Source organism: Aeromonas sp. 9A, assembly GCF_963900955.1.
In the GTDB taxonomy this organism is placed as follows: Bacteria; Pseudomonadota; Gammaproteobacteria; order Enterobacterales; family Aeromonadaceae; genus Aeromonas; species Aeromonas salmonicida.
Genome location: NZ_CAWRFG010000001.1, coordinates 1,821,433 through 1,871,032, shown reverse-complemented (window position 1 = coordinate 1,871,032; position 49,600 = coordinate 1,821,433). Strand labels below are relative to the sequence as shown.

Below are 49,600 nucleotides of genomic sequence, written 5' to 3'. Positions count from 1 at the left end.
GGACTGGGTGCTCTGGAGCCAGCTGCTGTTTGTCTTCCCCTATGTCTATCTCTGCCTGCAGGGGCCTTATCGCCAGTTCGACCCGCGCATCACTCAGGCCGCGCTCACCCTGGGGGCCCGCCCCTGGCACGTCTGGTGGCGGGTGAAAGGGCCATTGCTGGCACGTCCGCTGCTCTTTGCCTTTGCGGTGGGGGCAGCGGTGAGTCTGGCCCAATACCTGCCGACCCTGCTGTTTGGCGCAGGCAGAGTAGTCACCATCACTACCGAGGCGGTGGCCATTGGCAGCGGCCTCAACCGGCGGCTGGCTGGCCTCTATGGCCTGCTGCAACTGCTGCTGCCCCTTGTCATCTATCTGCTGGCACTCTGGCTGCCAGCCCGGCTCAACCCTGCGCTCAAGGACGCCCGATGAACACGAGAAGCTGCCGATGCTAAGCACAACCCCACTTCATCTCTACCTCGATGAGAACCTGCTGCTGTCGCTGCCTGCGCTACAGGTTGCCCCCGGTGAAGTGCTGACCCTGATGGGCCCCAGTGGTTGTGGCAAGAGCTCGTTGCTGGGGGCGCTGGCGGGTGTCTTGCCGCCCAGGGGGCCGATCCGGCTGGAAGGGGATATACGGCTGGGTGAACGGCTGCTCACCTCACTGCCTTCCCAGACCCGGCGTATCGGCATGCTGTTTCAGGATGACCTGCTGTTTGCCCATCTGACGGTGGCTGAAAACCTGATGTTCGGCATGCCTGCCCCCCTCAAGGGCGCGGCGGCCAGACGGGCAAGGGCGCTGGACACGCTGGCAGAAGTAGCGCTGGTCGATCAGGCCGACAAGCTGCCGGGAGCACTCTCCGGCGGCCAGAGGGCGCGGATCAGTCTGCTGCGGGCTTTGCTGGCAGAGCCCAGGGCCCTGTTGCTGGACGAGCCCTTCTCCCGCCTCGACAAGCCGCTGCGCGCCGCCTTCAGAACCCTGGTGTTCGAGCGACTCAAGGCGCTGGGGATACCCGCCCTGCTGGTCACCCACGACGAGGAGGATGCGCCGGGGGCTATCCTGACGCTCACCACTCCCTGTTTTACCAAAGAGGACACCGACCTTGTTTGACCGCCATCTGATCCCCCTTATTCGCAGTCCCCTCACCCGGCTGGCCAAACCCCTCTGCCGAGCCGGGATCAGCGCCAACCAGATAAGCCTGACCGGCTTTGCCATCGGCATGCTGGCACTGCCACTGCTGGCCCTGGAGCTCTATTCCTGGGCGCTGCTCGTCATCTTGTTCAACCGGCTGCTGGACGGGCTCGATGGCGCTGTGGCGCGAGAGACGAAGATCACGGATTGCGGCGGCTTTCTGGACATCACCCTCGATTTCATCTTCTACGCCGCCGTAGTGCTGGGGTTTGCCCTGAGCGCCCCCGCCAACGCCCTGCCCGCCGCCACCCTGCTGTTCGCTTTCATGGGCACGGGGTCGAGCTTTCTGGCCTTTGCCATCATGGCGGGCAAGCGGGGTATTGAAAATCCCGTCTATCACCACAAGTCCCTCTATTATCTCGGGGGCCTGACGGAGGGGAGCGAGACCATAGCCCTGTTCGTGCTGATGTGCCTCTGGCCCGCCGGGTTTGCAACCCTGGCCTACGGCTTTGCCCTGCTCTGTCTTGTCACCACCCTGACGCGGCTCTGGAGCGGTTACCATACCCTTGGCGAGTAACGTTATTCGGGCTTAGGGCATAGGGGCGCGGAGCGCACCAGCCCATCGGCAGGCCACGAGTTTGAGCCGTCATCCATGCACTGAGTACTTGCGCATGGATGACAATGTTTTACCATGTCGACACTCTTTTTCAGGCTCATGAGAACCTTATGCGTCGCCTTGTCTCCGTGCTCACTCTTTCCCTGTTTCCCCTGCTCTACGGTTGCAGCAGCACGCCTGCTCCCAAACCCGTGGCCAAGCCGTTCAAAAGTGCCTTCATCAATCAGACGCCACAAATAAAACCTGCTTACAGCCAAGGGGTTAGCAAGGGAGACTTCGCCAATCGCAACAACGTGGACAGCTTCGTCCAACGCATGGTCGAGAAGCACGGTTTTGACAGCATCGAGCTGCATCGACTGCTGGCACAGGCGGATCGCTATGACTGGATAATACGGCTGATGGATGCCCAGGCCCCCACCACCGCCAAGCCAATCGGACCGACCGGCGCCTGGAATCGCTACCGCGCCAAGTTCATCACGCCGGACAACGTGCAAAACGGCGTCAACTTCTGGCGTGAGTACGAGAGCGAGCTCAACCGTGCCGAGCAGGAGTATGGAGTGCCGCCCGAAATCATCGTCGGTATCATAGGCGTGGAGACCCGCTGGGGTCGGGTAATGGGCAAGACCCGCATTCTGGATGCGCTGGCGACTCTGGCCTTCGACTATCCGCGCCGCGCCGAATTCTTTACCGGCGAACTGGAGGCCTTCCTGGTGATGACCCGGGATGAGGGGATGGACCCCACTGAACCCAAGGGCTCCTACGCCGGCGCCATGGGGTATGGGCAGTTCATGCCATCGAGCTTCCAGCGCTACGCAGTGGACTTTGACGGCAATGGCCACACCAACTTGTGGGATCCTGTGGATGCCATCGGCAGCGTGGCCAACTACTTCAAGGCGCATGGCTGGGAGCAGGGTCAACCGGTAGCGGTGCGTGGTCAGGGCCAGCTACCCGGCTATGAGCATGGCTTTCAGACCCGTTACCCGATCACCACCTTGCACCGCGCCGGTCTGAATCCCATCAGCAACCTTGGCAACCACAGCGAAGCAAGCCTGCTGCGCCTGGATGTCGGCACCGGCTATCAATACTGGTACGGCCTGCCCAACTTCTACACCATCACCCGCTACAACCACAGCACCCACTATGCCATGGCGGTGTGGCAGCTGGGGCTGGCGGTCAAGGCTGCCAGAGGCGGTTACTGAGTCAGGCAACTTGCCAATAAAAACGGGCCCAGCTGGCCCGTTTTTATTACTCGTTTTCCAGCAACCAGCGTTTGAGCAGGGCAGCCAACTGAGCCTGTTCAGCCTCGGTCAGTGGCGCCAGCAAACGCCGCTCGTTCGCCACATGCCGCTCGACGGCCCGATCGACCAGTTCGCGCCCAGACGCCGTCAGGCAGACCAGCAGGCTGCGCCTGTCGCTCGGCGCCGCCTGTCGCTCGATCAGGCCACGCGCTGCCAGCTTGTCGAGCCGTGCCGTCATGGCCCCGGAGCTCAACATGGCAGCTTGATAGAGCGCGGTCGGCGTCAGCGGCTCACCGGCCCGGCGCAAGGTCGCCAGTATGTCGAAGTCTGAGCCCAGAAGGCCGCACGCCTTGAGCTCTTCACTCACCTCACGGCCGGCGATGGCCGCCATGCGCGCCACCCGCCCCAACACCCCCATGGGAGAGCAGTCGAGATCCGGTCTCTGCCGCGCCCACTGGGCCAGCAACAGGTCTACATGATCACTATCCATCTTGGTCACTTATCTTTTTATCGAGATACTTGATAGTAAACCAATTTGAGACTAAGTTATCTTCACAAAAAGATACTTCATAAAGAGATAAGCCATGCCACTGCTGATTGCCTTGCTGGCCCCCCTGCTATGGGGCAGTACCTATGCCGTCGTCAGCCTCTACCTGACTGACTACTCCCCTTACTGGGTGGCCGTGTGGCGGGCGCTGCCGGCTGGGCTGCTCCTGTTGTTGCTGCATCCGCGTCTACCGCCCCTGCCCTGGGGCAAGCAGTTCCTGCTGGCGTTTTGCAACATAGCCGCCTTCTTTGCCCTGCTGTTTGTGGCTGCCTTCCGGCTACCGGGGGCAGTGGCAGGCACGCTCGGGGCCACACTGCCGCTGGTTCTCATGCTGCTGGCCTGGTTGCAGGATGGCACGCGGCCAACCCTGAAGTGGTTGCTGCTGGGGCTGATGGGGCTCGCCGGTGTCTTGTTGCTGCTCAATCCCTCCGCCAATCTGGATCCCATAGGCGTGACATGCGCCCTGCTGGCAACCCTGCTGATCGGCCAATCCAGCCGCTGGATGCAGCGCTGGCCGGTGAGCGATCTGCTGGCCCTCACCGCCTGGCAACTGCTGCTCGGCGGCCTGATACTGATCCCGCTCGCCTGGTGGCTGGCCGGCCCCATGCCACTGCCCCAACCAGCTGCAGCACCCGGGCTTGTCTGGCTCATTTTGCTCAACACGGCGCTGGCCTACTGGGCCTGGCTGTGGGGGCTCAAGCGTCATGGCCCCGAGGTAATGGGCATGCTGGCTCTCACCAACCCCATGGTGGCGGTCTCCCTGGGTGTGCTGATGGTCGGTGAAACCCTGGATGGCCGGCAGTGGCTCGGCATAGGGGTGATCCTGCTCTCACTGTTTCTGATGAAGCTGCCGGCGCGCTCCTTCTTCAAACGCTGGCAAGCCGCAGGGCGAATATCGCCGGGGCGGCGATCACCGATGACAAGGCATGAGTCCGAGCAGGGAAAACCCTGAACCGAGAAAAAGAACCATAAAAAAAGAGGAGCCGCTGTGGCTCCTCTTGCTATCTATCCGATGTTCAATTCAGCCCGCCAACGGTATGGGTCAGACGCCCGCCTTAGCCAGCGCAGCAGAGACAATCTGTTGGGCTTCTTGCTGGATCAGATCCAGGTGTGCTTCGCCCTTGAAGCTCTCCATGTAGATCTTGTAGATGGACTCGGTACCGGAGGGACGCGCCGCGAACCAGCCGTTCTCAGTCACCACCTTGAGGCCACCGATGGCGGCATCGTTGCCCGGCGCGCGGGTCAGCTTGGCAATGATGGGCTCACCGGCCAGGGTTGATGCTTCGACCAGTGCCGGATCCAGCTTGGAGAGCACGGCTTTTTGCGCGCTGTTGGCAGGGGCATCGATACGGCGGTAGCTGGAGCGGCCGAATTTGGCTTCCAGTGCATCGTAATGCACCTGGGGATCCTTGCCGGTGACCGCCAGAATTTCGGCCGCCAGCAGCGCCAGAATGAAGCCATCCTTGTCGGTGGTCCAGACGGTGCCGTCTTTACGCAGGAAGGAGGCGCCTGCGCTCTCCTCACCACCAAAACCAAACTCGCCGCTGTAGAGGCCATCCACGAACCACTTGAAGCCGACCGGCACCTCTTTCAGGGTACGGCCAATCTCGCCGGCAACCCGGTCGATCATCGAAGAGGAGACCAGCGTCTTGCCGACGGCAGCCGCTTTGGGCCAGCCGGTGCGATGGGTAAACAGATACTGGATCGCCACCGCCAGATAGTGGTTCGGGTTCATCAGACCCGCCTTGGTGACGATGCCGTGACGGTCGTAGTCAGGGTCGTTGCCAAGGGCGATGTCGAACTTGTCCTTGAGGGCAATCAGGCCCGCCATGGCAAACGGACTGGAGCAATCCATCCGGATCTTGCCGTCTTTATCCAGAGTCATGAAGGAGAAGGTAGGATCGACACGATAGTTGACCACCTCGATGTTCAGGCCATAAGTCTTGGCGATGACGTCCCAGTAGGCGACGCCGGAGCCACCCAGCGGGTCGACACCAATCTTGATACCGGCCTCTCTGATGGCATCCAGGTCCAGCACGTTTTTCAGGTCGTCCACATAGGGGGTGACATAGTCGTGCTCAACCACGAAGGGGCTCTTGAGGGCATCGGCGAATGGCATGCGTTTCACGCCGGCCAGACCGGCTTCCAGAATGGCGTTGGCCCTGTCTTCCACCCACTTGGTGATCTCACCTTCGGCGGGGCCACCGTGGGGTGGGTTGTACTTGAAGCCGCCATCTTCCGGCGGATTGTGGGACGGGGTGATCACCACACCGTCAGCGCGCGCAGCGGGTTTACTGGCGTTGTGGCGCAGGATGGCGTGAGAGATCACCGGCGTCGGCGTGAAGCCCATACCAGCCTGAATGCGAGTCTCGACGCCGTTGGCCGCCAGCACTTCGACTGCGCTGGCAAAAGCGGATTCAGACAGGGCGTGAGTATCCATGCCGACAAACAGCGGGCCCGTGATGCCGGCCTGCTGGCGATACTCCACCAGCGCCTGGGTTACCGCCAGGATGTGAGACTCGGTAAAGGCATTGTGCAAGGCACTGCCACGGTGGCCGGAGGTGCCGAAGGCCACCCGCTGCTCGGGGCGGCTCATGTCAGGCTTGTTGAGGTAGTAGGCGCTGACCAGACGGGGAATGTTGGTCAGGTCACTTAAACGAGCCGGCTGACCGGCGTGGGAATGCTGAGCCATGGCGTTATCCTTGCTTGATGGCGGCCTTGCCGGGCAAGGCCTGAACTTGATGAACCGTTAAATCGCGCTGCTTACCTGGGCGATCAGCGCCTCGTCGTAGCCCATGCTGGCCATCATCTGGGCCACCATGTTCTGCTTGCGACTGGTATTGGTATTGCTGATCACCCAGAACGGGGTATCCGGCACAGGCTTGGGCTTGGTGGTGCTGCCGCTGGCACGCAGTGCCTCTGGATCCCGCGAGAAATAGACGCGCTTGCGCCCCTTGATTTCGGTGGCCTGGGTAAACCCGACCGGATTATCCCGATAGAGGGTACTGAGCACCTGCATGAAGCGGTTGATGGACTTCTCTTCTTTTTGCAGCTCGCCAGAGTCGAGCAGGGCCTGCAGCCCCATGGCATCGGTGGCGACGCTCGGCTGGGGGAGGTCCACAGGCTCGGCAACCGGCACTGTTATGTGCGTGGGCTGTTCCAGCAGACGGCGCAGGATATCGGAGGCACTCTCACCAATGTGCCGGGTCTGGCTGGCGATATAGAAGTAGAGATCGTCATCAAGCTCGATGGTTTTCATAGGGATGCGCTGGACTCGTCGAAATTCGGATGCGGCGATTATACATAGGCAAACCCGGCAGCCCAAGCCAAGGGCTGGCAGATGTGCATGAATCTCATCGAGAATACGGCATAATACGGGGCCAAGTGTGTGATCCTCCGCACTGATAGCGCATCCGGCGTCATTTTTTTGAAAAAAAACCACAAAAAAATGACCCTCAAGGAATGAAATCCTTTTCTTTCAGTGTGTTAAAAATCAGGCAAAAAAGCCCACTACCGACAAGGTGTCATTTTGCAACAAAACCCATTATTGAACTTCAAGGAACAGGGCCAGGGCCCGGCAGTTGTGCTGATCCACGGCCTGTTCGGCAGCCTGGACAACCTGGGGCTGCTGGCACGCGCCCTGAGCGAACACTATCGCGTCATCAGCGTGGATCTGCGCAACCACGGCGCCTCTTTTCACAGCGATGAGATGAGCTATCCCCAGCAGGCTGCCGACGTGCTCGCCCTGCTCGATACCCTGGCCCTGGATCAGGTATCCCTGGTCGGTCACTCCATGGGCGGCAAGGTCGCCATGCAACTGGCCAAGCAGGCTCCCGCCAGGATCGCACGGCTGGTGGTGGCCGACATAGCCCCTGTCGCCTATCCCCACTCCCGCCATCAGAATGTGTTCGCCGGTCTCAACGCCACCCTGCGCCAGCCAGTGCAGAGCCGCAGCGAGGCAGAGGCCATTTTGGCCGAGCACATCGAGATCGCCGGCGTACGCCAGTTCCTGCTCAAATCCTTCGCCAAGGGAGAGTCCGGTTGGGGCTGGCGTTTCAACGTAGCAGCCCTTGAGCGCAATTACGCCAACATCATGGGCTGGCCCGACAACCAGCATAGATTCGAAGGGCCGACACTCTTTATCAAGGGCGGCGATTCGGACTATATGCAGCCCCAATATACCGACACTGTGATGGCACAATTCCCGGCGGCAAAGGCGCGCGTCATCGCCGGAACAGGCCACTGGCTGCACGCCGAAAAGCCGGTTTTGTTCAACAAATTGGTTGTGGATTTCCTGTCGACAGGCGGTTAACAGTTTCAAATCCTTTGTGATATAGTGCGCCCGTCATAAGGAGTGTGCGCAATCCATGCTAAGTGAACATATCGATCTGATTGAGAGTCTAGGCCTGAAGTTATTCTTGCTGGCCATTTTCATATTGATTGGCCTGGCCATTCACGACGTACTCAAACGCGGCAACGTGCCCCGTTTTGGTCGAGTCATCGTCTGGTTGGTACTCTGTCTGGGTTGCGCGGGTTTTGTCGCCAAGGGGCTGATCGAATTGGGCTGGGAAGGCTCAGGGGTCGGCTAACTTATTTTCATCTGTGATGTATGGCCAAACAGCAAACTGATCGAACAACACTGGATCTGTTCGCAAATGAGAAGCGCCCCGGCAGGCCAAAGACCAATCCACTCCCCCGTGAGACCCAACTCAAGATCAACAAGCGCAACCAGCTTAAGCGCGATCGCGAGAACGGCCTGAAACGGGTCGAGTTAAAGGTGGAGGCCGAGTTGCTGGAGCGCCTGAACCAACTTGCGTTACAACAGAACGTCAGCCGAGCCGAGCTGATCCAATCTATCCTGAAGCAACAGATTGAGTCTGCTTTCGCAGCAGGCATCGCAATCTGACCGTTAAGCATTAACACCAGATACGGGTAACTAAACACTATGGCTAGTGTAGGTCTGTTTTTCGGCAGCGATACCGGTAATACCGAAGCTGTCGCCAAGATGATCCAGAAAGAACTGGGCAAACAACTGATTGAAGTCCGTGACATTGCCAAGAGCAGCAAGGCCGACATCGACAGCTTCGATCTGCTGATGTTCGGTATCCCGACTTGGTATTACGGCGAAGCCCAAGCCGATTGGGATGACTTCTTCCCCGAGCTGGAAGAGATCGACTTCACCAACAAGCTGGTTGCCATCTTCGGATGCGGCGATCAGGAAGACTATGCCGAGTACTTCCTCGACGCCATGGGCACACTGCGTGACATCGTCGAAGCCAAAGGCGCCATCATCATCGGCAACTGGCCAACCGCCGGTTACGAGTTTGAAGCCTCCAAGGCTGTGGTGGATGACAAGCACTTCGTGGGTCTGGGTATCGACGAAGATCGCCAGCCGGAACTGACCGCCGAGCGCGTCAAGGGCTGGTGCAAGCAGCTGCATGAAGAGATGTGCCTGGCCGAGCTGGAGTGATCCGGCAAGCCAGCTACCTCTGACAACAAGGGCCCCGGTGGGGCCCTTGTTGTTTTTGCGATCCGATCTTTTCAGCCACCTCTGTGCTCGGGTTTGGCACGCACATAGAGGGTGCGTTTGACCTGTGCCACCAGCTCGCCACTCTTGTCCTGCACCGTGACCTCGAACTCGGGGAAGTGCTTGTTGCCCCCCTCGGTCGCCGCCACTATGGACGCCAGCTTGCCGTCGGTCAGGTTGAACTCGGCCACCAGTTTGCCTTTGCCCGGCTTGATGTAGTTGATGCTGCCCGCCTTGTCCCAGACGTAATAGCGGTTCTTGAAGTACCCCATCAGCATCAGCGGATAGATGGGATCCGTCATCGCAAACATGCTGCCGCCAAACTGGGTCCGGTTGGCGTTCTTGTTCCACCAGCGTGACTTCAACGTCACCCGGCAAAAACGGAAGTCATCACTCAGGGTTTCTATCTTGATGCCTGCGCCCCAGAAGGGAGGCCAGGCGTTGAGGGCGCGCCGCACCCAGGCCGCGTTGTCAAAAAGCCAATCCATGGATCTCATCCGACCAGACAATGAAGAAGGTTACATCTTATCAACATTCGTCCGCTGAGCAAGCCGGCGACAGGATTTGATCAATTCTGCCAGATGGCGGACTTTGCGCTAAAGCCCTTGAATTACTGGGTTTATTTTTAGGTTGGCTACGACCTATAATGACAGGCCAAGCGAGTTCGTGGTTGCCATTCCAGCGGCAGTCAATCAGAATAACCACACCTTCGAGAATGCGAATAAGTAGAATATGGCAGACAACAACCAAGCGTTAAAAAAGGCCGGGCTCAAGATCACCTTGCCCCGCGTCAAAATTCTGGAAATCCTGCAACAGCCGGATTGCCAGCACACCAGTGCGGAAGATCTGTACAAACGACTGATCGACCAGGGTGAAGAGATTGGTCTCGCTACCGTATATCGCGTTCTCAACCAGTTTGATGATGCCGGTATTGTTACCCGTCACCACTTCGAAGGTGGCAAGTCGGTATTCGAGCTGGCCACCCAGGAACACCACGACCACCTGGTCTGCCTCGATTGTGGCAAGGTGATCGAGTTTTCCGATGAGGTGATCGAGCAGCGCCAGCGCGATATCGCCAAGCATCACAACATCCGCCTGACCAATCACAGCCTCTATCTGTACGGCCACTGCGCCAATGGCGACTGCAAGCACGAAGATTCATAGACGCTTGCACCGGTCAATAAAAAAGCCAGCATAACGCTGGCTTTTTTGCATTCGCAATCCGGGCAAGAGCGGCAGGGTCTCCCCTGCCCTCTGCTTGTCAGACTTTGGCCATCAGGCCTCGGCCTTGCCCCAGACGTCCCGCAGGGCCACGGTGCGGTTGAACACCAGGTGCTCGGCGCTGGAGAGCTTGTTGTCGGCGCAGAAGTAGCCTTCGCGCTCGAACTGGTAGGCAAACTCCGGCTTGGCGTCCTTGAGGGAAGCCTCGACGCGGGCCCCCTCGATGATCACCAGCGAATCCGGATTGAGTGCCCCTTCGAAGTCATCCTCGGCACCCGGGTTCGGCATCTTGAACAGACGATCGTAGAGACGGATCTCGGCCGGCAGGGAGTGAGTGGCGCTGACCCAGTGGATCACCCCCTTCACCTTGCGACCATCCGCCGGATCCTTGCCCAGGGTCTCGGGATCGTAGGAGCAGTAGATGCAAGTCACCTTGCCATCCACATCCTTCTCGACCCGCTCGGCCTTGATCACATAGGCGTTGCGCAGACGCACTTCCTTGCCCAGCACCAGTCGCTTGAACTGCTTGTTCGCTTCTTCTTTGAAGTCCGCTTCGTCGATGAAGATCTCGCGGGTAAAGTTCAGTTCACGGGTACCCATCTCGGCGTTGTTCGGGTGCGCCGGTGCGGTCAACACCTCGTCGGCCGCCAGGTTCTCGATGACCACCTTCACCGGATGCAGCACGGCCATGGCGCGCGGTGCGTTCTCGTTGAGATCGTCACGGATGCAGGCTTCCAGCATGCTCATCTCGACTATGTTGTCCTGCTTGGTCACGCCAATGCGTTTGCAGAACTCGCGGATGGAGGCAGAGGTGTAGCCACGACGACGCAGACCGGAAACGGTCAGCATGCGCGGATCGTCCCAGCCATCCACGTGCTTCTCGGTCACCAGCAGGTTCAGCTTGCGCTTGGACATGACGGTGTATTCGAGGTTCAGACGAGAAAACTCGTACTGACGCGGGTGGCAGTCGATGGTGATGTTGTCCAGCACCCAGTCATACAGACGACGGTTGTCCTGGAACTCCAGGGTACAGATGGAGTGGGTGATCCCTTCCAGCGCGTCCGAGATGCAGTGGGTGAAGTCGTACATCGGATAGATGCACCACTTGTCACCGGTCTGGTGATGGTGGGCAAACTTGATGCGATAGATAACCGGATCGCGCATCACCATGAAGGGGGACGCCATGTCGATCTTGGCGCGCAGGCAAGCGGTGCCTTCGGCAAACTCGCCGTTTTTCATCTTGGCAAACAGCGCCAGGTTCTCGGCCACTGGACGATCGCGGAACGGGCTGTTCTTGCCGGCCTCGGTCAGGGTGCCACGGTACTCGCGCATCTGCTCCGCAGAGAGCTCGTCCACATAGGCCAGACCCTTTTCGATAAGCTCGATGGCGTAGCCGTGCAGCTTGTCGAAATAGTCGGAGGAGTAGCAGATCTCGCCGCTCCACTGGAAGCCGAGCCACTGCACGTCCTGCTTGATGGACTCCACGTACTCGATGTCTTCTTTCACCGGGTTGGTGTCATCGAAACGCAGGTTGCACTGGCCCTGATAGTCACGGGCGATGCCAAAGTTCAGACAGATTGACTTGGCGTGGCCGATATGGAGATAACCGTTCGGCTCGGGCGGAAAACGGGTATGCACGTGGTTGTGCTTACCGCTGGCCAGATCTTCATCAATGATCTGACGGATAAAGTTAGTTGGGCTGTTCGCCTGACTCATGGCTCACCTCAAAAATGCGTCACTGGCGGAAGTTGTGCCGGCTGGCACCCTCATCCCCCCGCCATCAAGCCGGTTATGATCCCTCATTACGCGCCCTGTCTCAACCTGAATTTACCCAATTCGGGGCGCGGGCAGGCCAAAACGGCACGTGCCCCCCAGCCGAATGCCATGACAGATAAAAAAGACCCCGCACTGGGCGGGGTTCAAGGTGATGAAAAACAAAAACAGACAATACACACACACAACAAAGGCTCACACGCACAGTCAACCTTTCCCAAACCCGATGCAGTGTCGGCCTTGGGAAAGGCGGGTCTTGCGACCCGCCTGGTGTTAGCGGTTGGCTGCTATCAGTTCAGCTCGGTGACGCGACTGGTGCGCTGGCCATCGAAACTGGTGGTACGCAGGTAGACCTTGCCGGTCACGCTCGGCTTGGCCGCGGCGTCGTAGTCAGTCCAGGTGGTGCCGTCCAGGCTGTACTGGATGGGCAAGCCCGGCAGATCCACGTTCGCTTCAAGCTTGCCGTTGATGACCTTGGCGCCCGGTACTGAGAGGCGGTATTCAACACCGGCCTGATCCAGCTTCGGCAGCACGCGCTGACCCAGCAGGTTGGCGAACTGGTTCCACTCTTTGTTGAGGGTGGCCTTGTTGACATGCTTGGTCTCGCCGGAGAACTCGCGGCCCTTCACATAGTTCAGCTCGAAGCCACCTTTGTGCCAGGCACGCTCGGCCACGGAGAAGATACGCGGGTAGACCATGTACTCGTACTGGGCATCGGTCCGCACGGTTTCACTCCACTGCTGACCGGAGATACCGCGGAACTTGACCGGATCCTGGTCACCCTTGGCCACGAAGGCGTTGCCGTCGCGGTCAACCGAGGTCTCGGCGTTCTGCGGCAGGTTTTCCGGGGCAAAGGCAAACACCTTGCGGGTGTCATTGAAACGGGTTGCCCAGTAGTAGCCACGTTCGGCCGGGTGTACCTCGTTCGGGAAGTCGAAGTAGAGGTAATCCGGGTTGGAGAGCACAACGTCATAACCCTTGTGCGCCCACTTCATCGCTTCGTTGAAGCCACCCCAGTAGAGGGTTTCCCAGAAGTTGACCACTGTCTTGTCGGTGGCGAAATCCTTGGCGCTATTGGCGTACTTGAGGCCATCTTCCCATGCCTGCAGGGTGGAGAAGCCACGCTCTTTTGCCAATTCGCTCACTTCCTTGGCGAAGTAAACCGGCAGCTCGGCCACGTCCTTGATCTTGCCATCATCGATCATCTTCTGGCAGACCGGCGACTTGCCGAACGGCTTGTCCTGCTTGCTGGAATCGACGTTGCCCTTCCAGGCGACCAGATCGGCTTTCTGGGTAACGGCCGGATCCTGATAGCCACCGCCCTGCATGATGTTCTTCGCCTCGTCACCACCGTAATGCCAGGCGGTCAACGGCTGACCGGCGGCCTGGTGCATCTGGGCCACTTCATCCATCACCTTGCTCACGAAGGTGGCAGCACCCGGCTGGCAAGGGTTGATGAAGGACATCTTGTCGTAGAACTGGACCGAGGTGACATTGGAAGTATCCGCCGGGTCCGTCAGACGGAACTGGCTGGCTTCGGCCTCTTTGCCCTCGCTCATCAGACGCTGGTAACGCGCTTCCATGGAGACCACGGCAGCACGGGCGTGCGCCGGCATGTTGATCTCGGGGATGACGGTGACACCACGGGCCTTGGCATAACGCACCAAATCGATGTAGTCAGACTTGCTGTAGAAACCGGAACCCTGGTTGTCGCTGGTCGGGCCGGAACCCAGCTGCGGCATCAGGCACTTGGTTTCAGACAGATCGTGGCAACGCTGGCTGCCTACATCCGTCAGCTCCGGCAGACCCGGTATCTCCAGACGCCAGCCTTCATCGTTGGTCAAACCCAGGTGCAACTTGTTGAGCTTCATGGCTGACATCTGGTCAACCAGCTTCTTCATGGTTTCGAGGCTTCTGAAGTGACGGGCCACGTCGGTCTGCATACCGCGGTATTCAAAACGCGGCGCATCCTCGACGCTCATCTGGCTCACCAGCTTGTCGTTCACCCCCAGCAAGGAGAGCAGGGATTGCGCGCCCCAGAAGGCACCCTCGATGTCGTGCCCCTGGATCACAGTGCCCTGCTTGCCTATGGTCATGTCATAACCTTCGGCCTGCTTGAGCTTGCTGCCGAGCTTGACGGTCACTGGATAGCCGGTGTCGGAGAGGGTAACACCCAGCTTGGTCAGTTGAGCCTTCAGGGCTTCGGCGCGATCGCTTGGCAAGTCCAGCGCGTTGAGCTTGATGGTGGAGAAGTCCACTTGCGGACCCGACTTGATCACTTGCTTGAGCGGGGTCGGCAGTATCTGATCATCAATCTTGCTGGCTGGCAGCAGGCTGCTGGTCAGGTTGGCATCGAAACGGGTCTCGCTGTTCATCAGGATGTTGTTGTCATCCTTGGTTCGCTTCCAGCCATCGGCCGGCATCGGCTTCTCGTAGGTGCTGGCGTCGTCGATGTTGCTCATGCTGGCAATCACCTTGGGCTCGGCGCCGTCGGCAGCCACATACCAGCTTGGCATGATGTCAGATTCGAACAATACCCAGTATTCCACCACCAGCGGCACTTCGACCGTGGCATCCTTGGCAAAGCCCTTAAACTGCTCGGTTGGCGTCAAACGATAGAGGTCGCCGGTCAGATGGGTGATGGTGAACTGGTCGTTGTCGACACGCTGGATACGGCGGATGGAGGAGACATAAATACCCCAATCCTTGGAGGTCACGTCAGCACCGGTATTGGTCAGGTGCAGCTTGGCAACGCCACAGCTAGCCCACTCGGAACCCAGCGCCTGGCAATCGAGGCCGGCACCGGCACCGTCGTTGGTGACGACTTCGTACTTGACCACCAGGTTGCTGGCGAGGGAGTCGACCACGGCTTGCTTGGCGGCATCGGCTGCCTGTACCTGGCTGACAAAAATAGTAGACATGGCAATGGCTAACAGAGAATGTTTCAAGTTCATAACTGCTGCTCTCATTTGAAGTAAAGGTTGGATTTTCTTGGCGTTTTTTATATTGGGCCCCGTGGCGGGGCCCTAGTTATGTCAACAATGGACTTAGACTTGAGGCGAGCTTGGCGCCCGATTAACGCAGGGCCTTCATCTCACCGGCAATGATCTCGGCCAAGGGGCCCAGAATCACCTGCAGGTTCTGTTCACCGAGCTTGACCACACCGGCCGCGCCCAGGGCTTTGAGCTTGCGCTCATCCACTATGCTGCGGTCTTTCAGGGTCAGACGCAGACGGGTGATGCAGGCATCGATGGTGACCAGGTTGTCTTGACCACCCAGCACTTCCAGATACTGGCGAGCCAGTTCGGTGCGGTCAGTGGTCTGAGCCTGTGCCGGTACGGCTTCATCATCCTCACGACCCGGAGTTTTCAGGTTGAACTTGACGATGACGGCACGGAAGATGACGTAGTAGAGGCCGAAGAACACCAGACCCTGCACCAGCAACATGTACCACTGAGTCGCCAGCGGGTTGCGTGACTGAATGAACATGTCGACAAAGCCCGCACTGAAACCGAAACCGGAGATCCAGTGCATGCTGGCGGCGATAAACACAGAGACACCGGTCAGCAGGGCGTGGATGACATAGAGTACCGGTGCCACGAACATGAAGGAGAATTCGAGCGGCTCGGTCACACCGGTGAAGAAGGCGGCGAAGGCGGCGGCGATCATGATGGATGCAACCTTGTCCTTGTTCTCTTTCTTGGCAGTGTGATAGATGGCCAGGGCTGCGCCCGGCAGACCGAACATCATGATGGGGAAGAAGCCAGCCTGGTACATACCAGTGACACCCACGACAGCTTTGCCCGCGTCGATGGAAGATTGGCCACCCAGGAAGTTCGGGATGTCGTTGATACCGGCCACGTCAAACCAGAACACTGAGTTCAGGGCGTGGTGCAGACCAACTGGGATCAGCAGACGGTTGAAGAAGGCATAGATACCGGCACCGGTAGAGCCCAGGTTGACGATGGATTCACCAAAGCTCACCAGACCACCGTAAATGACCGGCCAGACGGCCATCAGGATGAAGGAGACGATGATCATCACCACTGAGGTCACGATCGGCACCAGACGACGGCCGGAGAAGAAGGCCAGCGCCTTGTGCAGTTCGACGCTGCTGAAGCGGTTATAGAGCTCGGCGGCGATCACACCGGTCAAGATACCGATAAACTGGTTCTCAATCTTGCCGAACGCGGCAGGCACTTGATCCAGCGGGATCTGCTGGATTTGCGACACGGCACCCGGGCTCAGCAGTGTGGTCACGACCAGGAAACCGACCAGACCGGCCAGTGCGGCAGAGCCGTCTTTGTCCTTGGACATGCCGTAGGCAACACCGACAGCAAACAGGATGGCCATCTTGTCGATGATGGCGGCACCGGCCTTGATCAGGAAGGCAGCCAGCGCGCTGTCACCACCCCAACCGTTAGGGTCAATCCAGTAGCCAACCCCCATCAGGATCGCGGCGGCAGGCAATACCGCTACCGGCACCATCAGGGCACGGCCGATCTTTTGCAAATAACCGAGAATGTTCACGGTTCCTCTCCTTAGTTAATGTTTTTCTAGAAATTAAGTGCTTATCACGTTTGACGCATAAGCCATCAAGGCTTGATTGGCAGTCTAGGGCTTTTATTTCGCTGCGCAAATTAATAAACCTGTAATCGTGATCATTATCACCCAAACGAGATAAAGGTAGCGGATACATGTGGCTTAGTTCGCAATCTTTATTTACGCTATAAAACAACTTGAATCCGTCTTAGCCTATTTGCCGCCGACACCCCGGCAGCAACCCGTACAGAGGTATCTACAATGCGCCTGATCCCGTTGAAATCTGCCAGCCAAGTGGGTCTGTGGTCTGCCCGTTACATCGTTGACCGTATCAATGGGTTCAAACCCACGGCCGATCGCCCCTTCGTACTGGGCCTGCCCACCGGCGGCACCCCGCTCAACACCTACAAGCGCCTGATCGAGCTGCATAAAGCCGGTGAAGTAAGTTTCGAGCACGTGGTCACCTTCAACATGGACGAATATGTCGGCCTGCCGGAAGATCACCCGGAGAGCTACCACAGCTTCATGCACAACAACTTCTTCTGTCACATCGACATCCGCCCGGAAAACATCAACATCCTCAACGGCAACGCCCCGGATCTGGTGGCCGAATGCAAGCGCTATGAGGACAAGATCAAGTCCTATGGCAAGATCAACCTCTTCATGGGTGGCGTCGGCAATGACGGTCACATCGCCTTCAACGAACCGGCCTCCTCCCTCTCCTCTCGCACCCGGGTCAAGACCCTGACCGAGGACACCCGTATCGCCAACTCCCGCTTCTTCGGCGGTGACATGGAGCAGGTGCCCAAGCTGGCGCTGACAGTGGGTGTCGGCACCCTGATGGACGCCGAAGAGATCATGATCCTGGTCACTGGCCACGGCAAGGCCCAGGCCCTGCAAGCAGCAGTGGAAGGCAGCGTCAACCACATGTGGACCATCTCCACCCTGCAACTGCATCCGAAGGGAATGATGGTGTGCGACGAGCCCTCCACCATGGAGCTCAAGGTTAAGACGGTGCGTTACTTCCAGCAGCTCGAAGCCGCCAACATCGGCCGTCTGTAAGGAGCCACCATGTACGCATTGACCAATTGCACCCTCTACACCGGCAGCTGTGTGCTGACCGGTTACGGGGTCGTGATCGAGGGCGACAAGATTGTCGCCATCCAGCATCAGGCCGAACTGCCTGCCGGTATAGAGCGACATGATCTGCATGGCGCCAACCTCTGCGCCGGCTTTATCGACGTGCAGCTCAACGGCTGTGGCGGCGTCATGTTCAACACCGACATCTCCACAGAGACACTGGCGATCATGCAGGCCGCCAACCTCAAATCCGGTACCACCAGCTTCCTGCCGACCCTGATCACCAGCCCGGATGCGGACATGAAGCGGGCCGTCGCCGTGACCCGCGACTACATGGCCGCGCACCCGAATGAAGTGCTGGGCGTGCATCTGGAAGGCCCCTACACCAACCTCAAGCGCAAAGGCATACACCCGGCCGCCCAGATCCGCCAGCCCGCCGACGAGATGATCGACTTCTTCTGCGCCAACAGCGATGCCATCGCCAAGATCACCCTGGCACCGGAGCGCAACAAGCCCGAGCACATCCGTCAGCTGGTAGAGGCAGGCATACTGGTCTCCGCTGGCCATACCGCCGCCAACTACGATCAGGCCATGGCCGGCTTTGATGACGGCATCCGTTTTGCTACCCACCTCTACAACGCCATGACCCCGACCGTGAACGGCCGCGAGCCGGGTGTGGTGGGTGCCATCTATGATCGCAAGGATGTCTATGCCGGCGTCATTGTCGATGGACACCATGTGCACTGGGCCAACGTACGACTGGCCCACAAGATGCTGGGGGAGAGACTGGTGCTGGTGACCGACGCGACCGCCCCCGCCGGTGCACCGGAAGGCTTTGAGAAGTTTGATTTTTGTGGCGCAACCGTCTATTTCCGCGATGGTCAGTGCGTCGACGAGAATGGTACACTCGGCGGCTCTGCCCTCACCATGATTGAGGGGGTGGAGAATCTGGTCAAACAGGTCGGATTACCGCTCGATGAAGCACTGAGAATGGCCACTCTTTATCCCGCTCGCGCCATTGGATGGGACTCACGTCTCGGTAGTATCCAGGTCGGAAAAATAGCCAACCTGACTGTCTTTGATCAGACCTTCACGGTCTGCGGGACCGTGGTTAACGGACACTACACAACACAGTGACACTATGACTGGCGGACAAATAGCAAACGTAGATCTTATCAAGCAGGTCAACAGTGCAGCCGTATATCGGCTCATCGACCTGCAAGGCCCCATCTCGCGGGTCAAAATTGCCGAGTTGAGTCAGCTGGCCCCGGCCAGCGTGACCAAAATAACCCGGCAACTGATCGAGCATGGCCTGATCAAGGAGACCTCACCGCAAGCCTCTACCGGCGGGCGGCGCGCCATCTCCCTGACCACCATCAAGCATCGCTTTCAGTTTGTGTCCGCCAAGCTCGGCCGCGGCTATCTGCAGCTGAGCCTGTACGATCTCGATGGCAAGGAGCTCGATCAACACGTCACCCAGGTGACCGAGATCGATCAACAGCCGGTGGTCGACATGCTGCTGCGGGAAATTGGTGCCTTCATGGACTCCCAGCAGGAGCGCAACCGCAACCTGATCAGCATAGCGCTGACCATGCCGGGTCTGGTCAATCCGGAATCGGGTATGGTCATCTATACCCCCAAATACCAGATCCGCAATCTGGCCCTGGCCAAACTGCTGGAAAACCACTTCAACCTCCCCTGCTACGTGGGCAACGACACCCGCTCGCTGGCACTGGCCGAACACTTCTTCGGTGAGTCCCGCGACTGCATGGACTCCATTCTGGTGAGCGTGCACCAGGGTGCCGGCTCCGGCATCATCACCAAGGGCAAGGTGTTCCTCGGTCAGAACCGCAACGTTGGCGAGATCGGCCACATTCAGGTCGAACCGCTGGGCAAGCGCTGCCACTGCGGCAACTTCGGCTGCCTCGAGACCATCGCCTCCAACGAGGCCATTGTCGACAAGGTAAAAGAGCTGATCAGTCGCGGTCACCTGAGCTCGCTGCAGGAGAAGCACATCACCATACAAGAGGTGTGCAAGGCGGCTATGGCCGGGGATGAGCTGGCACGCAGCGTGATCGAGAACGTGGGTGAGCACCTGGGGCGGGCGGTGGCCATCACGGTCAACCTGTTCAACCCGCAGAAGGTGCTGATCGCAGGCGAAATCACCGCCGCCGAAGAGATCCTCTTCCCAGCCATTCGCCGCTGTGTCGAACACCAGTCACTGCCCAGCTTCCACCGTGGCCTGCCCATCGTGAAGGCCCGCTTCCAGAACCAGCCCACCATAGGCGGCTTCGCCCTGGTGAAACGGGCCCTGCTGGAGGGTGATCTGTTGCAGATCATCATGGAGCAGAAGTAAGGCGCTGGCCTTGCGAGACAAAAAACGGCAGCCATTGGCTGCCGTTTTTTATTGTGCGCTTTTCGCCGGTTTATCCCGCCCGGCAGGGCTTGAACAGATCCAACGCACCGTCATATACCTTGGTCTGCACATCCATGATCCCCAACATAGAGTGGAACAAGTTGTCATGGGAGAAGCGCTTGCTGCTCGCCTCCTGTTGCAGACACCCCATGTTCAGCTGACGATCCGCCTGCAACTGCGGAGAAAACCAGGTCAGCAGCGGCACCCGGGTCTGATCATCCGGCGCAAACTGGTAGGGAGTGTCGTGCAGATAGAGCCCCATGGCACCGAGGGATTCGCCATGGTCGGAGAGATAGACCAACCCCACGTTGTAATCCGTTTGCAGTGACTTGAGCTTCTCTATCAGTTGCGCCACCACCTTGTCGGTATAGCGAATGGTGTTGTCATAGGTATTGACCAGCTCTTCGTTGCTGCAATTCTCGATGTCACTACGCGGGCAGTCCGGCACGAAGAAACGCTCGGACGCAGGATAACGGCGATAGTAGGTCGGACCATGGCTGCCCATCAGATGAAAAGCCACCAGCTTGTTGCCCTGCTTGCCCTTCATGTCGGCAATCTGTCGATCCAGCCCTTCCAGCATCACCTCGTCGTAGCATGAACCCTGCTGGCAATACTGCGGGAAGGCCTTGGCCTCGATATCTATGGTGGGCACATTCTTGCACACCCCCTTACAGCCGCCATCGTTCTCCTTCCAGAGCACAGAGACACCTGCGTGTTGCAGCACATCCAGCATGCCGTCCCGGGACTGGGCCAGGGTGTCGTTATACCCGCGCCGGGTGAGATTGGAGAACATGCAGGGCACGGAGACAGCCGTGGCCGTACCGCAGGAGCGCACATCCTTGAAGGAGATGACTCCCGCTTCCTGCTCGGTGAAACTGTTGGTCTGCTTGCGATAGCCGTTGAGGGAGTAATTCTGGCTACGCGCCGTCTCCCCCACCACCAGGAACATCAGGGTCGGCTTGTTCCCCTGCCCCACCACCCTGGCGTCCGTCCCCAGCGGCTGATAGGGAATGGGGGTGGCAAACAGTATATCTCTGGCATAGCGATAGAAGCCGTGTACATAGTTGGCTGGCACTATCTCCTTGCCAAGAGACTTGTTGTTGCGCCCGACCGAGGCGTAATCCTGATAATAGAGCGCAGCCATACCCACCAGAAACAGCAGTGACAGGGCGATGGAGCCAAATCGCAGGCCAAACCCTCTATACCAGGGGCTGGGATATTCGATCTTCACCCACAACAAGGCCAGCGCCGGCAGCACACCAGTCAGCAGGAACCAGAGCGCGACCCGAGCCATTGAGGTAGGCGCTCACCTCCCCCGTATTGGTCGCAACCATGTTCTGTACCATATCCCTGTCGAAGATGACGCCATATTTGAGCATGGCGTAGCTGACCACAGAACCCAGCAGGATCAGCAGCACGAAGAAGGGCTTGAGCAGATAGCGGAAGGTAAAGGGCAGAAACACCGCATTGAGTGCGGCCAGCAACACCAGGGGGATAGAGAGGACAAAGCCCGCCTTGACGTGGTCCAGCTGAGTGAGAATGGTGTAAAAGTGCAGGAAGATGGGCCAGTTGAACACCAGTGCAAACAGCAGCACCAGCAACAGATTCACCTTCATCACGCCCAGGGTGATGCGCATAACGATACTCCGACAAATCAGGCAGGACTGGGAGCCCGGCATGGGCATTCCCGTTGTTGGCATCTCGCTTACCGCGCGACGCTGTTTGAAGGCGATAGCGATAATGGGCAGGGGCCCGGATACTGCAGCCAGCTTAAAAAGCCAAACTTAAGGGAGAGTTAAGGGGAGCGAGTCCTTTGGCGGGAAGAGAACAAGAGACAAAAACGGCAGCCTGAAGGCTGCCGTTTTTAATATGTGCTCAGCATAGGATCAGAGGGTCGTAGCGACTTCGTCGGAGGAAGATGGCGCCGTTGTGATGCCATCTCCTCACGTGTGCACTCTGGCGATCAGAGGGTCGCGGCGACTTCGTCAGAGATGGAACCGTTGTGGTACACCTCCTGCACGTCGTCCAAATCTTCCAGCATGTCGATGAGGCGCATCAGCTTGGGGGCGGTTTCCGCATCCAGCTCTGCTTCGGTGGAGGGGATCATGGTCACTTCGGCGTTCTGGGCCTTGAAGCCGGCGGCTTCCAGCGCATCCAGCACGGTACCGAAGTCGTTCGGGGTGGTGTACACCTCGATGGAACCATCTTCCTCGGTCACAACGTCATCGGCGCCCGCTTCCAGTGCCGCATCCATCAGGGCATCTTCATCGACACCGACGAAGGTCAGCAGCCCTTTCTTGCTGAACAGGTAGGCAACCGAGCCATCGGTCCCCAGGTTGCCGCCGCTCTTGCTGAAGGCATGACGCACTTCGGCAACGGTACGGTTACGGTTGTCGGTCAGGCACTCCACCATGACGGCAGAACCGGCCGGGCCGTAGCCTTCATACACTATGGTCTCGAGCTGCTCGCCGTCGCCACCACCGGCCCCACGCGCGATGGCGCGGTTGATGGTTTCGCGGGTCATGTTGCTGGTCAGGGCTGCCGTCACAGCCGCACGCAGGCGCGGGTTGTTGGCGGGATCCGGATCACCAATACGGGCCGAGGTGGTGATTTCACGGATCAGCTTGGTGAAGATCTTGCCGCGCTTGGCATCCTGAGCTGCCTTGCGGTGTTTGATGTTGGCCCATTTACTGTGACCTGCCATAGAGACTCTCCGTTATATTTTTTAGATTTCAATAACACAAAGTGACCGGGTAGGCCGCGCTGAGCGCGGCCGGGACTGTGCCGGATGCCGGCTTATTCATCACCCTTGACGGTCGTCGCAATCGCCAGTTCGCTCATCTGCGCCTGGTTGGCAAAGCTGGGGGCGTCTGTCATCAGACAGGCGGCCGCCGTGGTTTTCGGGAAGGCAATCACGTCCCGGATGTTGTCGGTACCGGTCAGCAGCATGCTCAGACGATCCAGACCGAAGGCCAGACCGGCGTGCGGCGGGGTACCGTACTTCAGCGCATCCAGCAGGAAGCCGAACTTCAGACGCTGCTCGGCAGGTGTGATGCCGAGGATGTCGAATACGGTGGCCTGCATCTCGCTGTTGTGGATACGCACAGAACCGCCACCCACTTCGTAGCCGTTGATGACCATGTCGTAGGCGTTGGCATAGGCGCTGAGCGGGTTGGCTTTCAGCTCGCTCGGACCCAGGTTGCTCGGCGCGGTGAAGGGATGGTGCATGGCCGCCAGGCCGCCTTCGCTGTCTTCCTCGAACATGGGGAAGTCGATGACCCACAGCGGCTTCCAGCTGTTTTCCATCAGACCCAGATCGCGGCCCACTTTCAGACGCAGGGCACCGATGGCATCGGCCACCACTTTCTTGCTGTCGGCGCCGAAGAAGATGATGTCGCCGTCGGCTGCGCCGGTACGGGCCAGGATCTCGCGCACTATCTCATCGGAGAGGAACTTGGCAACCGGAGACTGAACCCCTTCGAGGCCGTTGGCGGCTTCGTTGACCTTCATCCAGGCCAGGCCCTTGGCGCCGTAGATGCCGACGAACTTGGTGTACTCGTCGATCTGCTTGCGGGACAGCTCGCTTCCGCCCGGCACTTTCAGGGCTGCCACACGGCCTTTCGGGTCGTTGGCGGGGCCGGCAAACACGGCGAACTCGACGGAGGTCAAGAGGTCTGCCACATCGACCAGCTCCATCGGCAGACGCAGGTCCGGCTTGTCGGAGCCAAAGCGACGCATGGCTTCGTCGAAGGTCATGACAGGGAAGTCGCCCAGATCCACGGCCAGCACGTGTTGCCACAGGTTGCGGATCATCTCTTCCATCAGCTCGCGCACTTGGGGCGCCGTCATGAAGGAGGTCTCCACGTCTATCTGGGTGAATTCTGGCTGGCGGTCGGCACGCAGGTCTTCGTCACGGAAGCACTTGACGATCTGGTAGTAGCGATCGAAGCCGGACATCATCAGCAACTGCTTGAACAGCTGCGGGGACTGCGGCAGGGCGTAGAACTTGCCCTTGTGCACCCGGCTCGGCACCAGATAGTCACGGGCACCTTCCGGGGTGGCCTTGGTCAGCATGGGGGTTTCGATGTCGAGGAAGCCGTGCTCGTCCATGAAGCGACGTACGAAGGCGCTGGCCTTGGCACGGGTCTTCAGGTACTTGGCCATTTCGGGGCGACGCAGATCCAGATAACGGAACTTGAGACGCTGCTCTTCGCTGTTGACCTGGTTGAAGTCCAGCGGCAGCGGCTCGGCGCGGTTGATGATGGTGAGCTCGTGGGCGAACACTTCGATGGCACCTGTGGCCATGTCGCTGTTGCGCTGGGAGTCAGGACGGGTACGTACCACACCTGAAACCTGAATGCAGAACTCGCCGCGCAGTTCGGAGGCCAGGGCGAAGGCGTCCGGCTTGTCCGGATCGAAGAACACCTGCACGATCCCTTCCCGGTCACGCATGTCGATAAAGATCAGACCGCCGAGGTCGCGACGACGATGGACCCAACCGCACAATGTAATGGTCTGCCCGGCATGGGCCTCATTGACCTGTCCGCAATAGATAGAGCGCATGGACTTCTTCCTTCGAAATTGTAGAGAGACGGTTAACCTGAGCCGCCGGGCACGACTGGCAGCACAGTCCGTCTCACAGCTGGCCAGAGTCTTGTTCTTGCCCGGTTTGAAATCTGTCTCGTACCGTCCGACCCCCTGGATCGGACACCTGCCACCGATATCGGCTCGACCAGAGGCGGCTGGCAAGCGGCCGGGCAGTCGGTCAGAGGGCATCGGAAAGCATCGTTGTTTGGCCAATTCATGGCCGCTACCGTCGCCACAATATGCGCACAGCGGGGCGAGTCACAACAAATTGGCAAACAAAAGGGCTGGCATTATAGAGGAAAACCCCCATTTGGGTAAAATGGCCAGCAGCCTCCTTTGCCCTGTTTTTTGCGTCTCAAGGCAAAAAATGGGCATAAACCGAGATAAACCCGCAGACAGGATCCGCCATGAGCCTCTTTTTGGGCCTGCCACAATGGTCGCACCCGGCCTGGCCCGGTCAATTATTGGGTGTGGGCGCCAAACCCGCCGAACATCTCGCTCACTACGCCCGGGTGTTCAACACAGTGGAAGGCAACACCACCTTTTACGCCTCGCCCACCCCTGACACAGTGCAGCGCTGGGCCGATGCGGTGCCTGCCCACTTTCGTTTCAGCTTCAAGTTTCCGAAAGAAATCAGCCACCAGAGCGATCTGGTGAGCGTAGACAAGCAGGTGACCGACTTCATTCGCCTGCTCACTCCACTGCACGACAAGCTGGGACTGCTCAAGCTGCAACTGCCCGCGCGCTTCGGCCCGAGCGGCCTTCCCCGCCTCGCCGAATTCTTCAATCGGCTGCCGGCAGCGTTTCGCTATGCCCTCGAGGTGCGCCACCCCGATTTCTTCGCCAAGGGCGAGGCGGAGCGCAGCCTCAACCGCATGCTGATGGAAAAAGGCATCAACCGCATCATGCTCGACAGCCGGCCACTGTTTTCTGTGCCAGCTACCACGGCGGCCATGATAGATGCCCAGGGCAAGAAGCCCAGACTGCCGGTTCATCTGCTGGCCACCGCCAGCGCCCCCGTGGTGCGACTCATCGGTCTGCCGGAACCTGCGGCCAATCACCCCTTTCTGCCGGGCTGGCTGCCACACTGGCGTCAATGGCTGGCGGATGGAAAGGATCTCTACCTCTTTATACATACCGCCGACAATGCCCAGTCACCCGAACTCGCCCGTCAGATAACACACCTGTTGGGACAGGAGATGGCCCCCTGGCCGGGGGAAAACGATCGCGCGCGCCAGGGCGTGCTGCGCTTTTAGCCAGCCACTGCACCAGCCATTCATCAGGCGCAAAAAAAGCCACTTTTTTGTGGCCGGACAGGGCTCGGCGTCAAGACAAATGCCCATCAATCCTCTACACTAGCGCCCCAAGCAAGGGTCCGGAACATGGCCCATACGAACTGGGACGGCCCGAAGGAACTCAAGGCCAGTCACCCCGTTCGTAAACAGGTGATATATCTACTCTGATGGGTATCACCCAACGACTCAATTGAACAATACAGCCGGATTACACCCCGGCTGTCAGGTTGCGCAAGCATGCATACCAAAGACCAAATTTTTGCTGCCCCTATCGCCCGATTGGGGGACTTTTGCTTTGACGAACAGGTCGTCGACGTCTTCCCCGACATGATCCAGCGCTCGGTGCCGGGCTACAGCAACATCATCTCCGCCATCGGCATGATGGCTGCCCGTTATGCCCAACCACAGAGCCGTCTGTACGATCTTGGCTGCTCCCTCGGCGCCGCCACCCAGGCCATGCGTCGCCACCTGACTCAAGCGGGTTGCCACATCACGGCGGTGGATCTCTCTCACCCCATGATAGAACGCGCCCGTGCCCACCTTTCGGGTTTCAAATCCGAGGTGCCGGTGGAGTTGGTCGAAGCGGACATCTGCGACATAGCGATCGAAAACGCCTCTGTGGTGGTGCTCAACTTCACCCTGCAGTTCGTGGACCCCGAAAAGCGGATGGCCCTTATCCAGCGCATTTTTGATGGTCTGCGTCCGGGCGGCATCCTGATCCTGAGCGAGAAGTTCCGCTTCGAGGATGAACCGGTCAACGATCTGCTCATCGAGCTGCACCTGGACTTCAAACGCGCCAATGGCTACAGCGAGCTGGAGATCAGCCAGAAACGCAACGCCCTCGAGAACGTGATGCGTACCGACAGCCTGGAGACCCACAGATCCCGCCTGCAAAGCGCCGGCTTCGTTCATCAGGATCTCTGGTTCCAGTGCTTCAACTTCGGTTCCATGATTGCCATCAAATCCAGCGACGCCAACTAAGCCATGATCGACTTTGCCAATTTTTATCAACTGATCGCCAAGAACCGGCTGAGCCACTGGTTGCATACCCTGCCCGCTCAGCTGCATGCCTGGCAGCACGACAACCTGCACGGGGACCTGCCGCGCTGGAATCGCGCCCTCAACAAGCTGCCCACCACAGCGCCCGGCCATATCGAGCTGCAACGGGGCGTCGAGATAGGCAATAGTCAGAGCTTGAGTGAAGGGGAGCGCAAAAAGGTCGAGAGTCTGCTGCGCCAATTCATGCCCTGGCGCAAGGGGCCCTTCACGGTCCACGGCATCCACATCGATACCGAGTGGCGCTCCGACTGGAAGTGGGATCGGGTATTGCCCCACATCAGCCCGCTGGCCGGCCGCTATGTGCTGGATGTGGGCTGCGGCAGCGGCTACCACCTCTGGCGCATGGTCGGCGAAGGGGCCAAACTGGCCGTCGGCATAGACCCGAGCCCGCTGTTTTTGTGCCAGTTCGAGGCCATTCGTCACTTCACCGGCGGCGATCAGCGCGCTCACCTGTTGCCGCTGGGCATTCAGGAGCTGCCTGACCTGCGCGCCTTTGACACCGTCTTCTCCATGGGGGTGCTCTATCACCGCAAGTCCCCCATAGAGCACATCGAACAGCTGCGCAACCAGCTCAAAGACGACGGCGAGCTGGTGCTGGAGACGCTAGTGATCGATGGTGGCGTCAATGAGGTGCTGGTGCCCACCGACCGTTACGGCAAGATGCGCAACGTCTGGTTCATCCCCTCAAGCGCGGCGCTCAAACTCTGGGTGGAACGCTGCGGATTTACCGATGTGCGGATCGTAGACGAGAATATGACCAGCACCGACGAACAGCGTCGTACCGACTGGATGATCAATGAATCCCTGAGCGACTATCTGGATCCTGCGGACCCAACGCTCACGGTAGAAGGACACCCGGCGCCGAAACGTGCCGTACTGATTGCCAGAAAGGCCAAAGACTAGCCGATGGCGCCAGCGGAAGTTACACTGACCCAATTCCAGGAAGCACAGTTAAATGAATGACATGAAAAGCAAATTAAAAGGAATGACCCTGCTCTCCCTGCTCAGTCTCGGCGGGTGTGTCAGTGTGGATAAAGCGCCTCCGGTACCAACCTTGACGCTGGCAGAGCTTCGCGGCGAGATAAGCTTGAGCGAGCAACGCCTGCAAACATCCATGGAACAGCAACAGAAGCAGTATGTGCAGCAACAGCACCTGCTGGTTCAGCTCAACACCGATGTCAACAACATGAAAGAGTCCGTGAAAAAAGTCGACAGCAAGCTCGAAAACCTGGCTCCCGAGCCACCCAAACCCATGGCGATCCCGACCGAGAAGTGTCAGGCCCCGAGCCAGGGCCACACAGTCGACGGCAAATTGCTGGTGGGTGAAGCAGAGTGGATCTGGGTTGATGCCGCCAATGACGCCTTCCAGGCGCGGGTCGATACCGGCGCGACCACCTCTTCCATCAGCGCCCAGGACATCACCATCTTCGAGCGTAACGGTAAGAACTGGGTGCGCTTCTTCCTGAGCCACCAGGAGATGGATGACAAGATCCAGATCGAAGCGCCGCTGGTACGCCACGTACGTGTGCGTCAGGCCTCTGCCGACGATCTCGATCGTCGTCCCGTGGTGCGTCTGGCGGTGCGGATCGGTGACATGACCGAAAAGGCTGAATTTACCCTGAAAGATCGCAGTGACATGACCTTCCCCGTGCTGCTGGGTCGTGAATTTTTGAAAGACATCGCTGTGGTTGATGTGGCCCGCGAATATATCCAACCAAAACCCACGCTCAAGGATGTGAAATAATCCATGGTTTCCCGTAAGCCGTTCTATTTGCTGGTCGCCCTGCTGTTCATTGTCGGCCTGGGGATGACGTTTTATCACCACATAGCGTTGGATGTACCGCTGACGCCGGGTGAGAAACGCCAGATCTGGTCCATCGAGGCCAAGCTCGAATTTGAAGCCACCGGTGAGCCGGTGATCGCCTCCCTGGCCATTCCGGGCACCCAGCCCGGTTTCACCCTGATGAACGAGAACGCCGCAAGCCCGGGCTACGGCCTGTCATTTGTCGAGAAGGACGGGGATGCCCGCGCCGAGTGGTCGATCCGTTCCGCCTCAGGCCGCCAGGAGCTCTACTACCGCGTCGACATGATGGCTGACGACCATGCCAAGCCGGCGGCCCTGGCAAAGCCTCCCGTCATCGAGAAGCAGATAGAGAGCGAGCCTTACGCCACTGCCATGAAGCAGATCTCCGAACGGGCCCAGGAACGCTCTGCCGACGGTTACACCCTGACCCGCGAGATCATCAAGGAAATAGAGAAACAGGAGCAGAACGCCGAGCTGCTGAAATCTCACAAGAGCCGGGCCAGCCTGATTGCAGAGCTGCTGAGCAACGCTGACGTCCCGGCGCGGGTGGTCCATGCCCTGAGTCTGGAAGACGGCCGTCGTCGCCAGGAGCTGGTGGATTACCTGCAGGTATTCAACAGCCCGACCGACTACAAGCTGTTCAATCCGCAAACCGGTGAACAGGGTCGCCCTGCCAACCTGCTGCTGTGGGAATACAACTCGGGCGCCCTGCTGGATGTCACCGGCGGCCACAACTCTCGGGTAACCTTCTCGATGATCGAGCAGGAACAACCGGTCAACGTGGCGCTGGCGCAGAAGTTTGAAAAGTCCGAGATGCAGAACTTCTCCATCCACAGTCTGCCGCTGGAAGAGCAGGCGCTGTTCAAAGGCTTGCTGCTGATCCCCATCGGCGTGCTGATGGTGGTGTTCCTGCGGGTTATCGTCGGTATCAAGACCTCGGGCACCTTCATGCCTGTGCTGATCGCGGTCGCCTTCATCCAGACCTCGCTGGTTACCGGCCTGGTCGGCTTCCTGCTGATCGTCGGCACGGGTCTGGTCATCCGCTCCTATCTGTCGCGGCTCAACCTGCTGCTGGTCGCCCGAATATCGGCGATCATCATAATGGTGATCTCGATGATCGGTATCTTCTCCGCCTTCGCTTTCAAGCTGGGGCTGACCGACGGCATGAAGATCACCTTCTTCCCGATGATCATCCTCTCCTGGACCATAGAGCGGATGTCCATTCTGTGGGAAGAAGAGGGTCCGAAAGAGGTGGTGCGTCAGGGCGGTGGTTCCCTGCTGGTGGCGGTCATCGCCTACCTGGCCATGGATAACGAGCTGATCCGCCATCTGACCTTCAACTTCCTCGGCCTGCAGCTGGTGCTGATGGCGACCGTGCTGCTGCTGGGCAACTACACCGGCTACAAGCTGAGCGAGCTCAAGCGCTTCAAGCCGCTGGTGAACGAGATCAAGTCTGGCGCCACCCCGGGTAAGGACAAGTAACAGATGTGGTTCTGGGAAAAATACACCAGCCCGTGGAGCCTGTCTCAGGCAGGCATCCTCGGCATGAACAAGCGCAACCACTCCTATATCAGCCGCTACAACCCGCGTCGACTCTACCCGCTGGTGGATGACAAGCTGCAGACCAAGCGCATAGCGCTGGATGCAGGTGTGACAGTGCCCGAACTCATCGGCACCATCCGCGAGCAGCATGACGTTGGCCGCATTACCGAACTGGTAAAAGATTGGCCGGGCTTTTGTATCAAGCCGGCCCGTGGCTCCGGCGGCAAGGGGATCCTGGTGATCCTCCGTCAGGAAGAGGGTCTCTTCTTCAAACCGAATGGCAGCGCGTCTACCGGTCAGGATCTGGAGCGCCATGTCTCCAACATTCTGGCGGGGCTCTATTCCCTCGGCGGCAAGCCCGACGTGGCACTGGTAGAAGGCCTCATCAACTTTGATGATGTGTTCGACGGTTACTCGTTCGAAGGGGTGCCCGATGCACGGGTGATCATCTTCAAGGGTTTTCCGGTGATGGCCATGATGCGCCTCTCCACCGCCGCCTCCGACGGCAAGGCAAACCTGCACCAGGGCGCCGTGGGTGTGGGCCTGTGCCTGCGCACCGGCCGGGCGCTGCGGGCGGTACAGTTTGGCAATCCGCTGCGTCATCACCCGGATACCGGCCTCGATCTGTACGATCTCAAGGTGCCTCACTGGGATACCTTGCTGACGCTGGCGGCCTCCTGCTACGAGATGTCGGGTCTGGGTTACATAGGCACAGACATGGTGCTGGACAAGTTCCGCGGCCCCATGCTGCTGGAGCTCAACGCCCGTCCCGGCCTTGCCATCCAGATTGCCAACGGTCGCGGCCTGGTGCCCAATCTCAAAACCATCGAGAAGCTGGGTCAGGTCAAGATGAACGTGGAGCAGCGGGTCAGCTTCGCCAAGGATCACTTCGGTATCTTTGACGAGTAGCCCCACCACCCAGATAGCAAAAGCGCGCCTTGAAGCGCGCTTTTTTATGGCTGACATTCGGCCTGTTACATGATTTGGCAGGCGGCAGGCAGAAAAAAACCGATGCCATGGCATCGGTTTTTCGGTATCTGGTACGCAGACCCGATTACAGGGAGGCAGCGTTCTCGGACAGGTACTTGGCAACGCCATCAGCAGACGCGGTCATGCCTTTTTTACCCTTCTCCCACTGGGCAGGGCACACTTCGCCATGCTCTTCGTGGAACTGCAGGGCATCGACCATGCGCAGCATCTCGTCGATGTTGCGGCCAAGGGGCAGATCGTTGACCACCTGATGACGCACCATGCCGTGGCTGTCGATCAGGAAGGAGCCACGGAAGGCCACACCGGCTTCCGGGTGCTCAACGTCATAGGCTTTGCAGATTTCGTGCTTCACGTCGGCGATCAGCGGGTATTTCACCTGACCGATACCGCCATCTTCCACCTTGGTGTTACGCCAGGCGTTGTGGGAAAACTGGGAATCGATGGAAACACCGATCACTTCCACACCGCGCTTCTGGAACTCTTCATAGCGGTGATCGAAGGCAATCAGCTCGGACGGGCAGACGAAGGTGAAATCGAGGGGATAGAAGAACAGGACGGCTGCTTTGCCTTTGATGTGGGATGCCAGGTTGAAGGAGTCAACAATCTGGCCATTGCCCAGAACGGCAGCAGCGGTGAAATCAGGTGCGGGACGGCCTACCAATACCATATTCAATTCCTCATTATGTGAAGTGAACAATCCTGTCAGGATTGGGCTACCTAGAGCCAAGTCCGTCTAATTCAAGCGACAAACCCTATACCCAGTGGTAGATTAGTTAAATCAAATTAAATAGATAGCATTCATCGGGTTTTCCTATGCAACGTTGGCCCAGCCTGAAACAGCTGCAATATCTGGTCGCTCTCGACGAGCACAAGAACTTCAATCGCGCCGCCAAGGCCTGTCATGTCAGCCAGTCCACCCTGAGTACCGGGATCCAGACGCTGGAAGACATGATGAACCTGCAACTGGTGGAGCGGGACCACAAGAGCTTCATTATGACCCCGGTCGGCATGGAAATCGTCGAGCGAGCTCGCAATTTGCTCTCGGACGCGCGAGATCTGATGGAACTGGGGCAACATCAGGGCGGCGTCATGCACGGCACAGTCCGGCTCGGCTGCATCCCCACCATAGCCCCCTTCCTGCTCAGCAAGCTGCTGCAGGAGTGCGGCAAGGCTTATCCTGAACTGGAATTGTTGCTGCGTGAAGACACCACCACCAACCTGCTCAAGCAGCTGGAACAGGGTCAGCTCGACTTGCTGATCCTGGCGTTGCCGGTGGAGATCGGCGGCTTCCACTGCAAGATGGTTGGCCAGGATCCCTTCCACATGGTGATGCCCGCCAGCATGGCGGCCGGTCTGCATAAGCCATTCGACTACAAGGAGCTGCCCAACCAGAGCATCTTCCTGCTGGAACGGGAGCACTGCCTCACCGAACATGCGGTCAGCGCCTGTCGGCTGCGGGATAAGAGCAAGATAAACCCCTTTGCCGCCACCAGCCTGCACACCCTGGTACAGATGGTCGGTGCCGGGCTTGGCACCACCTTCCTGCCCCAGATGGCAATAGATTCCGGCATTCTCGACAACACCGACCTGGTGGCCATTCCCCTGCCGGGTGAAAAGCCGTATCGCGAGATAGGCCTGGTGTGGCGCCCCAGCACCACCCGGGTACAGACCTTCTACAAGCTGGCCGAGCTGCTCACTCCGCTCATCGAGCCCAAGACCTGAGTCACGTTCTGAACCAATGAAAACGCCGGCAGCTTGCCGGCGTTTTCATTGGTTCAGACACATCGGCAGATCAGTTGCCGGCCGGTTGCCCGAAGATGCGGGTATAGGAGGTCAGGGTCCGTACGCTCACATCCGCCGGATTGCCGTTCTCGTCATAGAGCGCCAGCTCACCGGTCTGCTTGTTGTGGCCGAGCAGCTGATGAGCACTCAGGTTGCTCAGCGCATCGCTGTCCGCCTTCCACTCCCAGCGCTGGCCCAGACTCAGACTGCAGCTCTGCAACTGGCCGAGGTTGTTGCCATCCAGGCAGCGACGGGTATCCAGCGCACTGACATAACGGCCGTACTGGTCATAGATAAAGGACTGGGCAGCCGAAGTCTCGTCACAGGTCACGGCGCTCAGGCCATGCTCGGCGCCGGCGCTCAGGCAGCGGTTGTCAAAGCCTCCCAGCTGCAGGTTGACCGGGCGTCCGCCGGTGAATACCGGATGGTTCCAATCCACCTTGAAGCTAGTTGGGGCGGTCACCCGTCTGCGCTTGTCGACATCCTCGAACCCCTGGAAGGAGACATGCCCTCCCACCACGTAGTAGTGCTTGTAGATACCGGTGTAGATGGGGCGGATGTTGACCGAAGAGTCGATCTTGAACTCGGTACTGCCCGTCTCGTCGGGCGCCGCCTTGTAGATGACATCCAGATTCGGCACGAAGCCCTTGTAACTCAGCGGCTGGATGCGGTTGTGATCCACATCGTACCCCATGCCCCAGACGGTGGCGGTCTTGGAGGAGAGCAGTGACTCCGCCGTCGCGTATTGATCCCGCACCCAGCTGAAACTCACCTTCTGGGCACTCGGCGCCGAGCGTTCGACCCGATAATCCTGAGTGTTGTAGGCTAGCTGACGCTGCTGGCTGAACTTGGCTGACGCCTCCAGCTTGGCCTTGGGCCCATCCTTGTTCACTTCAACCCCGCCGGTCACCCCCACCTCGAAACCCGAGATCTCGCGATGCTCATACTTGCTGTTGAGATTGGTCGGCAGACTCTTGAGCACAGCCGCCTTGGTATTGGACGCGTCGATGGTGAAGCGATAATCCTGGGCAATGGCATCGGTGGCATAGTCCCGCGCCCAGCCATCGAGCAGCAGATAATCTGCGATGTTCTCGCTCCAGGTGAGGTCCTCATTGAGCTGAATACCGGCACCTGCCGACTCGTCATCCAGCGAGATCCGCACTATCTTGGCATCCGGCGTAGCTGACCCCGTGTTGCCAAATTGCAGGGAGCGCTCCAGATTCACCCGATAGACCAGCGAGATGTTTGGCGAGTCACAAAAGAGGCGATCCCCCCGATCCCAGGTGCGTGAGCGCGGGAAGGTACACTCGCCATCGCTGATCTTGCGATTGACGTTGAGATAAAAAGCCACGTGAGGCAGGCCCGCTTCCGCCGTCGCGGTTTGCGTCAGGGAGCGTTTGTGGCGTTTGCCCTGCCCTGCCAGGGTGTCGATTCGCTCCATCACCTGATAGAAAGCAGGATCATCCGCGCCCCCCAGCGGGGTAAACAGCAGATCCCCCTTGTAGGCGGAGACCAGCACCCAATTGGCATCAAACGAGATGCCTGCCAGCTGCTCCATGGCTTTTCTGGCCTGTTGCCGTTCGGCCTTGTCAGTGATGCCGCTGAAATCGATGAAGATACGCTCCCCCTGCCCCAGCACACGCTCGCGCAACTGGTCACGGGTCAACGCCTTGGCTGCCTGTTGTTCATCCAGCCAGCTGCTGGCGTTGAGGTAGACCAGTCCCTGCTCCGATTGCAGGCTGGCCAGCATGGCGGTGCCCTGATCGGTGCGTTCACCTATGTCTTCGGCATGAACGCTGCCAGCCAGCAAGGCCAGCGCGAGCAGACTGAGGGCGGGAATATGAGTGACTAATTTGCGTGGTTTATTGTTTTTCATTGTTATCTCCTGATCGAATCCCGCCAGACTATTTCCCCATGCAGTGAAATAGCATAACCCTGTTATCAATGGTTATATGGAGGCGTTATTCTCTTTGCCAGCCAAGCTGTATCTTCCATTTTTCTCGCTGTGAATTAACAACGGATTGATGGGTGATATTTCATATGGCAGAGCAAGGACCGCAATGCAGTCCAGGGTGGACGACTCGGCGTTCACCGATGCTATTACACGGTTGTCGCGCTCTGGTGCGCGCCCCATTTGTGATGCGGGTGACATCTGTCATGAGTCTCGCCATCACGGATATGACATACTGGCCTGACTCATATGTCTATCGTGTCTGCCTTGCCTGTAACCCGGATTGCACGGGCGACAGGGTGCGAGGAAACACTGACTGCTATGGGCTTGCGATCATGATGCTGCCCTCCTCTTTGCTGGTGGAATTATTCCTCTGGCGCCATAATTAATCAATGCAAGCCAGGGGTTAATATCATTTACAGCCTGTTACAAAATAATTCCCTATATATCCAGCTTGATACTGTTATTTCTTCATTCAGGTAATCAGCATGACTGTATATATTACGCAGAAACATCATAACGAATTAACCTGAAATCAGAACGTGACACAGATCACACAGTGACGTCAACAAGGATAATAATAAACTTATTTAAATCGTATTAGAATAAACGCGTTAATATTGAAATGCTTATTCAAGTAAGCCGGATGATATTATTCAATTAGTGGTACTTGATGGTATAAATGAAATCCATACGACCCCCTTTATACTCGACATGCCTTGTTAAAATGGGTTTTATCACGGCCAAGGCTATGTTCGAGCCCCAAACCCCGTTTATGATGAGCGGGTCGTCGAGTCGAAGGAGCCCCTATGGATTGCAAGTTACTGCTGCCCCTGCTGGCCCTGTTGCTGGCCGCCTGTTCCAGCACGCCCGAACCGCCGCCACCTCGTCAGAGCAGTGCCTTCGACAGCTTTTATCAGCAGTGGCGTGGTGTGCCCTATCGCATGGGCGGATCCAGCCGGGCGGGCCTCGACTGCTCCGCCTTCACCCAGCTTGCCTACAGCCAGGTACTGGGCTTCAACCTGCCCAGAACCACAGAATCCCAGGCCAGTCTCGGCACGCCGGTAGATCGCTACCGGCTGCAACACGGGGATCTGGTCTTCTTCAAGACCGGCTGGCAGCAATACCATGTCGGTGTCTATACCGGTGCCGGTGAGTTTATCCACGCCTCCACCAGCAAGGGCGTGATCCGCTCGCGCCTCGACAATGTCTACTGGAACAGTCGCTACTGGCAGGCTCGCCGCCTGACGCAGTGAGCCCCGCTCACCATGAGAAATGAGAAAGGCCCGTGACGGGCCTTTCTCATTGTCTGTTTGCAGACTCAGTGCTTGCGATGCCAGCGCGGCGAGGTGGCTTTCTCACCCCAGGGGGTCACGCATGGCAAGAGTGCCCCCTCGATCACCACATCGCTGCTGGCCAGCGCCTCGGCAATCTTCTGGTGCAGCACCCGCAACAGGCGCCCCTCCTGCTCGGCCAGGGAGTGGCCCGCGGCAAAGAACTCGCGCTGATGTTGCAGTGCCAGCTTCTGGGCAAACTCATAGGTATTGAAGCAATCCGGCATCCGCTCGACCACATCATCAAGCCGGGCCAACAAGCTGTTCAGTTCCCTGGTCATATCGCTCACTCCTTGTAGGTTGATAACCAAAAACTACCCCTTATTGGATAAACCACCAACCCTCAAACCCTGAAAGTGTGGTGGGTCGCACAGTTCACAGGTGAGTCATCCGCGACCCTGTGCCAAGCCAGATGAGATAACTTTACAGCCGGTTAACAAGCCGCTAAATTTAGACCGACCAATCAGTCGGTCAATTAACAAGCGGGGTAGGCCATGGACCTGGTTCAGTTGCAAGAGAGCACCACAGACAAGTTGTCGCTACCAAACAAGCTGGCCAGGCTCAGACAAGCCTGTCAGGCCAATCCCATGCCTGGCCTGAGTGAACGTAGAGCCCATCTGAATCAGCTCAAGCGCGCCCTGCTCGACCACAAGCAGCAACTGTGCGACGCCCTGGCCCGGGATTATGGCCAGCGCAGCGACTACGACAGCCTGATCGCCGATATCCTGCCCTGTGTCATGCAGATCAACTACACCCAGAAGCGGATCAAACGCTGGATGCGCCCTCATCGCCGCCATACCGGTCTGCTGCTGGCACCGGCCAAAGTCGAGGTGTTCTACCAGCCCCTTGGCGTAGTCGGCATCATAGTGCCTTGGAACTTCCCCGTGATGCTGAGCCTGGGGCCTCTCATCAGCGCCATCGCCGCCGGCAACCGGGCCATGCTCAAACTATCCGAATTCACCCCTCACACCAATGCCGTGCTGCGCGAGCTGCTGGACGGCGTGTTCGACGAAGAGGAGGTGACGGTCGTCGAGGGGGATGCGCAAGTGGCCGCCGCGTTCAGCGCCCTCCCCTTCGATCACCTGCTGTTCACCGGCTCGACCGCAGTGGGCAAGCTGGTGATGGCCGCGGCCGCCCCCCAGCTCACCCCGCTCACCCTGGAGCTAGGCGGCAAGAGTCCCTGCCTTGTCGCCCCCGACATGCCCATCGCACTCGCGGTGGAGCGGATGATCTTCGGCAAGAGCCTCAACGCCGGCCAGATCTGCGTGGCCCCCGACTATGTGCTGCTGCCACGGGGCCAGGAGCAGACCTTCATCGAGGCCTATCGCAACCACTTTGCCCGCATTTATCCCAAGGGACTGGCCAGCCCGGATTACGGCTCCATCATCAATGGGCGCCAATATGAACGGATCACCGGCTGGCTGGCCGAGGCCGAACAGGCGGGTGCCCAGGTGCACCCCTGCGGCAACCCGGCCCGGGACGACCTGGCCCACCGGCTGGTGCCCCATCTATTGACCGAGGTACCCAACCACTGTCAGGTGATGCAACAGGAGATCTTCGGCCCCCTGCTGCCGCTGGTACCCTACGACAGCATCGACGAGGCGCTCGCCTACATAGGTGCCCGTCCCCGTCCCCTCGCCTTCTATCTGATGAGCCTGGATCCGGCCCTGCAAGCCAGGGTAACCCGGGAGACCCACTCCGGCGGCATGGCCATCAACGAGAGCCTGTTCCAGGTGGCGGCCGATGATGTGCCCTTTGGCGGCATAGGTGCCTCCGGCATGGGCCACTACCACGGCCATGAAGGCTTTCTCACCTTCTCCAAGGCCAAAACCGTGCTCAGCCGTGGCAAATTCAGTACCGGCTCCCTGGTTCATCCCCCTTATCGGCGCTGGCACCAGCGGCTGATGATGGCACTGTTTTTACGCTAACCGCCCGTGACGAGGCCTGCATGAGCAAACCCATGACCGACAAACGCCGCCAGATCCTGGATGCCGCCCTCGCCCTGTGTGCAGAGGATGGGCTGCAAGGCGCCGCCACCGCCCGTATCGCCAAGGCGGCAGGGGTGGCCAATGGCACCCTGTTTCACCACTTTCCCAGCAAGGAGGTGCTGATCCAGTGCCTCTATCAGGACATCAAACTGCGCCTCGGCGCCGCCATCACGGAGGCGGACGCCGCCCTGTCCCTGTGCGAGCAGGCCCGTCATTACTGGCAGCAAGCCATGCAGTGGATGCAGGCCCATCCCAACGAGCTCAAATTCGTGCTGGGCTTCTTCCACTCTCCCCTGCTGGCGCGCTCCTTGCGCAGCCAGATCCTGAGCGAGACCTTGCGTTTTCTGCCGCAACTGCTGACCCAGGGCCAGGCCAGCGGAGCCCTGATGCAAGCCCCGCCGGCCCTGATGCTGGAGGTATGCCAGAGCCAGTTTCTGGCGTGCGCCTCCCTGTTTGTCGATCAACCTGAACTGGGGCAGGATGCCCACTGGCAAGCCAGTGCCTTCGCCCTCTTCTGGTCTGCCATCTCGGGAGTGAATCCTCATGCAAAACCGGACGCTTGAATCCCTGGTGGCCCTTGGCCGCCGTCTCTGGATCGCCACCCTGCTCTGGGTCATAGGGCGCACCCTGTGCCGCGCCGCCCGGGTCGATGAGGCGGTGCGGCGTGAACTCGCCCCCCTGCCCGACGGCCTCACCATACGGCTGGAGGTAGCGGGCCTCACCCAGGCGCTGATCATCCATAAAGCAGCTGGTCGCTGGCAGTGCGGCGTACCGGCACATGCCAGCAGCAATCTGCACCCGCTGCGGGTGCGCTTCAAACATCCGGGTATCGCCTTTCGTGCCCTCAGCTTTCGGCTCGGGGTCAATCAGGCGTTCAGTGAGAACCGCCTGCTGGTGGAAGGGGATCTCACCGTCGCCATGCACCTGGTGCGGGCACTGGAGCAATTGCAGGCCCTGATCCTGCCCGCCTTCATAGCGCGGCCGCTGCTGCGCCACTATCCGAGCCCGCGCAACAAACTGGCGCGTGCCTGCCACATCTACCTGGGTCTGCTGACCGGCTGAATAAAAGGATGAACAAAATGAGTCGCTATTACGATTTCTTCTGTCCGGTCAAACTGATGGCGGGCGAGCAGGCGCTGGAACAGCTGGCTGGCGAATTGGCGGGTCTGGGGGCACGCCGTCCGCTGCTGCTCACCGACAAGGGGGTCAGCGGCACAGGGCTCGCCACCCTGCTGGCCAATGTGCTGGCCGAGGGGGAGCTGCCGGTCGCCGACATCTGGGACGAGATCCCGGCCGACTCCTCCACCGCCGTGGTGGAGCGGATCGCGGCCCGCTATCGGGAGCTCGAATGCGACAGCCTGGTGGCGCTGGGCGGCGGCTCTGTCATCGACACCGCCAAGGCGGTCAACATCCTCGCATCCATGGGCGGGGAGCGGCTGCTGGATTACGCTGGTGCAGGCTGTCTGACCCGGCCCCTGCAGCCACTGGCGGTGGTGCCCACCACGGCAGGTACGGGATCCGAGGTGACGCTGGTGGCGGTGATCAAGGATGAGGCGAGCGGGCGCAAGGTGCCCTTCACCTCCCCCTTCCTGCTGCCCCAGCTGGCGGTGCTGGATCCGCGCCTCACCCAGGGCTTGCCCCTCAACATCACGGCCGCCACCGCCATGGATGCCATGACCCACGCCATCGAGGCCTTCATCGGCAATGCCAAGAATCCGGTCAGTGACGCACTGGCCCTGATGGCGATAGAGAAAATCGCCAACGCCTTGCCCAAGGTGCTGCAGAGCCCTCAGGACAAGCAGCTGCGGCTGCAACTGGCAGAAGGATCCACCCTGGCGGGGATGGCGTTTTCCAACTCCATGGTGGGGCTGGTGCATGCCCTCGGCCACAGCCTGGGGGCCCGCTGTCACCTGCCCCATGGTCTGTGCATGAACCTCTTCCTGCCGACCGTGCTCGACTACAACCGCCCGGGCATAGACCCTGAGCTGGCCCGCCTGCTGCTGCCTCTGGTCGGTGCCGAGCGCTTTGCGGCAACCCCGGCCACAGAGCGGGCCCAGGCGGCCATCCAGACCCTGTGCGCCCTGCGCGATAGCCTGTGGCAGGCGGTGAAGCTGCCGCGCACCTTGCGTGAGGCAGGCGTCACCGACAAGGGGTTGCTGCCCGAGATCCGGGATCTCGCCATCAATGACGGCGCCCTGCTCTATAACCGCAAGGATGCCGACCGGGCTCAACTGCTCGACCTGCTGGAACGGGCGTGGGAGTAATCAGGCTGAGGGCCCCGCATCGCGGGGCCCTCAGTTACCAGCGGATGGTGGCACCGGCGCCGTAGTTGCCGTTATCTTCAGGCGTTTTTTCGCGCCAGATGGACTCCTTGTTGCGGCGGATGGCCTCTTCCCGCTCCTGGTTACGCTCCCAGACGGGTTTCATCTCATCCTGCGGCCGCTCATGTTTCTCCCCCTTGTGGTCGATGACGGAGCAGTGCTTTTCGCCGCACTGGTAGGCGTAGGGTTCGATGGCGCAGCCTGTCAGGGCCAGACTCAGGCCAATAAGGGAAATGCTCAGAGAGGAAGGCAAGATCATGTGACGCTCCTGTTTGCATCGGTGACGAGAGGGCGCCGAGTGTCAAACAGGAGAGAGAGGGATTCAACCTTGCGAACAGGATGGATTGTTACAAGTTGTACATGAAGAAAATTATCAGCAAGGTACTGATTAATAACATCTTGGTGTCAGGCAGTACCGAGCGCCACGCTAGGTGGCCACCTGCTCTGGCGGCGTGAAGACCCCGGTGGAGAGGTAGCGATCCCCCCGATCACAGATGATGGCCACCACCACCCCCTGCTTGATCTCTGCCGCCACCCGCAGGGCACCGGCCACGGCACCACCTGAGCTGACTCCGCAGCAGATCCCCTCCTCCCGCGCCAGTCGGCGCATCATGACCAGCGCCTCCTCTTGCGTCACATCTAGCACCCGATCGACTCGTTGTGGCTCAAAGATGGCGGGCAGATAGGCTGCAGGCCAACGGCGAATGCCCGGGATCTGGCTCCCCTCTGCCGGTTGCAGGCCTATCACCTGCACCGCCGGGTTCTGCTCCTTCAGATAACGGGAGACCCCCATTATGGTGCCAGTGGTGCCCATGGCGGAGACGAAGTGAGTGACCGCCCCCTCGCTCTGGCGCCAAATTTCGGGGCCGGTCGACTGATAGTGGGCATCCGGGTTGGCCGGGTTGTTGAACTGATCGAGCACCAGCCCCTCGCCGCGGGCCTCCATGGCCAGCGCCAGATCCCGCGCCTCTTCCATGCCGTTCTCCACCAGCACCAGCTCGGCGCCATAGGCCTGCATGGCATCTCGCCGCTCCTGGCTCATGGTACGCGGCATGATGAGCCGCATCCGGTAACCTCGCGCCGCCGCCACCATGGCAAGGGCGATCCCTGTGTTGCCGGAGGTGGCCTCGATGAGCCGGGCTCCCGGCAGCAAGCGACCGCTCGCTTCGGCGCTCTTGATGAGGTTCAGCGCCGGCCTGTCCTTGACCGAACCGGCGGGATTGTTGCCCTCCAGCTTCACCAGCAGGGTGACGTCGGGCCAGGGATTGATGCGGCGCAGGGCCAGCAAGGGGGTATTGCCAATCAGATCTTCCAGCGTGGCGAAGGCCATAATGGGATCCATCCTCTGTTAACTGTTCTATACCTTGGCTAGCGGGTATGCACCCGATGGGGTTCGCAGTGTAAGCGAGCCCGCACAGTTGGCAAAGGGTTGCCAACATGGTCAGATAGCCCCATCCCCCGTATCGAGGAGCAAGCATGAGCGAGATCATTCATCAGGCCAACCAGCAACAATTCATCTGTGTGGTGGATGGCAAGGAGTCCAGGCTGCGTTACCGCCGGCTCGATGCCAAGACCATAGATGCCTACAGCACCTTCGTCCCGCCAGAACTCAGGATACAGGGCATCGCCGATCAGCTGGCGCGCACCTTCTACGACTGGACCCAGGCCGAGGGGCTCACCATAGTGCCCAGCTGCAGCTACATAGACGTCTGGCTGCGCCGCAATGCAGGTTGAGGTGCTGGCCCAGTTGGCACAAGACGACGCTGACTTGAGAGCGCAGACAGAGCGCCTGCTGCGAGCCGATCGCCAGCGGATGACCTGTTTGCAGGCCGCCGCCAAGCTGGCCCTGCCCGACTGGGCGCTGGGGGCGGGTTTTATCCGCAACCTCATCTGGGATCACCTGCACGGCAAAGCCGTACCTACCCCGCTCAACGATATCGATCTCATCTACCTCGACCCCCTTGACCCGCAAGGGTTGGCAGAGTCTGAACATGAGCAGTGGCTGACGGCCCGCCTGCCCGGCCAGCGCTGGGAAGTGCGCAATCAGGCCCGGATGCACCAGCGCCAGCGGGTTTCCCCCTTTGTCAGCAGTCTGGAAGCCCTCAGCCACTGGGTGGAGGTACCTACCTGCATCGGGGTCAGGCTGCTGCCGGACGAGGAGTTCGAGTGGCTGGCCCCCTACGGTTTTGCCCACAACTGGTCCCTGCAGGTGAGTGCCAATCCGCGCTGTCGTCAGGAGAGCCAGGTGTTTGTGCAGCGCATCCAGGAAAAACGTTGGCTGAGCATCTGGCCTGACCTTGTGGTGAACTGGCCATAACCGCATTGCAATGTTTCGGCAACCTTGGGCACACTAGGGAAAAGCTGTTTGTAACTCAATGGGTTAAATAATGCGCGACTTCTTCTCTCTCGAACGCTGGCTACCGGGCCTCGCCGCCCTGCTGCAATACCAGCGGGCCTGGCTGATGCCGGATGTACGCGCTGGACTGTCGGTGGCGGCCGTGGCGCTGCCCGTGGCCATCGCCTATGCCGAGCTCGCCGGCGTGGGGCCCCTGGTCGGCCTCTACTCCTGCATACTGCCCATGCTGGTCTATGCCCTGTTTGGCACCTCCCGCCAGCTCATCGTCGGCCCGGATGCCGCTACCTGCGCCGTCATCGCAGCGGTAGTGACCCCGCTCGCCGCCGGTGATGCTACCCGCCACTGGCAACTGGTGATGACAATGACCGCCATGACGGGCTTCTGGTGCCTCATCGCCAGCCGCTTCAAGCTGGGGGTGCTGGCGGACTTTCTCTCCCGCCCCATACTGATGGGGCTGCTCAATGGGGTAGCCATCACCATCATGGTGGGGCAACTCTCCAAGATCTTCGGGTTTACCTTCGATGAGCGTTACCTCATAGAGCGGATCGCCAGCGGGGCCTACTACATCACTCAAACCCATCTGCCGACCCTGGCCATGAGCCTGACCGCCTTGCTCACCCTGCTGCTGGCCAAACGTTACAAGCCTGCCTGGCCCTCCTCCATGGTGGCCATGGTGGTGACGGGGGCGCTGGTATGGGGTTTCAGCCTTGGGGATCACGAAATCGCCACCCTCGGTCTGGTGGGCTCGGGCCTGCCCGCGTTTCAGCTCCCCCAGTTTCCTCCCGGCCTGATGCGCGAACTGGTGCTGCCCGCCTTGAACCTCGCCATGGTGAGCTTCGTCTCCATGATGCTCACCGCCCGCAGCTTCGCCGCCAAAAACGGCTACGAGATAGATGCGGACAAGGAGTTTCGGGCCCTTGGCATGGCCAATCTGGCGGCCGCAGCCTCTCAGGGCTTTGCCATCAGCGGCGCCGATTCTCGCACCGCGGTCAACGATGCCAACGGCGGCAAGAGCCAGCTGGTCTCCATCATAGCCGCCGCCGTGATCGCCATCATCACCTTCTATCTGACGGCGCCGCTGCAATACATACCCACCGCCGCCCTCGGCGTTGTGCTGGTGATGGCGGCGCTGTCACTCACCGACTTTCGCGGTCTGTGGGCTCTGCGCCACTCCGACAGATCCGCCTTCTGGCTCGCGCTCATCACCTTCATCAGCGTGCTGGCCATGGGGGTGATCCCGGGGATCACCCTCGCCGTCTTGCTGGGTCTGTTCCAGTTCCTGCGCAACGTGATGCGCCCCACCGATCAACTGCTCGGCATGGATGACGAGGGGGTAGTACGCACCCTGGGGGACAACGAACAGGCCAAGGCCATTCCCGGCATCCTGGTCTATCGCTTCAACTCGCCGCTCACCTACTTCAACGCCCCCTACTTCAAACGGCGGGTATTGGCGCTGCTGGTACAGGATCCCCACAATCCCAAGTGCCTGGTGGTGGATGCGGTGGCCTGTTTCACCCATCAGGACATCAGCGTGATGAGCATGGTGGGGGAGCTGCACAGGGATCTGAAACGACGCGGCATTCACATGGTGATGGCCGGTCGCCACGGCCAGATGAGCCAGTGGCTCAAGCAGGCGGGGATCCGGGTGGGCGACGAGGGTGTCATCCTCTGCCCCGACATGTATCAGGCGCTGCGCATGACCCGCTGCTACCGCGAGCCGGTGTTCAAGGATGACGCCGTGGTGGAGAGCACCACGGACGCCATCCTCTCCCACTGGCCCCAGGATGATTCCCTGCCGGACTCGGCGCGGCTCACCCTGCCCTCAGAGCAGGAGGCGGGCGCCACCCTGGCCTGATCGGGTGCCAGACCATGCCCAGGGCTGGTCTGGCACACTCTCCTCCCAAGGCAAGATTGCACCCCGCAGGCTCTTGGTGTTAAATGCCCGTCCAGATGGCGCTGACGAGAGCCATCCCCAGTATTTGGACATCCCATGCAAACTCAACCCCACGCGGGCCCGGGCACACTTTTCTCCCTGACCTGGCCGCTGTTTATCGATCTCGCCCTGCACTTTCTGACCGGGGCCCTCAACACCTTCATGGTGGGCCACGTCTCCTATCAGGGCGTCGCCGCACTGGCGGTCGGCAACCAGGTGTTTGATCTGGCCATCACCTTGTTCAGCTTCGTCAGCATAGGCACCAGCGTGGTGATCACCCAGTATCTGGGGGCTGGCGATCGGGAAAAAGCCCGCATCGTCATCCACACCGCCATCGGCTTCAACCTGCTGGTGGGGCTGGTGGCCGCGGTCGGCGTGCTCGCCGGTGCCGGCACCATGCTCTCCCTGATGAACCTGCCCGCCCACCTGATGGGCGATGCCACCCTTTATTTGCAGATCATCGGCCTGTGCCTGTTGCCGGAGGCGGCAGCGCTCTGTCTGGCCGCCACCCTGCGCGCCCACGGTCATACCCGTCAGGCCATGTACGTGACCCTGACCGTCAACCTCATCACCTTCGTCGGCAACCTGCTGCTGCTCTACGGCTGGTTCGGCCTGCCCCAGCTTGGGGTAGCCGGGGTCGCCATCAGCACTGTGGCGGGTCGCATCGTTGGCGTCGTGCTGCTGGTGTGGCTGGTGACGCGCAAGACAGGCATCCGCTTGCGTCTGCCCGAGATTGTCCGTCCCAGCAAGGTCATGCTGGACAAGGTGCTGCACATAGGCCTGCCGGCGGCGGGGGAGAACCTCTCCTGGATGCTGCAGTTCATGGTGGTCACCGCCTTCGTCGGCCTGCTCGGTGACAAGGCGCTGGCGACCCAGTCCTACTTCTTCCAGATCTGCCTGTTCATTCTGCTGTTCGGCCTCTCCATCGGCCTTGGCAACGAGATCATCATCGGCCATCTGGCGGGGGCGCGCCGCTTCGAGCAGGCCTATAACCAGCTGATGAAGAGCCTCAAGTTAGGCCTTATCGTCACTACCCTGATCGCCATCGCCGCCGCCCTGAACGGCCGCGCCATCATCAGCCTGTTCACCGACGATCCGGACATCATCACCCAGGTGGCACAGCTGTTTCTCATCAGCCTCATCCTCGAACCCGGCCGCACCTTCAACCTGGTGGTGATCAACGCCCTGCGTGCCACCGGGGATGCCCGTTTCCCGCTCTACATGGCGCTCGTCTCCATGTGGGGGATTGCCGTTCCGCTCGCCTATTTCCTTGGTATCATGCAGGGTTATGGACTGGTCGGCATCTGGTTGGCGCTCGCCTGCGATGAGTGGGTGCGCGGTCTGGCCATGTTCTGGCGCTGGCGCAGTCGTCGCTGGCAAAACAAAATTCTTGTTGAAACATAAGCGGAATCACAATGAAGAAAATCGGACTCTTGTTGGCTGCCATCCTGCTCAGCCCGCTGGCCATGGCGCAAACCGCGCCCGCCGCCCCCAAGGCGCAGGCCTCCAAAATCTGGTATGTGGCGCCCATCGCCATCGACGAGACGAGCGAAGCCCAGAAAGCATTGACCAAAGATTTTATGGCCCAGATGATCAAGACCATCAAAATCAACGAATACCAGACAGGCAAAGCGCTTGGCAAAACCAAGGATCCCAAGTGGCTAATCCGCACCAAGTTGATGCCTGCCAGCACTGAGCCGCTGGTCGGCAAGAAGCACCCGCAGGGTCTCACCTACGGCAAGGGCGTCCCCACCCAGGAAATCGTCGGCGAGCTCATCATGAATGGCACGCTCGTCGCTCATGTGGGGCAGGGCTGGCGTGAGCCCATAGTGCCGGGCACCCCGGTGGCCGAGAAGATCACCATAGCCAACTACCAGTACGCAATCGGCAACGAAGCCAAGGCGCCGGATCTGGAAGAGCTGGCAGCGCAGATAGGCTTCGAAGTGGGCAAGGTCATCGCCCGCGATGGCAAGCCGCTGCCCGAGAAGAAAAAGAAAAAAGAGTAAACGCCATACCCGTTACGAAAAGGGGCCTTGCGCCCCTTTTTGCTGCCCCCTTGCCAGCCCGCCGCCGTCATCAAACCGTCACAACTGTGATCGAGATTCCAGTTTGAAGCTCAAAACCTTACTTACAAATGACTTATCAGCTTGTGATTCAATGAGTTAAAAATGATCTTCCCCATGCAGCAAATCATTGGTTCCGAATTCGATCGGGATCACATTTATCTCTGGGGGGAAGGGGTACTTTTGTTTTGAAGGCACAATCAAACGAAACCAAGGAGGCTTCATTACATGTTCCCAGAGTACAGAGATCTCATCTCGAAACTGAAGAGCAGTGATGTCCATTTCCAGAAGAAGTTTGACTTGCACAACGACCTGGATGCGGAGATTAGAAAGTTGGAAAAGCATCATGCCAGCGACTACAGCTCCGAGGTGAAGGATCTGAAAAAACAGAAACTCAAACTGAAAGAGGAGATATACGACATCCTCAAACAACATCCACATTAGACGCCTCGACGAATACCCGGATAAGCAACTTATCCCTCCAGCCCGGCTCAAGCCGGGCTTTTTATTGGCCGCTCACGACGGCGCTAAGTAGACCCTATCAGGCCGCCAACGGCAGCCCAAGCCACCCCACTCCCAGAATGCCGATCGTCCCGGCTATATATTGCTCTGTCATCATCCCCTTCTCCTGCTTGACGCTGTTTGCCCCGCAGCTACCTACCTTGGAATGAAAAGAAAGAATTAGTCTGCACCATAGGTGCGATATCATCCCATACTTAGTTTTTTATATTGGCGTGTGAAACTTTAGTTCGTATAGCAGTTTCAAAACCGAAACGATTACCGTCAATTTGATCGCTTGGACGGATCCTGAACAATTCAATATTAGCAATTGAGAAAATACCATTCTTTAATTCATCATTTAGTTTTGCTTTATCAGTATCATGATAAGCACTATCTACTTCAAAAAAATATTTGGGAGTATGATTATCTGTCGGATCATAAACAACAAAGTCAATGATTGCCTTGAAGAAGTAATTCTTTGAGTTTACCCCAAGATGCTCTTGTATTTTATCAAATTCAAAAATATTGCTTAAAGCAACATTTGGATAAATGAAATAGGTAGGGAAAACATTTTTTAATGCTTGGTAAAACTCAGATTCCAATTTACTTTTAAACAACGGTTGTAGCCAATCAACCCGCATAGCTTTAGGTTTTCCCGTCGGAGTTGATTGTAACCTTTGACTTGTAGCCACTTCCTTTTCTTTAGTCTTTTCAATAAATTCTTTGGCATTTGTTGAATGGATACACAACTTGGAAAATGCTATCAATGATGATGGCTCACTCTTTTCCAAAGCTGAAAACCCTATATCCTCGATAGTATTGCGCGCTGATTCACTTATGTAGATATATTTAGCCAGTTCCAACCTTAGATATTCAAAACACAACTTACCCACCAATATATATTTCTCATTTGAAATATAACTAATAAACTCACTTTCTAAAAATCTGCAAATGCTCTGCCATTCAGCTTGATTTCGCATTAAGGCATTATGTTTTGTTTTAGCTAATAAAAGAATCTCTGACCATTTTTGTTCTTGCATCAACTTATAGAATTCTTCCATAAATAGTCCTTTTAAATAAATCATATCGCATAGAAATCGATCACATCAATATCTTGTTATTCCGTATATCCTGCCCAGCCTCATTCCACATATCAACACATCATTTTTGATTCTCAAGATATTACAACCATAACGACCGTGCTTACAGTCAAATAGCGAAAATAGACCCTCTTGCACTCCAGATACAAAAAGCGGGCCGCTGGCCCGCTTCGCTATACAGAATTATCCCCATCATCATACCGGTGGATGGAAATGGCTGGCCTCCCGGGTCGCCATCTCCTCGTAGGTGGCCCACTTCTGCCAGGCAACCTGTTGCGCCACCTGCATCAGCCGTTCGGCTTCCTCGGGGTGGCTCTGGGCCAGCACCTGGTAGCGGTTCTCCTCTGCCCTGTACTCGGCGAGCGGAATGGAGGGGCGCAGGCTGTCGAGGCTGAAGGGGTTCTGCCCCGCACTGCGCAGTACAGGGTTGTAGCGCAGCAGCGGCCAGTGACCCGAGTCCACCGCCCGTTTCTGCTGGGTCAGCCCCAGCTCCATGTCGATGCCATGGGCGATGCAGTGGCTGTAGGCGATGATAAGGGACGGACCCGGATAGGCCTCCGCTTCGCGCAACGCTTGCAGCGTCTGCTGCGGGTTGGCGCCAAAGGCGATACGGGCAACATAGACGTTGCCGTAGGAGATGGCCTGCAGCGCCACATCCTTCTTGGCCAGCGTCTTGCCCCCCGCCGCGAACTTGGCGACGGCACCGAGCGGGGTCGATTTCGACATCTGGCCGCCGGTGTTGGAGTAGACCTCGGTATCCATCACCAGCACGTTCACGTCGCGCCCGGAGGCGAGCACATGATCGAGCCCCGCCGAGCCGATGTCATAGGCCCAGCCATCGCCGCCGATGATCCAGACCGAGCGGCGCACCAGCTGATCGATAAGGGACAGCAGCTCGCGAGCCTTGCCGGATTTCACCTCCTCC

The 49,600-nt window shown here is 59.0% G+C and carries 47 protein-coding genes and 1 pseudogene (1 of these 48 cut by a window edge); 31 read left to right on the top strand and 17 right to left on the bottom strand.

What is annotated here, in order from left to right; all coding sequences use genetic code 11:
* The 4 genes from AACX78_RS08895 to mltB form a co-directional block, all read left to right on the top strand.
* The coding region (locus AACX78_RS08895; RefSeq protein ID WP_159165978.1) for an ABC transporter permease subunit at positions 1-409 on the top strand (409 nt) is incomplete at its 5' end.
* Between the two features lie 16 nt (positions 410-425).
* On the top strand, positions 426-1,088 hold the full coding sequence (locus AACX78_RS08890; protein WP_159165977.1) for an ATP-binding cassette domain-containing protein: 663 nt from the start codon (positions 426-428) through the stop codon (positions 1,086-1,088).
* Complete coding sequence (locus AACX78_RS08885; protein WP_099992414.1) at positions 1,081-1,686, top strand: CDP-alcohol phosphatidyltransferase family protein; 606 nt, start codon at positions 1,081-1,083, stop codon at positions 1,684-1,686. Before AACX78_RS08890 ends, AACX78_RS08885 begins: the two co-directional genes overlap by 8 nt.
* 149 nt (positions 1,687-1,835) lie before the next feature.
* On the top strand, positions 1,836-2,924 hold the full coding sequence (gene mltB, locus AACX78_RS08880; protein WP_159165976.1) for a lytic murein transglycosylase B: 1,089 nt from the start codon (positions 1,836-1,838) through the stop codon (positions 2,922-2,924).
* 46 nt (positions 2,925-2,970) lie between these two features.
* Here mltB and AACX78_RS08875 read toward each other — a convergent pair whose 3' ends face one another.
* Complete coding sequence (locus tag AACX78_RS08875) at positions 2,971-3,453, bottom strand: MarR family winged helix-turn-helix transcriptional regulator (protein ID WP_159165975.1); 483 nt, start codon at positions 3,451-3,453, stop codon at positions 2,971-2,973.
* A 94-nt stretch (positions 3,454-3,547) separates the two neighbouring features.
* Between AACX78_RS08875 and AACX78_RS08870 the strand changes: the two genes are divergently transcribed.
* A complete protein-coding gene (locus AACX78_RS08870; protein WP_236556307.1) occupies positions 3,548-4,462 on the top strand; it encodes a DMT family transporter in 915 nt (304 codons plus the stop codon).
* Positions 4,463-4,552: 90 nt separating this feature from the next.
* Here the strand turns inward: AACX78_RS08870 and pgm are convergent, their stop codons facing one another.
* Positions 4,553-6,202 (bottom strand): phosphoglucomutase (alpha-D-glucose-1,6-bisphosphate-dependent), encoded by a 1,650-nt coding sequence (pgm, locus tag AACX78_RS08865; protein ID WP_159165974.1) that lies wholly within the window; start codon positions 6,200-6,202, stop codon positions 4,553-4,555.
* Positions 6,203-6,259: 57 nt separating this feature from the next.
* Positions 6,260-6,769, bottom strand: a complete 510-nt coding sequence (seqA, locus tag AACX78_RS08860) for a replication initiation negative regulator SeqA (RefSeq protein ID WP_021137907.1) — start codon at positions 6,767-6,769, stop codon at positions 6,260-6,262.
* A gap of 288 nt (positions 6,770-7,057) precedes the next feature.
* Between seqA and AACX78_RS08855 the strand changes: the two genes are divergently transcribed.
* Genes AACX78_RS08855 through fldA form a run of 4 tightly spaced genes read left to right on the top strand, consistent with a single transcriptional unit; the run spans position 7,058 to position 8,980 of the window.
* On the top strand, positions 7,058-7,822 hold the full coding sequence (locus tag AACX78_RS08855; protein WP_159167488.1) for an alpha/beta fold hydrolase: 765 nt from the start codon (positions 7,058-7,060) through the stop codon (positions 7,820-7,822).
* Positions 7,823-7,877: 55 nt separating this feature from the next.
* Entirely contained in the window at positions 7,878-8,099 is a 222-nt protein-coding gene (locus AACX78_RS08850; protein WP_159165973.1) for a DUF2788 domain-containing protein, read from the top strand.
* A 20-nt stretch (positions 8,100-8,119) separates the two neighbouring features.
* Entirely contained in the window at positions 8,120-8,416 is a 297-nt protein-coding gene (gene ybfE, locus AACX78_RS08845) for a LexA regulated protein (RefSeq protein ID WP_005309699.1), read from the top strand.
* 39 nt (positions 8,417-8,455) lie between these two features.
* On the top strand, positions 8,456-8,980 hold the full coding sequence (fldA, locus tag AACX78_RS08840) for a flavodoxin FldA (protein ID WP_017412672.1): 525 nt from the start codon (positions 8,456-8,458) through the stop codon (positions 8,978-8,980).
* A gap of 71 nt (positions 8,981-9,051) precedes the next feature.
* On the opposite strand, the gene AACX78_RS08835 is transcribed toward fldA, so the two are convergent.
* Positions 9,052-9,525, bottom strand: coding sequence for a DUF4442 domain-containing protein (locus AACX78_RS08835; protein WP_005309695.1), 474 nt, complete (start codon positions 9,523-9,525; stop codon positions 9,052-9,054).
* 244 nt (positions 9,526-9,769) lie between these two features.
* Between AACX78_RS08835 and fur the strand changes: the two genes are divergently transcribed.
* On the top strand, positions 9,770-10,201 hold the full coding sequence (gene fur, locus AACX78_RS08830) for a ferric iron uptake transcriptional regulator (protein ID WP_021137910.1): 432 nt from the start codon (positions 9,770-9,772) through the stop codon (positions 10,199-10,201).
* A gap of 111 nt (positions 10,202-10,312) precedes the next feature.
* On the opposite strand, the gene glnS is transcribed toward fur, so the two are convergent.
* From glnS to nagE, 3 genes are all read right to left on the bottom strand, one after another.
* Positions 10,313-11,974 (bottom strand): glutamine--tRNA ligase, encoded by a 1,662-nt coding sequence (gene glnS / locus AACX78_RS08825; protein ID WP_159165972.1) that lies wholly within the window; start codon positions 11,972-11,974, stop codon positions 10,313-10,315.
* Between the two features lie 347 nt (positions 11,975-12,321).
* The gene (locus AACX78_RS08820) at positions 12,322-14,985 is read right to left on the bottom strand and encodes a beta-N-acetylhexosaminidase (RefSeq protein WP_159165971.1); all 2,664 of its coding nucleotides are present in this window, start codon (positions 14,983-14,985) and stop codon (positions 12,322-12,324) included.
* A 121-nt stretch (positions 14,986-15,106) separates the two neighbouring features.
* Entirely contained in the window at positions 15,107-16,561 is a 1,455-nt protein-coding gene (gene nagE, locus AACX78_RS08815; protein WP_159165970.1) for an N-acetylglucosamine-specific PTS transporter subunit IIBC, read from the bottom strand.
* 273 nt (positions 16,562-16,834) lie between these two features.
* Between nagE and nagB the strand changes: the two genes are divergently transcribed.
* Genes nagB through nagC form a run of 3 tightly spaced genes read left to right on the top strand, consistent with a single transcriptional unit; the run spans position 16,835 to position 20,009 of the window.
* Complete coding sequence (nagB, locus tag AACX78_RS08810; protein WP_159165969.1) at positions 16,835-17,635, top strand: glucosamine-6-phosphate deaminase; 801 nt, start codon at positions 16,835-16,837, stop codon at positions 17,633-17,635.
* A gap of 9 nt (positions 17,636-17,644) precedes the next feature.
* Positions 17,645-18,790, top strand: a complete 1,146-nt coding sequence (nagA, locus tag AACX78_RS08805; RefSeq protein WP_159165968.1) for an N-acetylglucosamine-6-phosphate deacetylase — start codon at positions 17,645-17,647, stop codon at positions 18,788-18,790.
* A 4-nt stretch (positions 18,791-18,794) separates the two neighbouring features.
* The gene (gene nagC / locus AACX78_RS08800) at positions 18,795-20,009 is read left to right on the top strand and encodes a DNA-binding transcriptional regulator NagC (RefSeq protein WP_005309674.1); all 1,215 of its coding nucleotides are present in this window, start codon (positions 18,795-18,797) and stop codon (positions 20,007-20,009) included.
* Positions 20,010-20,079: 70 nt separating this feature from the next.
* On the opposite strand, the pseudogene AACX78_RS08795 reads toward nagC, so the two are convergent.
* The 3 genes and pseudogenes from AACX78_RS08795 to aspS all read right to left on the bottom strand — a co-directional run bounded on the left by AACX78_RS08795 (position 20,080) and on the right by aspS (position 24,632).
* Positions 20,080-21,706 (bottom strand): annotated as a pseudogene (locus tag AACX78_RS08795) (phosphoethanolamine transferase).
* A gap of 326 nt (positions 21,707-22,032) precedes the next feature.
* Positions 22,033-22,773, bottom strand: a complete 741-nt coding sequence (locus AACX78_RS08790; protein ID WP_005313105.1) for a YebC/PmpR family DNA-binding transcriptional regulator — start codon at positions 22,771-22,773, stop codon at positions 22,033-22,035.
* A 92-nt stretch (positions 22,774-22,865) separates the two neighbouring features.
* Positions 22,866-24,632, bottom strand: a complete 1,767-nt coding sequence (aspS, locus tag AACX78_RS08785; protein ID WP_159165967.1) for an aspartate--tRNA ligase — start codon at positions 24,630-24,632, stop codon at positions 22,866-22,868.
* Positions 24,633-25,063: 431 nt separating this feature from the next.
* On the opposite strand from aspS, the gene AACX78_RS08780 reads away from it, so the two are divergent.
* The 6 genes from AACX78_RS08780 (at position 25,064) to AACX78_RS08755 (ending at position 31,265) form a co-directional block, all read left to right on the top strand.
* Positions 25,064-25,912, top strand: a complete 849-nt coding sequence (locus AACX78_RS08780) for a DUF72 domain-containing protein (RefSeq protein ID WP_159165966.1) — start codon at positions 25,064-25,066, stop codon at positions 25,910-25,912.
* Positions 25,913-26,188: 276 nt separating this feature from the next.
* Positions 26,189-26,932 carry a carboxy-S-adenosyl-L-methionine synthase CmoA gene (gene cmoA, locus AACX78_RS08775; protein ID WP_159165965.1) on the top strand — a complete coding sequence of 248 codons (744 nt, stop codon included), beginning with the start codon at positions 26,189-26,191 and terminating at the stop codon, positions 26,930-26,932.
* Positions 26,933-26,935: 3 nt separating this feature from the next.
* Entirely contained in the window at positions 26,936-27,913 is a 978-nt protein-coding gene (gene cmoB, locus AACX78_RS08770; RefSeq protein WP_159165964.1) for a tRNA 5-methoxyuridine(34)/uridine 5-oxyacetic acid(34) synthase CmoB, read from the top strand.
* A gap of 52 nt (positions 27,914-27,965) precedes the next feature.
* Positions 27,966-28,754 carry an ATP-dependent zinc protease family protein gene (locus tag AACX78_RS08765; RefSeq protein ID WP_034523284.1) on the top strand — a complete coding sequence of 263 codons (789 nt, stop codon included), beginning with the start codon at positions 27,966-27,968 and terminating at the stop codon, positions 28,752-28,754.
* A 3-nt stretch (positions 28,755-28,757) separates the two neighbouring features.
* Complete coding sequence (locus AACX78_RS08760) at positions 28,758-30,296, top strand: inactive transglutaminase family protein (protein WP_059112566.1); 1,539 nt, start codon at positions 28,758-28,760, stop codon at positions 30,294-30,296.
* A gap of 3 nt (positions 30,297-30,299) precedes the next feature.
* The gene (locus tag AACX78_RS08755; RefSeq protein WP_021137922.1) at positions 30,300-31,265 is read left to right on the top strand and encodes an alpha-L-glutamate ligase-like protein; all 966 of its coding nucleotides are present in this window, start codon (positions 30,300-30,302) and stop codon (positions 31,263-31,265) included.
* 145 nt (positions 31,266-31,410) lie between these two features.
* Here the strand turns inward: AACX78_RS08755 and AACX78_RS08750 are convergent, their stop codons facing one another.
* Positions 31,411-32,013, bottom strand: a complete 603-nt coding sequence (locus AACX78_RS08750; protein ID WP_005313082.1) for a peroxiredoxin C — start codon at positions 32,011-32,013, stop codon at positions 31,411-31,413.
* Positions 32,014-32,159: 146 nt separating this feature from the next.
* Between AACX78_RS08750 and AACX78_RS08745 the strand changes: the two genes are divergently transcribed.
* Positions 32,160-33,068 carry a hydrogen peroxide-inducible genes activator gene (locus tag AACX78_RS08745; protein WP_159165963.1) on the top strand — a complete coding sequence of 303 codons (909 nt, stop codon included), beginning with the start codon at positions 32,160-32,162 and terminating at the stop codon, positions 33,066-33,068.
* Positions 33,069-33,138: 70 nt separating this feature from the next.
* Here the strand turns inward: AACX78_RS08745 and ahh1 are convergent, their stop codons facing one another.
* Entirely contained in the window at positions 33,139-35,004 is a 1,866-nt protein-coding gene (gene ahh1 / locus AACX78_RS08740; protein ID WP_159165962.1) for a hemolysin Ahh1, read from the bottom strand.
* 884 nt (positions 35,005-35,888) lie between these two features.
* Here ahh1 and AACX78_RS08735 point away from each other — a divergent pair.
* Positions 35,889-36,335 (top strand): C40 family peptidase, encoded by a 447-nt coding sequence (locus AACX78_RS08735; RefSeq protein ID WP_021137925.1) that lies wholly within the window; start codon positions 35,889-35,891, stop codon positions 36,333-36,335.
* A gap of 65 nt (positions 36,336-36,400) precedes the next feature.
* Here the strand turns inward: AACX78_RS08735 and AACX78_RS08730 are convergent, their stop codons facing one another.
* On the bottom strand, positions 36,401-36,694 hold the full coding sequence (locus tag AACX78_RS08730; protein WP_005313055.1) for a hypothetical protein: 294 nt from the start codon (positions 36,692-36,694) through the stop codon (positions 36,401-36,403).
* Positions 36,695-36,907: 213 nt separating this feature from the next.
* Between AACX78_RS08730 and AACX78_RS08725 the strand changes: the two genes are divergently transcribed.
* The 4 genes from AACX78_RS08725 to AACX78_RS08710 are packed head-to-tail and all read left to right on the top strand — an operon-like array spanning position 36,908 to position 40,665.
* Positions 36,908-38,341 carry a coniferyl aldehyde dehydrogenase gene (locus AACX78_RS08725; RefSeq protein WP_159165961.1) on the top strand — a complete coding sequence of 478 codons (1,434 nt, stop codon included), beginning with the start codon at positions 36,908-36,910 and terminating at the stop codon, positions 38,339-38,341.
* Between the two features lie 20 nt (positions 38,342-38,361).
* Positions 38,362-38,964, top strand: coding sequence for a TetR/AcrR family transcriptional regulator (locus AACX78_RS08720; RefSeq protein WP_159165960.1), 603 nt, complete (start codon positions 38,362-38,364; stop codon positions 38,962-38,964).
* On the top strand, positions 38,945-39,463 hold the full coding sequence (locus AACX78_RS08715; protein WP_159165959.1) for an SCP2 sterol-binding domain-containing protein: 519 nt from the start codon (positions 38,945-38,947) through the stop codon (positions 39,461-39,463). Before AACX78_RS08720 ends, AACX78_RS08715 begins: the two co-directional genes overlap by 20 nt.
* A gap of 17 nt (positions 39,464-39,480) precedes the next feature.
* Positions 39,481-40,665 carry an iron-containing alcohol dehydrogenase gene (locus AACX78_RS08710; protein WP_159165958.1) on the top strand — a complete coding sequence of 395 codons (1,185 nt, stop codon included), beginning with the start codon at positions 39,481-39,483 and terminating at the stop codon, positions 40,663-40,665.
* Between the two features lie 34 nt (positions 40,666-40,699).
* On the opposite strand, the gene AACX78_RS08705 is transcribed toward AACX78_RS08710, so the two are convergent.
* Together AACX78_RS08705 and cysM are read right to left on the bottom strand one after the other, a co-directional pair.
* Positions 40,700-40,981 carry a hypothetical protein gene (locus tag AACX78_RS08705; RefSeq protein WP_159165957.1) on the bottom strand — a complete coding sequence of 94 codons (282 nt, stop codon included), beginning with the start codon at positions 40,979-40,981 and terminating at the stop codon, positions 40,700-40,702.
* Between the two features lie 168 nt (positions 40,982-41,149).
* The gene (gene cysM / locus AACX78_RS08700) at positions 41,150-42,064 is read right to left on the bottom strand and encodes a cysteine synthase CysM (protein ID WP_087756050.1); all 915 of its coding nucleotides are present in this window, start codon (positions 42,062-42,064) and stop codon (positions 41,150-41,152) included.
* A gap of 134 nt (positions 42,065-42,198) precedes the next feature.
* Here cysM and AACX78_RS08695 point away from each other — a divergent pair, with 134 nt between their 5' ends.
* The 6 genes from AACX78_RS08695 (at position 42,199) to AACX78_RS08670 (ending at position 47,518) form a co-directional block, all read left to right on the top strand.
* Positions 42,199-42,456, top strand: a complete 258-nt coding sequence (locus AACX78_RS08695; RefSeq protein WP_005313036.1) for a GNAT family N-acetyltransferase — start codon at positions 42,199-42,201, stop codon at positions 42,454-42,456.
* The gene (locus AACX78_RS08690; protein ID WP_159165956.1) at positions 42,446-43,039 is read left to right on the top strand and encodes a nucleotidyltransferase family protein; all 594 of its coding nucleotides are present in this window, start codon (positions 42,446-42,448) and stop codon (positions 43,037-43,039) included. Before AACX78_RS08695 ends, AACX78_RS08690 begins: the two co-directional genes overlap by 11 nt.
* Positions 43,040-43,109: 70 nt before the next feature.
* Positions 43,110-44,933: a SulP family inorganic anion transporter gene (locus tag AACX78_RS08685; RefSeq protein ID WP_159165955.1), complete on the top strand. Its 1,824-nt coding sequence runs from the start codon at positions 43,110-43,112 to the stop codon at positions 44,931-44,933.
* A 135-nt stretch (positions 44,934-45,068) separates the two neighbouring features.
* Positions 45,069-46,415 (top strand): MATE family efflux transporter, encoded by a 1,347-nt coding sequence (locus AACX78_RS08680; RefSeq protein ID WP_042468540.1) that lies wholly within the window; start codon positions 45,069-45,071, stop codon positions 46,413-46,415.
* An 11-nt stretch (positions 46,416-46,426) separates the two neighbouring features.
* The gene (locus tag AACX78_RS08675; RefSeq protein ID WP_159165954.1) at positions 46,427-47,017 is read left to right on the top strand and encodes a hypothetical protein; all 591 of its coding nucleotides are present in this window, start codon (positions 46,427-46,429) and stop codon (positions 47,015-47,017) included.
* A gap of 285 nt (positions 47,018-47,302) precedes the next feature.
* A complete protein-coding gene (locus AACX78_RS08670) occupies positions 47,303-47,518 on the top strand; it encodes a YdcH family protein (RefSeq protein WP_005313020.1) in 216 nt (71 codons plus the stop codon).
* A gap of 272 nt (positions 47,519-47,790) precedes the next feature.
* On the opposite strand, the gene AACX78_RS08665 is transcribed toward AACX78_RS08670, so the two are convergent.
* Positions 47,791-48,636, bottom strand: a complete 846-nt coding sequence (locus tag AACX78_RS08665) for a DUF2726 domain-containing protein (protein WP_159165953.1) — start codon at positions 48,634-48,636, stop codon at positions 47,791-47,793.
* 234 nt (positions 48,637-48,870) lie between these two features.
* Positions 48,871-49,600, bottom strand: the end of a protein-coding gene (nifJ, locus tag AACX78_RS08660; protein ID WP_159165952.1) for a pyruvate:ferredoxin (flavodoxin) oxidoreductase. It continues 2,846 nt past the right edge of the window; only the last 730 of its 3,576 coding nucleotides appear in the window; the start codon falls outside the window, past its right edge — the gene reads right to left on this strand; it ends in the stop codon at positions 48,871-48,873.

Coding starts and splice junctions, on each gene's coding strand:
- AACX78_RS08890 (WP_159165977.1), top strand. CDS start 426: ATGCTAAGCACAACCCCACTTCATCTCTACCTCGATGAGAACCTGCTG.
- mltB (WP_159165976.1), top strand. CDS start 1,836: ATGCGTCGCCTTGTCTCCGTGCTCACTCTTTCCCTGTTTCCCCTGCTC.
- AACX78_RS08875 (WP_159165975.1), bottom strand. CDS start 3,453: ATGGATAGTGATCATGTAGACCTGTTGCTGGCCCAGTGGGCGCGGCAG.
- AACX78_RS08870 (WP_236556307.1), top strand. CDS start 3,548: ATGCCACTGCTGATTGCCTTGCTGGCCCCCCTGCTATGGGGCAGTACC.
- pgm (WP_159165974.1), bottom strand. CDS start 6,202: ATGGCTCAGCATTCCCACGCCGGTCAGCCGGCTCGTTTAAGTGACCTG.
- seqA (WP_021137907.1), bottom strand. CDS start 6,769: ATGAAAACCATCGAGCTTGATGACGATCTCTACTTCTATATCGCCAGC.
- AACX78_RS08850 (WP_159165973.1), top strand. CDS start 7,878: ATGCTAAGTGAACATATCGATCTGATTGAGAGTCTAGGCCTGAAGTTA.
- ybfE (WP_005309699.1), top strand. CDS start 8,120: ATGGCCAAACAGCAAACTGATCGAACAACACTGGATCTGTTCGCAAAT.
- fldA (WP_017412672.1), top strand. CDS start 8,456: ATGGCTAGTGTAGGTCTGTTTTTCGGCAGCGATACCGGTAATACCGAA.
- AACX78_RS08835 (WP_005309695.1), bottom strand. CDS start 9,525: ATGGATTGGCTTTTTGACAACGCGGCCTGGGTGCGGCGCGCCCTCAAC.
- fur (WP_021137910.1), top strand. CDS start 9,770: ATGGCAGACAACAACCAAGCGTTAAAAAAGGCCGGGCTCAAGATCACC.
- glnS (WP_159165972.1), bottom strand. CDS start 11,974: ATGAGTCAGGCGAACAGCCCAACTAACTTTATCCGTCAGATCATTGAT.
- AACX78_RS08820 (WP_159165971.1), bottom strand. CDS start 14,985: ATGAACTTGAAACATTCTCTGTTAGCCATTGCCATGTCTACTATTTTT.
- nagB (WP_159165969.1), top strand. CDS start 16,835: ATGCGCCTGATCCCGTTGAAATCTGCCAGCCAAGTGGGTCTGTGGTCT.
- nagA (WP_159165968.1), top strand. CDS start 17,645: ATGTACGCATTGACCAATTGCACCCTCTACACCGGCAGCTGTGTGCTG.
- nagC (WP_005309674.1), top strand. CDS start 18,795: ATGACTGGCGGACAAATAGCAAACGTAGATCTTATCAAGCAGGTCAAC.
- AACX78_RS08790 (WP_005313105.1), bottom strand. CDS start 22,773: ATGGCAGGTCACAGTAAATGGGCCAACATCAAACACCGCAAGGCAGCT.
- aspS (WP_159165967.1), bottom strand. CDS start 24,632: ATGCGCTCTATCTATTGCGGACAGGTCAATGAGGCCCATGCCGGGCAG.
- AACX78_RS08780 (WP_159165966.1), top strand. CDS start 25,064: ATGAGCCTCTTTTTGGGCCTGCCACAATGGTCGCACCCGGCCTGGCCC.
- cmoA (WP_159165965.1), top strand. CDS start 26,189: ATGCATACCAAAGACCAAATTTTTGCTGCCCCTATCGCCCGATTGGGG.
- cmoB (WP_159165964.1), top strand. CDS start 26,936: ATGATCGACTTTGCCAATTTTTATCAACTGATCGCCAAGAACCGGCTG.
- AACX78_RS08765 (WP_034523284.1), top strand. CDS start 27,966: ATGAATGACATGAAAAGCAAATTAAAAGGAATGACCCTGCTCTCCCTG.
- AACX78_RS08760 (WP_059112566.1), top strand. CDS start 28,758: ATGGTTTCCCGTAAGCCGTTCTATTTGCTGGTCGCCCTGCTGTTCATT.
- AACX78_RS08755 (WP_021137922.1), top strand. CDS start 30,300: ATGTGGTTCTGGGAAAAATACACCAGCCCGTGGAGCCTGTCTCAGGCA.
- AACX78_RS08750 (WP_005313082.1), bottom strand. CDS start 32,013: ATGGTATTGGTAGGCCGTCCCGCACCTGATTTCACCGCTGCTGCCGTT.
- AACX78_RS08745 (WP_159165963.1), top strand. CDS start 32,160: ATGCAACGTTGGCCCAGCCTGAAACAGCTGCAATATCTGGTCGCTCTC.
- ahh1 (WP_159165962.1), bottom strand. CDS start 35,004: ATGAAAAACAATAAACCACGCAAATTAGTCACTCATATTCCCGCCCTC.
- AACX78_RS08735 (WP_021137925.1), top strand. CDS start 35,889: ATGGATTGCAAGTTACTGCTGCCCCTGCTGGCCCTGTTGCTGGCCGCC.
- AACX78_RS08730 (WP_005313055.1), bottom strand. CDS start 36,694: ATGACCAGGGAACTGAACAGCTTGTTGGCCCGGCTTGATGATGTGGTC.
- AACX78_RS08725 (WP_159165961.1), top strand. CDS start 36,908: ATGGACCTGGTTCAGTTGCAAGAGAGCACCACAGACAAGTTGTCGCTA.
- AACX78_RS08720 (WP_159165960.1), top strand. CDS start 38,362: ATGAGCAAACCCATGACCGACAAACGCCGCCAGATCCTGGATGCCGCC.
- AACX78_RS08715 (WP_159165959.1), top strand. CDS start 38,945: ATGCAAAACCGGACGCTTGAATCCCTGGTGGCCCTTGGCCGCCGTCTC.
- AACX78_RS08710 (WP_159165958.1), top strand. CDS start 39,481: ATGAGTCGCTATTACGATTTCTTCTGTCCGGTCAAACTGATGGCGGGC.
- AACX78_RS08705 (WP_159165957.1), bottom strand. CDS start 40,981: ATGATCTTGCCTTCCTCTCTGAGCATTTCCCTTATTGGCCTGAGTCTG.
- cysM (WP_087756050.1), bottom strand. CDS start 42,064: ATGGATCCCATTATGGCCTTCGCCACGCTGGAAGATCTGATTGGCAAT.
- AACX78_RS08695 (WP_005313036.1), top strand. CDS start 42,199: ATGAGCGAGATCATTCATCAGGCCAACCAGCAACAATTCATCTGTGTG.
- AACX78_RS08690 (WP_159165956.1), top strand. CDS start 42,446: ATGCAGGTTGAGGTGCTGGCCCAGTTGGCACAAGACGACGCTGACTTG.
- AACX78_RS08685 (WP_159165955.1), top strand. CDS start 43,110: ATGCGCGACTTCTTCTCTCTCGAACGCTGGCTACCGGGCCTCGCCGCC.
- AACX78_RS08680 (WP_042468540.1), top strand. CDS start 45,069: ATGCAAACTCAACCCCACGCGGGCCCGGGCACACTTTTCTCCCTGACC.
- AACX78_RS08675 (WP_159165954.1), top strand. CDS start 46,427: ATGAAGAAAATCGGACTCTTGTTGGCTGCCATCCTGCTCAGCCCGCTG.
- AACX78_RS08670 (WP_005313020.1), top strand. CDS start 47,303: ATGTTCCCAGAGTACAGAGATCTCATCTCGAAACTGAAGAGCAGTGAT.
- AACX78_RS08665 (WP_159165953.1), bottom strand. CDS start 48,636: ATGGAAGAATTCTATAAGTTGATGCAAGAACAAAAATGGTCAGAGATT.